Source organism: Cytobacillus sp. FSL W7-1323 (assembly GCF_038595015.1).
GTDB lineage: Bacteria > Bacillota > Bacilli > Bacillales > Cytobacillaceae > Cytobacillus > Cytobacillus kochii.
The window spans coordinates 2,303,881-2,361,551 of record NZ_CP151998.1; the positions used below are offsets into that span (position 1 = coordinate 2,303,881).

Annotated in this window: 54 protein-coding genes, 1 pseudogene and 2 riboswitches (2 of these 57 only partly in view); of the genes and pseudogenes, 20 read left to right on the forward strand and 35 right to left on the reverse strand. The window is 35.5% G+C overall.

What is annotated here, in order from left to right:
* From ilvD to MKX67_RS11870, 12 genes are all read right to left on the reverse strand, one after another.
* A protein-coding gene (ilvD, locus tag MKX67_RS11815) for a dihydroxy-acid dehydratase (protein ID WP_307313873.1) crosses the window boundary here: on the reverse strand, positions 1-80 show its beginning. Its footprint begins 1,594 nt before the window's first position; 80 of the gene's 1,674 nt are visible here — the first part of the coding sequence; it begins with the start codon at positions 78-80; the stop codon falls past the left edge of the window.
* Positions 81-212: 132 nt separating this feature from the next.
* The gene (locus tag MKX67_RS11820; RefSeq protein WP_342488220.1) at positions 213-887 is read right to left on the reverse strand and encodes a FadR/GntR family transcriptional regulator; all 675 of its coding nucleotides are present in this window, start codon (positions 885-887) and stop codon (positions 213-215) included.
* Between the two features lie 126 nt (positions 888-1,013).
* The gene (locus tag MKX67_RS11825; protein WP_342488221.1) at positions 1,014-1,913 is read right to left on the reverse strand and encodes a sulfurtransferase; all 900 of its coding nucleotides are present in this window, start codon (positions 1,911-1,913) and stop codon (positions 1,014-1,016) included.
* A 401-nt stretch (positions 1,914-2,314) separates the two neighbouring features.
* On the reverse strand, positions 2,315-3,439 hold the full coding sequence (locus MKX67_RS11830) for an NADH:flavin oxidoreductase (RefSeq protein ID WP_224936478.1): 1,125 nt from the start codon (positions 3,437-3,439) through the stop codon (positions 2,315-2,317).
* 139 nt (positions 3,440-3,578) lie between these two features.
* Complete coding sequence (locus MKX67_RS11835; RefSeq protein WP_224936479.1) at positions 3,579-3,953, reverse strand: hypothetical protein; 375 nt, start codon at positions 3,951-3,953, stop codon at positions 3,579-3,581.
* A 38-nt stretch (positions 3,954-3,991) separates the two neighbouring features.
* A complete protein-coding gene (locus MKX67_RS11840; RefSeq protein WP_340974967.1) occupies positions 3,992-4,339 on the reverse strand; it encodes a DUF2294 domain-containing protein in 348 nt (115 codons plus the stop codon).
* A gap of 926 nt (positions 4,340-5,265) precedes the next feature.
* Entirely contained in the window at positions 5,266-6,312 is a 1,047-nt protein-coding gene (locus tag MKX67_RS11845) for an enoyl-CoA hydratase/isomerase family protein (protein ID WP_342488222.1), read from the reverse strand.
* Between the two features lie 21 nt (positions 6,313-6,333).
* Positions 6,334-7,791 carry a CoA-acylating methylmalonate-semialdehyde dehydrogenase gene (locus MKX67_RS11850; protein WP_342488223.1) on the reverse strand — a complete coding sequence of 486 codons (1,458 nt, stop codon included), beginning with the start codon at positions 7,789-7,791 and terminating at the stop codon, positions 6,334-6,336.
* Complete coding sequence (locus MKX67_RS11855) at positions 7,788-8,699, reverse strand: NAD(P)-dependent oxidoreductase (protein WP_342488224.1); 912 nt, start codon at positions 8,697-8,699, stop codon at positions 7,788-7,790. Before MKX67_RS11855 ends, MKX67_RS11850 begins: the two co-directional genes overlap by 4 nt.
* Positions 8,700-8,713: 14 nt before the next feature.
* On the reverse strand, positions 8,714-10,381 hold the full coding sequence (locus MKX67_RS11860) for an acyl-CoA dehydrogenase family protein (protein WP_342488225.1): 1,668 nt from the start codon (positions 10,379-10,381) through the stop codon (positions 8,714-8,716).
* Positions 10,382-10,581: 200 nt separating this feature from the next.
* Positions 10,582-10,767: riboswitch (cobalamin riboswitch) on the reverse strand.
* 285 nt (positions 10,768-11,052) lie between these two features.
* Positions 11,053-12,864: a YhgE/Pip domain-containing protein gene (locus tag MKX67_RS11865; protein WP_342488226.1), complete on the reverse strand. Its 1,812-nt coding sequence runs from the start codon at positions 12,862-12,864 to the stop codon at positions 11,053-11,055.
* Positions 12,851-14,917: an MMPL family transporter gene (locus MKX67_RS11870; protein WP_342488227.1), complete on the reverse strand. Its 2,067-nt coding sequence runs from the start codon at positions 14,915-14,917 to the stop codon at positions 12,851-12,853. Before MKX67_RS11870 ends, MKX67_RS11865 begins: the two co-directional genes overlap by 14 nt.
* Before the next feature lie 158 nt (positions 14,918-15,075).
* Between MKX67_RS11870 and MKX67_RS11875 the strand changes: the two genes are divergently transcribed.
* The 5 genes from MKX67_RS11875 (at position 15,076) to MKX67_RS11895 (ending at position 19,581) form a co-directional block, all read left to right on the forward strand.
* A complete protein-coding gene (locus MKX67_RS11875; protein WP_342488228.1) occupies positions 15,076-15,645 on the forward strand; it encodes a TetR/AcrR family transcriptional regulator in 570 nt (189 codons plus the stop codon).
* Positions 15,646-15,851: 206 nt separating this feature from the next.
* Positions 15,852-15,955, forward strand: a riboswitch (TPP riboswitch).
* Positions 15,956-16,042: 87 nt separating this feature from the next.
* Positions 16,043-16,651 (forward strand): YkoF family thiamine/hydroxymethylpyrimidine-binding protein, encoded by a 609-nt coding sequence (locus tag MKX67_RS11880; RefSeq protein ID WP_095373260.1) that lies wholly within the window; start codon positions 16,043-16,045, stop codon positions 16,649-16,651.
* The gene (locus tag MKX67_RS11885) at positions 16,648-17,259 is read left to right on the forward strand and encodes an ECF transporter S component (RefSeq protein WP_095373259.1); all 612 of its coding nucleotides are present in this window, start codon (positions 16,648-16,650) and stop codon (positions 17,257-17,259) included. The genes MKX67_RS11880 and MKX67_RS11885 overlap by 4 nt, the downstream gene beginning before the upstream one ends.
* Positions 17,234-18,799 (forward strand): energy-coupling factor transporter ATPase, encoded by a 1,566-nt coding sequence (locus MKX67_RS11890; protein WP_095373258.1) that lies wholly within the window; start codon positions 17,234-17,236, stop codon positions 18,797-18,799. Before MKX67_RS11885 ends, MKX67_RS11890 begins: the two co-directional genes overlap by 26 nt.
* Complete coding sequence (locus MKX67_RS11895) at positions 18,796-19,581, forward strand: energy-coupling factor transporter transmembrane component T (protein ID WP_342488229.1); 786 nt, start codon at positions 18,796-18,798, stop codon at positions 19,579-19,581. Before MKX67_RS11890 ends, MKX67_RS11895 begins: the two co-directional genes overlap by 4 nt.
* A 136-nt stretch (positions 19,582-19,717) precedes the next feature.
* Here MKX67_RS11895 and MKX67_RS11900 read toward each other — a convergent pair whose 3' ends face one another.
* On the reverse strand, positions 19,718-21,133 hold the full coding sequence (locus MKX67_RS11900; RefSeq protein WP_095373256.1) for a PLP-dependent aminotransferase family protein: 1,416 nt from the start codon (positions 21,131-21,133) through the stop codon (positions 19,718-19,720).
* 114 nt (positions 21,134-21,247) lie between these two features.
* Here MKX67_RS11900 and pdxS point away from each other — a divergent pair, with 114 nt between their 5' ends.
* Both pdxS and pdxT read left to right on the forward strand, forming a co-directional pair.
* Positions 21,248-22,135 carry a pyridoxal 5'-phosphate synthase lyase subunit PdxS gene (gene pdxS / locus MKX67_RS11905; RefSeq protein WP_322909365.1) on the forward strand — a complete coding sequence of 296 codons (888 nt, stop codon included), beginning with the start codon at positions 21,248-21,250 and terminating at the stop codon, positions 22,133-22,135.
* Positions 22,136-22,137: 2 nt separating this feature from the next.
* Positions 22,138-22,728 carry a pyridoxal 5'-phosphate synthase glutaminase subunit PdxT gene (pdxT, locus tag MKX67_RS11910; RefSeq protein ID WP_322909677.1) on the forward strand — a complete coding sequence of 197 codons (591 nt, stop codon included), beginning with the start codon at positions 22,138-22,140 and terminating at the stop codon, positions 22,726-22,728.
* Between the two features lie 1,696 nt (positions 22,729-24,424).
* On the opposite strand, the gene MKX67_RS11915 is transcribed toward pdxT, so the two are convergent.
* From MKX67_RS11915 to MKX67_RS11940, 6 genes are all read right to left on the reverse strand, one after another.
* Positions 24,425-24,883, reverse strand: a complete 459-nt coding sequence (locus tag MKX67_RS11915; protein WP_341093618.1) for a DinB family protein — start codon at positions 24,881-24,883, stop codon at positions 24,425-24,427.
* Between the two features lie 54 nt (positions 24,884-24,937).
* Complete coding sequence (locus MKX67_RS11920; protein ID WP_342488230.1) at positions 24,938-25,099, reverse strand: lactoylglutathione lyase; 162 nt, start codon at positions 25,097-25,099, stop codon at positions 24,938-24,940.
* 199 nt (positions 25,100-25,298) lie between these two features.
* Complete coding sequence (locus MKX67_RS11925; RefSeq protein WP_342488231.1) at positions 25,299-25,937, reverse strand: NUDIX domain-containing protein; 639 nt, start codon at positions 25,935-25,937, stop codon at positions 25,299-25,301.
* A 15-nt stretch (positions 25,938-25,952) separates the two neighbouring features.
* A complete protein-coding gene (locus MKX67_RS11930) occupies positions 25,953-26,447 on the reverse strand; it encodes an NUDIX domain-containing protein (RefSeq protein ID WP_341093635.1) in 495 nt (164 codons plus the stop codon).
* Between the two features lie 12 nt (positions 26,448-26,459).
* Positions 26,460-27,230: a hypothetical protein gene (locus MKX67_RS11935; protein ID WP_322909368.1), complete on the reverse strand. Its 771-nt coding sequence runs from the start codon at positions 27,228-27,230 to the stop codon at positions 26,460-26,462.
* A gap of 28 nt (positions 27,231-27,258) precedes the next feature.
* Positions 27,259-28,146 carry a hypothetical protein gene (locus MKX67_RS11940; RefSeq protein WP_340975005.1) on the reverse strand — a complete coding sequence of 296 codons (888 nt, stop codon included), beginning with the start codon at positions 28,144-28,146 and terminating at the stop codon, positions 27,259-27,261.
* Positions 28,147-28,487: 341 nt separating this feature from the next.
* Here MKX67_RS11940 and MKX67_RS11945 point away from each other — a divergent pair, with 341 nt between their 5' ends.
* Both MKX67_RS11945 and MKX67_RS11950 read left to right on the forward strand, forming a co-directional pair.
* A complete protein-coding gene (locus MKX67_RS11945; RefSeq protein ID WP_342488232.1) occupies positions 28,488-28,667 on the forward strand; it encodes a hypothetical protein in 180 nt (59 codons plus the stop codon).
* 264 nt (positions 28,668-28,931) lie between these two features.
* Complete coding sequence (locus tag MKX67_RS11950; protein WP_224936505.1) at positions 28,932-29,693, forward strand: SurA N-terminal domain-containing protein; 762 nt, start codon at positions 28,932-28,934, stop codon at positions 29,691-29,693.
* Between the two features lie 450 nt (positions 29,694-30,143).
* On the opposite strand, the gene MKX67_RS11955 is transcribed toward MKX67_RS11950, so the two are convergent.
* The 5 genes from MKX67_RS11955 to MKX67_RS11975 all read right to left on the reverse strand — a co-directional run bounded on the left by MKX67_RS11955 (position 30,144) and on the right by MKX67_RS11975 (position 35,991).
* Positions 30,144-30,896: an alpha/beta hydrolase-fold protein gene (locus MKX67_RS11955; RefSeq protein ID WP_342488233.1), complete on the reverse strand. Its 753-nt coding sequence runs from the start codon at positions 30,894-30,896 to the stop codon at positions 30,144-30,146.
* Between the two features lie 298 nt (positions 30,897-31,194).
* The gene (locus tag MKX67_RS11960) at positions 31,195-33,648 is read right to left on the reverse strand and encodes an ABC transporter permease (RefSeq protein ID WP_342488234.1); all 2,454 of its coding nucleotides are present in this window, start codon (positions 33,646-33,648) and stop codon (positions 31,195-31,197) included.
* On the reverse strand, positions 33,635-34,321 hold the full coding sequence (locus MKX67_RS11965; protein WP_095373246.1) for an ABC transporter ATP-binding protein: 687 nt from the start codon (positions 34,319-34,321) through the stop codon (positions 33,635-33,637). The genes MKX67_RS11960 and MKX67_RS11965 overlap by 14 nt, the downstream gene beginning before the upstream one ends.
* A gap of 105 nt (positions 34,322-34,426) precedes the next feature.
* The gene (locus MKX67_RS11970) at positions 34,427-35,338 is read right to left on the reverse strand and encodes a HAMP domain-containing sensor histidine kinase (RefSeq protein ID WP_342488235.1); all 912 of its coding nucleotides are present in this window, start codon (positions 35,336-35,338) and stop codon (positions 34,427-34,429) included.
* Positions 35,326-35,991 (reverse strand): response regulator transcription factor, encoded by a 666-nt coding sequence (locus MKX67_RS11975; RefSeq protein ID WP_322909374.1) that lies wholly within the window; start codon positions 35,989-35,991, stop codon positions 35,326-35,328. The genes MKX67_RS11970 and MKX67_RS11975 overlap by 13 nt, the downstream gene beginning before the upstream one ends.
* 388 nt (positions 35,992-36,379) lie before the next feature.
* On the opposite strand from MKX67_RS11975, the gene MKX67_RS11980 reads away from it, so the two are divergent.
* Positions 36,380-37,333 carry a calcium/sodium antiporter gene (locus MKX67_RS11980; RefSeq protein WP_095373243.1) on the forward strand — a complete coding sequence of 318 codons (954 nt, stop codon included), beginning with the start codon at positions 36,380-36,382 and terminating at the stop codon, positions 37,331-37,333.
* 77 nt (positions 37,334-37,410) lie between these two features.
* On the opposite strand, the gene MKX67_RS11985 is transcribed toward MKX67_RS11980, so the two are convergent.
* From MKX67_RS11985 to MKX67_RS12005, 5 genes are all read right to left on the reverse strand, one after another.
* Positions 37,411-38,163 carry a class I SAM-dependent methyltransferase gene (locus MKX67_RS11985; protein WP_341093711.1) on the reverse strand — a complete coding sequence of 251 codons (753 nt, stop codon included), beginning with the start codon at positions 38,161-38,163 and terminating at the stop codon, positions 37,411-37,413.
* 259 nt (positions 38,164-38,422) lie between these two features.
* On the reverse strand, positions 38,423-39,475 hold the full coding sequence (locus MKX67_RS11990) for an alcohol dehydrogenase catalytic domain-containing protein (protein WP_095373241.1): 1,053 nt from the start codon (positions 39,473-39,475) through the stop codon (positions 38,423-38,425).
* Between the two features lie 12 nt (positions 39,476-39,487).
* Positions 39,488-40,984, reverse strand: a complete 1,497-nt coding sequence (locus tag MKX67_RS11995; RefSeq protein ID WP_342488236.1) for an aldehyde dehydrogenase family protein — start codon at positions 40,982-40,984, stop codon at positions 39,488-39,490.
* A gap of 15 nt (positions 40,985-40,999) precedes the next feature.
* Positions 41,000-42,613: an NAD(P)/FAD-dependent oxidoreductase gene (locus MKX67_RS12000; RefSeq protein ID WP_095373239.1), complete on the reverse strand. Its 1,614-nt coding sequence runs from the start codon at positions 42,611-42,613 to the stop codon at positions 41,000-41,002.
* A gap of 54 nt (positions 42,614-42,667) precedes the next feature.
* Positions 42,668-43,624, reverse strand: a complete 957-nt coding sequence (locus MKX67_RS12005) for an alpha/beta hydrolase (RefSeq protein ID WP_341051163.1) — start codon at positions 43,622-43,624, stop codon at positions 42,668-42,670.
* A gap of 174 nt (positions 43,625-43,798) precedes the next feature.
* Here MKX67_RS12005 and MKX67_RS12010 point away from each other — a divergent pair, with 174 nt between their 5' ends.
* Positions 43,799-44,503, forward strand: coding sequence for a helix-turn-helix transcriptional regulator (locus MKX67_RS12010; protein ID WP_307313787.1), 705 nt, complete (start codon positions 43,799-43,801; stop codon positions 44,501-44,503).
* 416 nt (positions 44,504-44,919) lie between these two features.
* The gene (locus MKX67_RS12015) at positions 44,920-45,444 is read left to right on the forward strand and encodes a hypothetical protein (protein WP_157733982.1); all 525 of its coding nucleotides are present in this window, start codon (positions 44,920-44,922) and stop codon (positions 45,442-45,444) included.
* A gap of 436 nt (positions 45,445-45,880) precedes the next feature.
* Here MKX67_RS12015 and MKX67_RS12020 read toward each other — a convergent pair whose 3' ends face one another.
* Positions 45,881-46,429 (reverse strand): TetR/AcrR family transcriptional regulator, encoded by a 549-nt coding sequence (locus tag MKX67_RS12020; protein WP_095373236.1) that lies wholly within the window; start codon positions 46,427-46,429, stop codon positions 45,881-45,883.
* Positions 46,430-46,600: 171 nt separating this feature from the next.
* On the opposite strand from MKX67_RS12020, the gene MKX67_RS12025 reads away from it, so the two are divergent.
* From MKX67_RS12025 to MKX67_RS12045, 5 genes are all read left to right on the forward strand, one after another.
* Positions 46,601-48,076 carry a DHA2 family efflux MFS transporter permease subunit gene (locus MKX67_RS12025; RefSeq protein WP_340975032.1) on the forward strand — a complete coding sequence of 492 codons (1,476 nt, stop codon included), beginning with the start codon at positions 46,601-46,603 and terminating at the stop codon, positions 48,074-48,076.
* Between the two features lie 540 nt (positions 48,077-48,616).
* A complete protein-coding gene (locus tag MKX67_RS12030; RefSeq protein WP_341051176.1) occupies positions 48,617-49,603 on the forward strand; it encodes a metal-binding protein ZinT in 987 nt (328 codons plus the stop codon).
* 79 nt (positions 49,604-49,682) lie between these two features.
* Entirely contained in the window at positions 49,683-51,212 is a 1,530-nt protein-coding gene (locus tag MKX67_RS12035) for a zinc ABC transporter substrate-binding protein (RefSeq protein ID WP_342488237.1), read from the forward strand.
* Between the two features lie 176 nt (positions 51,213-51,388).
* Positions 51,389-52,105, forward strand: a complete 717-nt coding sequence (locus tag MKX67_RS12040; protein WP_281203043.1) for a metal ABC transporter ATP-binding protein — start codon at positions 51,389-51,391, stop codon at positions 52,103-52,105.
* Positions 52,042-52,884: a metal ABC transporter permease gene (locus MKX67_RS12045; protein ID WP_281203044.1), complete on the forward strand. Its 843-nt coding sequence runs from the start codon at positions 52,042-52,044 to the stop codon at positions 52,882-52,884. Before MKX67_RS12040 ends, MKX67_RS12045 begins: the two co-directional genes overlap by 64 nt.
* Positions 52,885-53,158: 274 nt before the next feature.
* Here the strand turns inward: MKX67_RS12045 and MKX67_RS12050 are convergent, their stop codons facing one another.
* The 5 genes and pseudogenes from MKX67_RS12050 to MKX67_RS12070 all read right to left on the reverse strand — a co-directional run bounded on the left by MKX67_RS12050 (position 53,159) and on the right by MKX67_RS12070 (position 55,306).
* Entirely contained in the window at positions 53,159-53,689 is a 531-nt protein-coding gene (locus MKX67_RS12050; RefSeq protein WP_342488238.1) for an HAD-IIIA family hydrolase, read from the reverse strand.
* Positions 53,673-53,816: a hypothetical protein gene (locus tag MKX67_RS12055; protein WP_342489295.1), complete on the reverse strand. Its 144-nt coding sequence runs from the start codon at positions 53,814-53,816 to the stop codon at positions 53,673-53,675. The genes MKX67_RS12050 and MKX67_RS12055 overlap by 17 nt, the downstream gene beginning before the upstream one ends.
* 15 nt (positions 53,817-53,831) lie before the next feature.
* Positions 53,832-53,891: pseudogene (locus MKX67_RS12060) on the reverse strand (hypothetical protein); the annotation flags it as partial.
* Entirely contained in the window at positions 53,866-54,264 is a 399-nt protein-coding gene (locus tag MKX67_RS12065; RefSeq protein WP_342488239.1) for a phosphoglycerate mutase family protein, read from the reverse strand. The pseudogene MKX67_RS12060 and the gene MKX67_RS12065, both read right to left, overlap by 26 nt.
* A gap of 460 nt (positions 54,265-54,724) precedes the next feature.
* Positions 54,725-55,306 carry a GNAT family N-acetyltransferase gene (locus MKX67_RS12070; RefSeq protein ID WP_342488241.1) on the reverse strand — a complete coding sequence of 194 codons (582 nt, stop codon included), beginning with the start codon at positions 55,304-55,306 and terminating at the stop codon, positions 54,725-54,727.
* Between the two features lie 557 nt (positions 55,307-55,863).
* Between MKX67_RS12070 and MKX67_RS12075 the strand changes: the two genes are divergently transcribed.
* The 3 genes from MKX67_RS12075 to MKX67_RS12085 form a co-directional block, all read left to right on the forward strand.
* Complete coding sequence (locus MKX67_RS12075; RefSeq protein ID WP_342489273.1) at positions 55,864-56,316, forward strand: DinB family protein; 453 nt, start codon at positions 55,864-55,866, stop codon at positions 56,314-56,316.
* Positions 56,317-56,391: 75 nt separating this feature from the next.
* A complete protein-coding gene (locus MKX67_RS12080; RefSeq protein ID WP_342488242.1) occupies positions 56,392-57,246 on the forward strand; it encodes a DUF2268 domain-containing putative Zn-dependent protease in 855 nt (284 codons plus the stop codon).
* A gap of 15 nt (positions 57,247-57,261) precedes the next feature.
* Positions 57,262-57,671, forward strand: partial view of an AraC family transcriptional regulator gene (locus tag MKX67_RS12085; RefSeq protein WP_340975047.1) — the beginning only. Its footprint extends 421 nt past the window's final position; only the first 410 of its 831 coding nucleotides appear in the window; its start codon is at positions 57,262-57,264; its stop codon lies off the right edge, out of view.

Below are 57,671 nucleotides of genomic sequence, written 5' to 3' on the forward strand. Positions count from 1 at the left end.
TTAACTTTTCCTGTCGCATATAAAAGACTACGGTGAGGAGCTCTATCTACTCCAAGTTTAATCGTATCGCTTCTTCTCATTTACAACCACACCTTCAATTTTCATTATTTTGATTATTTGTATAATGTATTGTAAAACGTAAGTTGTCTGCTGTCAATAACGTTGTTAGACAAAAAGAGCATCTTATACAAAAAGATGCTCTTTTTTGCTTTTTATTCAATTCCTAATTCACTCATTGCATGTAATATATGAATTTTCATCGCACTTCTTGCTCCTTCAGGGTTACGATTCATCATAAAATCCATAATCATTTGATGATCAGTCAATGTATCTTTAATTGCAACCTCTTTTTCGACTGATAAAATCACACCTTTATCGATGGCTTGATAAATGACAGGCATGAGCTTTTCCATAAATTCATTATGCGTCGCTTTAACGATTGATTGATGAAATTTCTGCTCTTCAGCCGTTCGATCTTGCTTTTTTTTAATCTTCTCTTCAATTTGTAATCCATAATCGATAATTCTTTTCATTTCTTGGTCACTTGCACGAATGGTCGCATAGTATGCAGCTTCTGGTTCAAATATTAAGCGCATTTCATACAAATCTTTCGCATTAATTTTTGCATCTGTAAGCAATCCGAAATGTTGCATATGGTCAATATCCAAAGCTTCTTTTATAAAAGTCCCTCTACCTCTTTTGATTTCGACAATGCCATTTGTAACGAGGATTCTAATCGCTTCTCTTAAAGTTGTTCGACTAATATTCAATTCTTCCGATAATTCATTTTCGTTAGGTAGCTTATCTCCAGGTTGAAAACGTTTCTCAATGACAATCATAGAGATAATGTCATCAGCAATGGAATCGGATAATCTTTTTTGAGTCATATATTTGTCCACACCTTATTTAGTATTAATATAGAATATAGTGTAAACGATCATTTATGTAAATGCTTATTTTTCGCAAAAAGAAAAACCACGAATGCGAGAACATTCGTGGAAAGAATTTATTCATTATTGGTTGGTTGTTACTAGTGGCGCGTTTTCGTCTTGCACCCATTCTGTCATGGAACCATCGTATACAGCGACATCTTTACGGCCTAGTGTATATAGAATGAAAGCATTCCATGTAGCAGCAATCCCACCGCCACAATAAGTGATGACTTTTTTAGATTGATCAAATACACCGGTCGGCTCAAAAATTTCACGTAATTTTTCTTCATCTTTAATGAGAAGTGATTCATCATCTGATAAGTCGGCAAAGAAGACATTTTTACTATTAGGGATATGACCGGGACGGCCGTAAGTGTTTTTCTTACCACTAAAGACATCTGGTGATAAACAATTCATAATAATCATGTTGGGATCATCAATCGCTTTTTTGACATCTTCTTTTGTAGCTAATAATTCCCGTCTTCTTCTACCATTAAAAGTTGCTTTTGGATAATATTCAATTCCAGACTTAATTTCTCTACCTTCTTCTTTCCATTTTCTAAACCCGCCGTTTAAGATTGAGACATTATCAAACCCTTCGAAGCGAAGTTGCCACCAAACACGTGATGCCCAATCAGACGCGGCATTTGGGGAGCCGACTTCAGCGATTTTGTCATAAATAATTACATGCGTACCATCACCGACACCCAATTTTTCAATCCCTTCTACGAACCTTTCTCGGGATGGCAATGTAAATGCTTTTGGATCATCTGGGTTTGCTAATTCGTTTACTACATCTGCATGCACAGCACCTGGAATATGCTCTTCTTTATAAGCGTCTCGTCCGTTCGTTACAGAGTAAGGTCCATCACCATCTGGTAACTTTAAGAAAGTCGTCGCGTCTAGTATGCGGATATTTTCATCATTTAAATGTTCCTCTAACCATTGGGTTGAAACAATTGGTGGAATCGTTTTGGTCATACTTTTCTCTCCTCTTTCGATTTTTGATTAATATAACATTATACCCATCTGTTTACAAGGAATTAGGTTTGCGGTATTCATTTTTCTGCTACAAGCCATTATACTTTCAATATTCCCTATTTACAAAGGACAAAAACATTGATAAAAGCATAATTATAGAAATCATTATCTTATGAAAGCTTTCGAGTAAAAAAAACAATCTTACGAAACCTGTTCATTGTATAGAGAGAATGAAATTAAGTAAAGACATTCGACATTCATACCAATAATTATAAGAAAATATCTTTTCGATTCGTCTCTTCATTACATTCAATCTTGCTACATAAGGTCCTCCTCTATGGCGGGAAGAGACAACTGGAAAAAACCGATTCTTATCAATCGGTTTTTAAAATAGTTTACCATTAATAGAGGGTGCCTTCTGCTTCTTTTGTATAAATTTTCACCTGATCAAGTGCCCCATCTTTTAACTTAGTTACCCATTCTGGATCTGCAAGTAGGGCACGACCGATTGCCACGTAATCATATTCACCAGCATTCATTTTTTCATCGACAATTTTAAGATTTTTTTCAATGGTGATTTGTGCATTGTCTTCACTACTTAAATATGCGCGATTAATGCCAATGGATCCAACTGCAATTGTTGGTTTTTGTGTGATTTTCTTTGTCCAAGCAGCCAAGTTATATGTAGGGTGTTCATCTACAAATTCTGGTTCCCATATGCGTCTTGTTGAACAATGAAAAATATCTACACCCGCTTCAACTAAAGGTAATAATATGGTCGCAAGCTCCTTACTATTATTCGCTAACTTGGCTTTGTAATCTGTACCCTTCCATTGAGAATAGCGGAAAACAATTGGAAAATCGGGACCAACACTTTGTCTGCATGCCTTAACGACCTCTGCTGCAAATGTAGAGCGTTCCTGTAGGTCTCCACCATACTGATCTGTCCGTTTATTAGTCAGTTCCCAGAAAAATTGATCAATGAGATAACCGTGAGCTCCGTGTAATTCGATGCCATCAAATCCAATCTCTTTGGCAGATTTAGCAGCCTTTGCATACGCATCAACTAGGTCATGTATATCTTCTTCTGTAAGTACCTTGATTTGATCAATTTTCTTTCCTTTTAACGTGATGCCTGAAGGACTGACAGGCGGTGAATCGATGTTAGGTAGACTCCCGGCTTTTCTTGCTGCACCAACATGCCATAATTGTGGAATAATCTTCCCGCCGGCTTCATGTACTTGAGCTACTACATTTGCCCAACCTTTTAGTGCATCCTCGCCATAAAAAAGGGGAATTGTTTCACCAGCAACTGCTGATGGATGATCAATCGCTGTGCCTTCAGTAATAATAAGGCCTACACCATTTTCTGCTCTCCTGCGATAATATTGTGCTACCTTTTCATCTGGTACACCATTTGGTGAGAACCCTCTTGTCATTGGTGCCATTACTACCCTGCTTTTTAATTGCCCATTTCCAAATGACACCTTTTCCAATAAACTATGCCCTGCAATTTTTTCTACCATCTTTATCACTCCTTGCTTTCATTTTACAAAGAATGATAACAAATACAAGTAAAATGCTTTCAATTAACAGAATATTTTATTCATTTATCACTGCATAAAAAAACATTTCAACAAAAGGGATTGAAATGTTTTCTCTTTATTAGGAATCAGCTCTTTTAATTTCTTCAGGTTTAAAGCCATAAATAACAGAAACACCTAAATATAAAGAAAAGAAATCCAAGAACCAATTATTATTCCTTTCCTTTGTGTGAAGACAACGAAAGATCTCTTGGAACTGCATGCTTTCATTTGCCTTCACCACGGGGGTGATTCCGAAATATTTAATTACCGTATCTAAATTTAAATGTTTTGCAATCTTCAAAACATCCTCTAATAGTGAATAATAGATTGCGATTTCCTTTTCCTGAAATAGTTTAATCATTTGCGTATTTAAGTTAGTTAATAATAACCGTCCTTCTTCTTCATTCACAACAGGAACTTGATTTAACATTTCTTTTATATCGATTTTAATCACCTATTTTTCCAATTTTAATCATCTTAAAGAGTTGAGAGTTATACTTGCAAAGGTTTATCAAAAACATAAATCGTCATCGCAATATCTTTTTCCAAATCAATATCAGTAAAAATATTGATTAATTGAGCACCAACGAGTACTTCAAGTTTTTCAACCTTTTCTTTATCGCTATATAATTGTTTGATAAGGGTTGTTCGAGCTTCATGGACTACTTGGTAGCCTTTCGTTGATTCAATCATGAACTTCTCGACATTTGTTAAGTTCCCTTTCATTTCCGTAATCGCCCAACAGCCTGTAAATTTTGTAGTCATTTCTCTTGGTCCATTGCCTACATGTTTTTTTCGAATTTCTCTTATAATCATATTGAATTGATGTTCGATATTCATTAAAAGCGTCCTCCAATAATAAAGTCACAGTTTTTCCAAGGTAAGTGTATAGTGAAAATGTAATCTTATGGTCCTCATGTGACCATTTGTTAAACCTATTTCTCTATGCATAAAATAAGCCCGCCATAAAATAGTTTGTTTTCATAAACTATTTTATGGCGGGCTAATAGCAAAGCAGCAGAAGCTACTCGTTATCCATCTCACCATTCACCTATTATTATATAGTAATAGGCAATCTCTTTACCTATTAGCCATATATTACTTATATAAGTATAATTTCTTTCTCAAAAAATATCAATATTATAGAAAAAAATTGCTTTCTCTTCTATTTGATATGGTAATAAGCTCATGCCCTTGCTGTTTCATTTGCGTCCAAGGTTTTATCATTGATAACGAGCCATTAAGAATCAACTCCATATATTCCTTTATCATTTCGAGTGCTTTTAGGATTTGCACCTCTTCGGTAGTAAATCATCAAGGAGCTCAAACATTGTTATTATTTAATTTGAGCAGCTGCTTTTTATTTTCACCACATTCTACAAGTATTCAACTACTTTCATTTATATTTACAAAAAGGAAATTTATCCTTTGTTAACCAATAGTACCTAAGATCTATTTTACATCTAAAAAACAAATGAGAATACATCCTTTACTAAAGTATGTATTCCATCGATAAAGAGAGAGGTTTGTGGATTTTTCTTCAAAATTTCTTTAAAACATACTTACTTCTCCAGAAGAAAAATTGAATTCTATTATGAAAATTTTAAAATGCGTAAACAAAAAGAAACTACTTTGTGTAAAACATAACTAATACGTAAATAAAAAAACCTTGCTTGCGTGGAGCTTAAAGCTACAATCGGCTTACAAGGTTTTTTAATTCAATGAAGTTTACTTTTTTATTGTTTTTATGTGCGTTCAGAGTTAGCTTACTTTTTTTGAAAGAATCCCTCAACATGTTGAGATGTAAAATCGGATAATTGTGCAAAGTCATATTGGGGATCGCGGTCTTTGTCAATGACCACTGACCGTACACCTTCATAAAAGTCACTATGGTTTAAAAAATTTCTAGCAAGTATTAAGTCTGTTTCTAAGCAAGTTGTGAGAGATTGTTCTTCACCGTCAATCAGTTGCTTAAGTGTGACTTTAAGTGATGAAGGTGATTTAGATAATAAGATATCACTTGTCGTTGTAGCGAAATCACTAGGATGTTCACGAAGAGAGTGTAGAATCTCTTCTAATGTTTGAAAAGAAAAGTGCAAATCAATTTCTTCTTGTAATTGAGATAACTTACTTTCTCCGCTTTCGTTGTTGGCGTACTGGTTGAGTAAATCATTCAAGTTATAATCGAGATTTACATCTAACCAATTCATATTCTCTAGATTTTCTAAGAGGGAGTTAAATTGTTCACTCTTGATGAAATAATCAGCTCCTCCTATGTAGAGAACATCAGATGCATGTATCGTCTCTGCCGTCAACGCTAAATAACGGCCAATATAGCCTGGAGCTTTGTTAAGGAAAAAGGCTGCACCTACATCAGGGAAGAAGCCAATATTCATCTCAGGCATGGCCCACTTCGTCCGTTCAGTTACGATACGATAGTTTGCCCCATAAGTCAGTCCAACTCCCCCTCCCATTACAATACCATCAAGATAAGCGATAATGGGCTTTGGATAGTCATAAATTAATTGATCTAATTCATACTCCTCTTTGAAAAATTGCATTGCCAGACTTTTATTTTTTCCATTCAAGCGGGCATCGTATAATGCTTTTATATCTCCACCTGCACACAAGCCTTTTTCTCCTGCTCCTTTGATCAGAATCATCTGTATGTGATTATTGTTTTTCCATCGCAGTAACTTTTCTTTAAGTGGTTGAACCATTGCTAAAGAAAGTGAGTTTAGCGCTTTCGGACGGTTGAGTGTAATCACACCTAACCCTTTATCATTTACTGTGAAGAGTACTTCATCTGTCATACAATCTCTCCTTCCGTTTTTTTAAAACCAACGTTCAGTTACAACTTTCTTTCTTGTATAAAATTGAACACCATCTTTTCCGTTAGTTCCTAAATCTCCATAAAATGATGATTTATTACCAGCAAAAGAGAAAAAGGCCATAGGAGCAGGTACATTCACATTTACACCAATCATGCCTGCATCAATCTTCTCCCTGAAAATTTGTGCTTCTTTACCACTAGATGTATAAATAACAGCTCCGTTGGCAAATTTTGATTGGTTCGTTAAGGCGATGCCATCTTCAAATGTTTTTACTCTAACGACACTTAAGACCGGTGCAAAAATCTCATCTTGCCAAATTTTCATATCGGATGTTACATTGTCAAATATTGTTGCACCTACATAATAACCATCTTCTGTCGTCTCTGTATCCCTGCCATCTACGATTAAATGGGCCCCTTCAGATACCCCTGAGGCGATATATTGTAACACACGGGATTTATGAGTGTCACGAATGAGTGGTCCAACAAAATGCTCTTCAAAGCGACCATCCCCGACAGTAAGTTTTTTCGTTTCTGCTACAAGTAGGTTCATAAACTCATCTGCTATATCTTCTACAACGGCTACCACAGAACAAGCCATACATCGTTCCCCACTACTTCCAAACGCTGCGCCAATAACACCTTGAACCGTTTTTTCTAGATGACAACTAGATGTGACAACTGCGTGATTTTTCGCACCAGCTAATGCTTGTACTCTCTTTCCGTGAGCGGTGCCAGTTTGATAAACATGTTTGGCGACCGGCTCTGACCCAACAAATGAAATTGCACGAATTTCTGGATGATCTAATAAGCGATTAACCACGTCTTTTCCTCCATGTACAAGGTTTAGTACCCCTTTAGGAAAACCTGCCTCATAGAATAACTCTACGAGTCTACCAGCCAAGATCGGCGTTCTTTCAGAAGCTTTCAGTATAAATGTATTCCCACAGGCGATTGCCAGAGGAAACATCCATAAAGGAACCATCATTGGAAAGTTAAAAGGGGAAATCCCAGCAACAACACCAAGCGGATAGCGCCAAATTGAGCCATCTATCCCTTCGGCAATACTAGGAAGAGCATCTCCCATCATTAAATAAGGAGTGGAGGTTGCGAGTTCAACGACTTCAATTCCTCTTTGTACCTCACCACGCGCATCTTTTAATGTTTTTCCATTTTCCTCTGTAATAATTTGAGCGAGGTTTTCTTTTTCCTCTTTTAACAAATGAAGATATTGGTAAAGCAGACGCGTTCTATTTGGGACGGGTACTTCAGCCCACTTAGGATAGACCGCAGCAGCAGCTTTGACAGCTAAATCAACATCTCCTTTACCAGAAAGGGGGACGTAAGCAATAATTGTCCCATTCGCCGGATTCGGTACGGCTTCCACTTCCTTACTACTTGAATCAACCCATTCACCATTAATATGGTTTTTCATTGTTGGAATTTCTGTTTTAATCATTCCTTCATCCCCGTTTCTTTGGCATTTTTTGTTTGATCATTTTTCACTTTTTCATAAAGAACAGCCATATCTTGGCTTCCATAACCCTCGTTTTCAGCATTTTTGTATATATTTAATAGTAATTCACTAACTGGCAATTGCAATTCGTGTTCCTTGGCTAAATCAAGCGCGAAACCAAGATCTTTATTTAATAGCTGCAAGGTAAAACCGGGACGATAATCTTCGTTCGCGATAAAACTTTTATAGTTTCTTTCATATATCCGACTTTGGCCGTAGCTCACATTCAACATCTCAAATAATTGCGCTAAATTAATGTTGCTTTTTTCTGCCAGATTTAAGGCTTCGCTTACACCAGCAGTATAAAAACCGATAAGTAAGTTATTGATTAATTTGACTGCAGTTCCGCTTTCAATTCGTTCATTCACATGAAAAATATTCTCTCCAAGAATATTTAACAATGGTTGGGATTGCTCGAAAGCTTGTTTAGGACCACCGACCATAATGGTTAAAGTACGATTTTCAGCACCGATTACACCCCCACTGACAGGAGCAGCAAGAAAATGAATCCTCTTCTTTTTTGCTTCTTCTGCTAATTTTTGATTCAAGCTAGGAGCAACAGTACTTGTATCAATCAGGACAATGCCTTCCCGTCCTTTTGTAATCAATCCTTCCTCACCTAAATAGATTTCTTCCACCGCTTTCATTGAAGGTAAGCTTGTGAAAATAAAATTTACTTGCTTTATGATATTTTTGATTGATAATCCAATCACACCTCCCGACCTTAGCAATGCCGCTTCAGCATCTTTGTTGAGGTCGATGCCGTACACTTCATTGCCTTCTGATAATAAGCTTTGCGCCATCGGTAAACCCATATTCCCTAAACCAATAAAACCGATTTTCTCACCCATCATTTTAGCTCCCTTCATTTCAGTAATTTTGGTTGATCAATAAGTATTTGTGCTAATTGCCTTTTTTTCAATAACAGATTGCTGTAGAGTGGGATTTGGTAATTTTCAATATTTGCGAATGCAACGAATCGTTCTTTTTCATCAAGTATCGCTGCTGAAATCAGGCTAATCGTTTGTTGTTTCAAATATTGAAAGCATTGTTCGCATTTAATATCAGTCGCTAAATCTTTCCACTTTTGATTTTGTTTTCGATGTTGCAGTTTTGAAGTCCGCATATAAGTCGCTTCCATTGTGTATAGTTCTGTGATGATATTAGCTAAAAGACGTGCATACTGCTGTTCTCTATTAATATCAATCTTTGCATTTGAAACCGCTTTCAAAGACAGCGATAACAGTTCTTTTCCTAACTCAATAAATTGGCTGTTTCTATCTCGGTGTAATGGTGTCGGGGTATTGATTGTGATATCTTTAGATGAGTGTTTGTGAAGTAAGTTTTTTGCTATGGTTAAGCGATTGATTTCGTTTGTTCCTTCAAAGATACGACTGATTCGAGCATCCCTATATAGTCGCTCAACATCGTAATCTCTCATATAACCGTATCCACCGTGAATTTGAACGGCCTCATCTGTTACATGCCCAAGCATTTCAGAGCATCGTACTTTGTTTATGGCACATTCCATTGCGAATGCTTTTAAAGAGGTGATTCCTTCATCCGTTGGAGCTTGATCAATCATATCTGCTGTGCGATAAGCGGCACTTTCACTTGCATAAATAGATGTCGCCATTTCAGCTAATTTTTCTTGTATCAACGTAAATTCAACCAGCGCTCTATCAAATTGTTGTCTCTCTTTCGCATAGCTAAGAGAAAAGTTGAAGGCTTGTTTAGCTGTGCCAATATTCGAGAAAGCTAGCTTCAATCTAGCAAGATTTAATATATTCATGGCAACTTGATGACCTTTTCCTTTTTCTCCTAGTATATTAGCGGATGGCACAACGACATCTTCCAATATAAGAGTAGCTGTTGATGATCCATGAATACCCATCTTTTCTTCTTCTGCACCAATAGATACGCCTGCTGTGTTTTTTTCAACAATAAAAGCAGTCATCCCGTCATTTGTTTGGCAAAACACAACAAACACATTTGCTATGTGAGCATTGGTAATCCATTGTTTTTCCCCATTTATTATCCAACTATCACTCTTGCTGTTGTAAATAGCTCTTGTTTTAGGTGAAAGTGCGTCTGATCCAGCTCCTGCTTCCGTTAAGGCATAAGCACCAATCCAATCCCCAGAGATGAGTTGTGGTAAATACTTTTGTTTTTGTGCTTCTGAACCAAAATAAACATACGGTAATGTGCCAACACCTACATGAATATTATAGGAAACACTAAAAGCCCCACCGTATCCTATCTTTTCAGCAATAAGCCCGGATAATTTTTTACCAAGTGCAAACCCGCCATAATCTTCAGGTACATCAATAGCAAGTAGACCAAGTTCCCCTGATTTTTTAAACAGATTCTTAGCCACTTCATAGTTCTTTTTTTCTAATGAATCCATTTGGGGCAACACTTCATTCTTAATAAATAATTCTGCCGTTTGTGCAATGAGTTGTTCCTCTTCAAGAAAATCTTCAGGAGAAAAAATATCTCCCTTTTCTTCTAGCGTTTTTTTTAGCTTCGCCATCGTGCACTCCCTTTACATCTTTCTATCTCCTTTGATTGAGCGCTTGCTCAAATCAGTACTAAGAAGCAAACCTCCTTCAAACAAAAAACAACTCCTATTAAAAGAAGTTGTTAAGTAACGAGTGGACAAACAAATAAACATGTGTAGTGTTATATACATGTTCTTCTATCCGCACTTAACACCCCCTATCCGCGTAGGTAATGATGTTGGCTAAAACAGGCAGGTCTCCTGGCTTATGGTCGTGGCGGATTTGCTCCTTCCCCATTCAATAATGAATAAGTGGTTATGTACAATCCGCTCGCATATACAGTTGCGGGACAGCACCGGAGTCTAACCGGTTTCCCTTTTAAGCTTGATGAACAAGCACCTGTTTATTTAGCTTATTTAGTTTTCACACTAACAATATATCAATTTTTCGGAAAATTTACAATTTATTTTTTAGAATATGTATTCTCAGCTTAAAATGATGAAAAAGTTAGGCTCTTTATCATTTTTCTTCCAACCACAATATAAGCTAGAGTCATTGATTAAATCCACTCCTACAACCCGAGTAGAAGAAAGCCTAATTCTTCATTTTGACCGATCGTTTGATGTAACATGAAAGGTTTATATAAATTTACCACCGAAAAGAGAAACACGCCTCCTAGATTGCAGTGGCGTGTTTTTCAAGTTTACTTAAATAAGTTAAGAAGTTTCTCGAAGAATCCTACTTTATCTTTTGTTTCTTTTACATCTTCTTTGTTATCTTTTATTTTAATCTTATCTGTTTGGATGACAAATTGGACTAGTTCCAACTTTTCATTATTTTTATCTGATACAAAAGAAATTGGCTCATAATCAGATTTATCATATTGCGATATCATTTCATCCACTTCTTTTGTCACCTCATCAGGAATGTCTTTAGTTGCATCATGTAATTGTCCAGTTCCATTATGAAGCGAGCCAGCTCCTTTCGTTAGTTGCTCAGCTCCAGATAGAGAACCGCTAATTCCTTCATGGATGTCACTATATGATGTACTTAATTCAGAAACACCGCCTGTATAAGCAAGTAACCCTTGGTGGAATTGATTATAGTTAGATACCATTTCTTCAACACCAGATGTCAATTGTTTTAACCCTTCATCAATGTCAATTTGAAGAATAGATTCGTCTATATTAGATGATATTGCACGAAGGTTACCTGCTGCTTCTCTCATTGATTGACTAAAGGTTGATAGCGGTTCAACCATGTCTGTAAGGTTATCTTTGGCTAGTAGTAGAACTTCTTGAGCAGCTTTTGTCCCTCTATAGGTTTCTACCAATTGATCAATTACCTCTTTATCCGCATTACTTTCATATAATTTATTTATCTCTTTATCTGAAATTTGGTTATCTGGTATCTGCTCCAGAGCACGATTGATTTGTGTTTTTACCTCATTATAATTAACAACTACTTGGTCTACATCATTTGCTGCTTGTTCTAGATTATCCGCTACCTCAGGCAGATCGATTGTTACATTCTCGAGTTCCCCAATACCACTTACGCCACTGGCTTGTTTCATCTCATCTTTAATCAAAGATAAAGTATTATTTATTTGTGCTGATCCTTCTGTTAATTGGTTACCAGACTGACTTAATTCATTTAGTCCTTTTTTATATTGTGCAGACCCACCCTCTAAAGACCGTAAGCCTGATGATAGTTCATTCATTCCTATTGCTAAGTCTCCGACACCATGATGAATGTCACCAATTGCCTCAGTTAATGAGTGAAACTCACTCGTCAATTCTTCAGTATCTGGGCTATCAATGGCAAGTGAAGCAGGTAAAGCAGATATTTGCACACCTTCTGTTTCAAAATGATTTGTTTCTGCCTCAATCGTAAATACTTCTTCCTGCTCCGGCATAACGGTAAAAGTGAGCTGCTTATCTTTGCCGGATTGTGCAACAGTGGCATTCTCGGCTTTTATATCCTTGAATTTTTCAGTGTTCAGCGGTATGCTAATTTGCAGCATATAATTTTCAGAGAATGAAGAATGCTTACCTTCATTCGCTTCTACAGCAATTTCCATTTTTATATCGCCCGATTTACCAGCTAAATTTTCTGGTTCAACCTTTTTATTATTAAGGTAATAATTAATTGTAAAACGCCAAGGTAACTCAAAGTTATTTGGTAAGTTTCCTTGATAATAGTAATTTTCTTCTTTTGCTTGTAATGTGATCTGATCATTTTCTTTGCTAATTTTTGATGTGTCAGTTAGATTTTTAACCTTTTGGTAATTCCCAAAATCTTCTATCACACCAGGTTCTATCAGTTCAAACGAATTGACAACATATAATTCGGTTAGGTTACCGTCTGCTAGCAAGTTAGCATAAATCACTTCATTTTTGTTTGCTACTTTCCCTTTACTCATTCCGCCTTTAACTGTTTGTGATTCAGCATGTATATTCATCACAGGAAAGAAAAATAGGGAAGCAGTGATAAGCATCCATTTAATGATCTTCATGTTTTTCCTCCTTGTTACTAAAGTCCATTTGTAGAGATGTTTTTTGAATCAATTTATCACATAGTAATAATAATGCAGGTAGAAAAAGGATAACGAGTAAAAACGCGAGCAATGCTCCTCTACCTAATAATAATCCAATAGAACCGACGATTGGATTTGAAGAAGTTAGCCATAATATAAATCCGACACTAGATAAAATGGAGGCAGACACGATAATGGAAAATAATTTCTCATCAATTGTTTTTCTCATCGCTTGTTTTGGAGAAAGTTTTCCACGATTATGCTTATAAGTCTCTGTTAATAAAATGGCATAATCGACCGTTGCTGCAAGCTGTACAGTGCTAACGATGAGATAACCAATAAATACTAATGACGTATCGGTAAAATAGGGTATGGCGAGATTAATCCAAACAGAAGATTGTATTGTTAATAATAAGATAATCGGTAATGATAATGATTTGAATGTGACAAGTAACACGAATCCAACCGCGATAACGGTTAAAGTATTTACTAAAGAATTATCTTCTGTAACCGTTGATTTCATATCATAAAGTGCAACACTTTCGCCTAAAGTTAACGCTTGATTACCAAAATACTTAGTACCTATTTCCCTTATCTCTTCTACTAATTGAAAAGGAATATCTCCTTCTGTTCCTGCATCAGTATTAATGATGATTCGACTGTAATTATTGGATAAGAATTGTTCCTTTGCTTCCTCCTCTAAATATTCTTGCGGAATAGTCGAACCAACCATATTCGTGTAGCCAATTACATTTGAGACATGGTCAACCTCTTCAATAGATGCTATCATTTCTTTTTCTTTACCTATTTCATTATTAGGTACCAATAATACTACAGCGGTTGATTCGCCAAATATTTCTTCTACTTTTTGGATGTCTTGCCCTAACCTAGTACTGTCAGGTTGATCCCCCATTCCATAAGTAAATGAGGTTTCTTTTTGTGCTAAAAAGCTAGGTATAACGAGAAGTAAGACGAAAATCAAGACCGGAAACCTTAACTTTAATGTTTTTTTTCCAATACCTTTAAAATTTGGTATTAATGATTTGTGCTGTGTTTTTTCAATCCAATGATGGAATAATAATGTAAGTGCTGGAAGGAATACCATCACACTTATAAAACTTAAAATTATTCCTTTAACAAGGTTTAAACCTAGGTCTGATCCAATCTCAAAATCCATAAACAATAATGCAATAAATCCAAATAGAGTTGTAGATGCGCTCGAGGCAATGACACTAAACGATTCTTTCATAGCTAGTTTCATAGCTTGATTTGGCTCATGCCCTTGTTTACGATAATCTTGAAAACTATGTAATAAAAAGATAGCGTAATCCAAGGAAACAGCTAACTGCAAAATTGGTGCGACTGATTGTGTCACAAAGGACACTTCTCCTATAAAAACATTACTCCCTAAATTAATAATTACCGATACACCGATAGCCGTTAAGAAAAAGAGCGGTTCAACCCAAGAGTTTGTCGAGAGAACTAGTATAATGATAATAATGGGAATAAGTATCCCTGCAGCGAGTAACGTTTCTTGCCCTGTCATTTTCTGCTGCGTAGCTGTATTTGCAGCTTCGCCAATAAGTGATCCCTTCTCACCAATTATTTGATATATATCTTCTGTTGCTTCGACCTCTTTGCCACTCTCAATGGTGACAGAATAAAGAGCGTGATTATTTTTGTAGTAATTTTCTATTGTGCCTTGGTCTCCGGTTTCTATTGGTGTTCTTATGTCCATCGCATCATCTAACCACATCACATCAGTTACACCTTGAACCTTATTTAATTTCTCTTTGATAACGAGCGCTTCTTGGATTGTTACATTCTCAACCATTACGCTTGTATTTGGAATGCCACTAGTAAACTCCTCTTCCATCACTTCTAAAGCAACGGTAGATTCAGCTTCTGCTGGGATATAATCTTTCATATTATAATTAACATTCACAAACAGAAATCCAATAGCAGAAAGCACTGATAACAAAAAGAAAATGATTGTTACAGATTTTTTATAACGAATAATAAACTCAATCATTATTGGTTTCCCCACTTCTTGATGTTGAAATTCTTTTACAGTAACATTATACATACCACTGTGTTAGATAAACAACAAACAGTTGTGTAAAAAATGTTTAACATCCAACATTTAAGCGTACTTTGTTGGATTTCTCTAAAAAAGTGAGGGTTGGCATGATGAACAAAAAATTGGATCGTCGGAAACAATATACTCGTATGGTGTTAAAGGAAAGTTTAATGGTATTATTAAGAGAAAAAGTAATCTCCTCCATTACCATTAAAGAATTATGTCAAAAAGCAGATATCAATCGTTCTACTTTTTATAGTCATTATCGTGATCAATTTGATTTACTCCAGCATATTGAAGATGAGATTTTGTTAGAATTACAGGTCACTTTAAAACAGTACAACCATAATGAGACAAATGAAACTTTTGCAATGACAAAGTATTTATTAGATTATGTTTATAAACGTAGTGCTGATTTTCTTGTTTTATTTAGTGACCATGGTAACAAAGCTTTTCAAACGAGAGTGATTGATACTGCACAATCAATCATTATTAATAGTTTAAAGGAAGAACAGCAGGTCATAAATCTAGATAAATCAAAATATATGATTTACTTTGTAATTAGTGGATGTATTTATGTAATTGAAAAATGGTTAATGAATGGGATGAAAGAATCTCCGGAAGAAATGACAACCATTATTACTGAAATTAGTAATCGGGTTATTCTTCATTCTAAATAGTATGCGAATATATCAACATTCTTCACATCAATATTTTATTCACCTCTACTATATTGCGATTTAAACTGTATTCCTTACTCTTTTGCATCATTTACGTATCAATTAGTAAATTGTATTTATCTCTACTACATTATCAATTGACAAGTATTGGTTTACAGATAATGATTTTTTGCTTATGATAGGATAGACGAACAAATAAAATATATCGAATGCGCTAGGGGAGCTATATTTAATGGCTGAGAAGGCAATTGCCTGACCCTTATAACCCGATCTAGATAATACTAGCGTGGGGAAGTGCAGTTGGTCAGTGTATTCTCTTTTTTTTCTGCATAGCCAAACTGCATTCCATCGGGGTGCAGTTTTTTTTGTTCAAAAAATGTTAAAAGGAGATTTTTGTATGAATCAATTATGTGGAACAAGTAGTATCGTAGGTTGTCAGTTTACGCTTTCTCCAATGAGTGAGAGGTATGTGGACATCATCTTATTTGCCCTTAAAGAAGTGAACATGTCAAAGGTGTGGTCAGAAACTGATGATGTATCTACTTGTATCCGTGGTAAGCAAATTCATGTTTTTGATGTAGTGAGGGCAATCTTTTTACACGCAGCTAAAACAGGAGAACACATCGCTATGAGTGGTACCTTTTCGATTGGTTGTCCAGGAGATTCAGCAGCAGATGTATACATGGACGAATCTGACATTGCCTTGAACAAGGATGATACAAAAGAAATAGACCAGCTTGCAGGTTGTAAATTTGCCCTCTATCCCTTAGGGAGGGAAGATTATATGGAAAAAATTTATGAGCAAATTGATTGGTCCAAGGAGACTGAAGTAAACGTTAGCCATAGCCATTATGCCACAAGGCTTGATGGCAAGGTGAATGATATTTTTAACTTGTTACAGAACGTTTTCGATCAGACCAAGCAAGATGTATCTCATGTGACAATGACATTCACATTATCAGCTAACAGCCCTACTGGAAAAGCTAAAGAAGTGAAAGTCTCATGATAAAATCATGGCGTCTGAAAGATATTGTTCTCATGTCAGTCCTGGGTGTCGTATTTGGCTTTATTTATTTAGGGTTTTTTGGGGTCGGTAAAGTTCTTGTTGCCATCCTTACCCCGTTTGGGTTTGGACCCATTGGTTATGAATTGATTTATGGCATATGGTTTATTGTATCCATAATAGCTGCTTACATTATCAGAAAGCCAGGCGTTGCTTTTACAGCAGAAACCATTGCTGCTATTACCGAAGTACTTGTCGGCTCAACATCTGGACCCACTTTAATTCTTTCAGGGATGGTGCAAGGATTAGGGGCGGAAATCGCTTTTGCTCTGACAAAATGGAAAAATTATCAACCTCGTATTCTCGTTTTTTCAGGTGTCAGCGCTGCATTTATTAGTTTTCCTTACCATTTCTTTGTATCAGGTTTTCATGCCTATGAATCCTGGCTTATTATGACAATGTTTGTTATACGTCTCTTAAGTGGAGCTATCATTGCTGGTTATTTAGGAAAAATATTAGCAGATCAACTAGCGAAAACTGGTGTTTTAAATGGGTACCCTATTGGGAAGGAGGTACTAGCAAGGCATGGAAAATCATCAACCAATTTTTGAATTAGACTCTTTCTCATTTTCCTTTGATAAACACGATGAGCCTTCTGTAAATAATGTAAGCTGTAAGTTATATGCAGAGGAAGTGACTTTATTACTTGGAGCAAGTGGTTCTGGCAAAAGTACACTTACACTATGTTTAAATGGTCTATATCCTGAGGCGGTTGAAGGTTTTACTTCAGGGGACCTTTTATATAAAGGGAGAAATATCTCCTCCTACCCTAAAGGAGTAATAAACCAAGAAATAGGCATTGTCTTTCAAGATCCAGAAAGTCAGTTTTGCATGGTTCGTGTAGAAGATGAATTAGCATTTGTGTTAGAAAACTTGTCTATTCCCAGATGCCAAATGAAACAAAGAATAGAACATGTGCTAGATATTGTAGGATTATCACAATATATGAAACATAACATTCACCATCTTTCAGGAGGACAAAAACAAAAGGTTGCGCTAGCTTCTATCCTTTTAATGGACCCTCAATACTTAATTTTAGATGAACCTACAGCAAATTTAGATCCGATATCTAGCCTCGAGTTTATCGAGACAATTATTAAGATTCAAAAACAACAAAGATTTGGTTTGCTTGTAATTGAACACGAAATCGATGACTGGGAACCATACGCTCATCGGTTGGTTGCGCTTAATAAAAAAGGAGAAATACTTTTAGATAGTACGCCGAAGGAAGGTTTTCAAAATCATTTACATAAGTTGACGAAGAATCGTATAAGAGTTCCTAAAAGGTATGAAAATAGGAAAATGCCTAGTCGACCATCAAGTGAAAAAGAAAGTACAGAAGTAATCGTCAATCTTAAAGATATACAATTTAACTATAAAAATAAGCAAATCCTAAATGAACTTTCCTTTTCAATCAAAAAAGGGGACTTTTGCGCAATAGTTGGCGAAAATGGTGCTGGTAAATCTACTTTATTACAGTTAATAGCCAAATTAATTAAGCCCGTATCAGGCTCAATTGATTTTTTAAACACTCCATTAAGTAATTGGCATGAAAACGAATTGTATAAGAATATGGGCTATGTATTTCAAAATCCTGAGCATCAATTTATTAACCAAACTGTATACGATGAAGTGTGTTTTGGTATCAAGCTAAGTGGCTATTCTACAGAAGAAACAGAAAGAATGGTTCATCATTTATTAACCGATTTTGATCTCTTATCTGATAAGTGGAAAAATCCATTTTCCTTAAGTGGTGGCCAAAAAAGAAGGCTAAGTGTAGCAACGATGTTACATTCCAAACCTGATTTACTTCTATTCGATGAACCAACATTTGGACAAGATGCCTATACGACCTCTCAATTTATGCGTAAAGTCATGCACCTAAATGATAAAGGGGCCACCATCGTTTTCGTTACACATGACATGGATTTAGTTGATTCATACTGTAATAATGTCTTGGTTATGCAACAAGGAAAGATCGTTTATGATGGTACACCTAAAGCACTTTGGCGAAAAACTGACCTTTTAGAAAGAGCCAGATTAAGGATACCTTACCGCTTACGGTTGATAAATGAAGAGATGACGATATGATACACTCATTAAATCCAACCATAAAAGCTATTACGGTTATCTTACCTGCCATTTTGTTGAGCTTTTCCTTTGATATTATTACACCAGCGATTATGTTTATTTATATCCTGATACTTACCTTTTTCTTCAGTAAACTGAACATAAAGAAATGGTTGTTTTACTTTATACCGATGTCCTTTTTTGCGCTCGGGTTAGCTTGGATGACAATGCTGTATACGGATGATAAGTACGCAACTGGTCCTATTTTTTTTTCGTTCTTTTCTTTTGATATTAGGATGGGTAGCATTATAGTTAGTATGAGTTTAGCACTAAGGTCATTGTGTTTTATAGGGTTATCTTTACTCTTTGCTTTTACAACTGATCCAACAAAATTTATGTTAAGTTTAATGCAGCAAGTTCGCCTTTCACCTAAGTTAACTTATGGTATTTTGGCAGGGTATCGCTTTGTTCCAACCTGCAAGCACGAATTAGACTTGTTAAAGAAAGCTCATCGTGTTCGGGGCCTTGGTCGTGCAAAAGGATGGAGAAATCGCGTGGAACATACGAGACAATATTTTATCCCCCTATTAGCTGGCGCCATTCGGAAGGCTGAAAGAGTCGCAATTGCAATGGAATCAAAAGGTTTTACAGGGTCAAAAGATCGAACCTATTATACTGTAATGAAAATCAAAGCGACTGATTACCTATTTTTTATCATCATGCTTATCATATTAATAATCGCCTATTACGTCTCCTATCGATTGGGTACACTTAATATATTTGGCCATCGGATTATGCCCTAACTTTACTCGCTAAAACCTTTCTAAGTAAAATTAACAACGAACAAGTTCAGTTATATGATAAGAATTTGTTCGTTGTTGATTATCTTAAAGTACTTAATTCTAATTTTTTTATTGAATCAAGCAAAGATAGATTTATCTAATCAATCTCATCCATCCCCCACGCTTTGAACAATGCTTTCAAGCTGTGTTCCAATTGCTCTTCAATAATACCTGCAAAGCCTAATATAATTTGCGGTTCTTTATCATCTCTTCTAATTATGGAGTAATTAGATAATGGATAAATTTTCAAGCGCTCTCTTTTTGCGCGTGCTACGAGTTCGCTTTCATTCATTCCGTTCTTGACAATCAATACGACATGTAATCCAGAGCTTTCTCCCATAACTTCTAATTGCGGAAAGGACTTGAGTACGTTTAGAACTATTTCGACCTTTCTTCTATAAACTTTTTTCATCCGGTTTAAATGCTTTTCAAACTCCCCGTCTTTCATAAATCCACTTAAAGCATTTTGGTCTATTCTCGAAACCGTGCAATGATAAAAAGATAATTTTTCTTTATAAGATTTAACAAGGGGTTTTGGCAAAACCATATAACTAATTCGCAATGATGGAATAAAAGATTTAGAAAAAGAGCCTAAATAAATAACCTTTTCCCCTCTGTCCATACTTTGCAGAGACGGTATCGTTTTTCCGTTATAGCGAAACTCGCTGTCATAATCATCTTCAATAATGTAGCGATCATCCTTCTCTGCTGCCCAATTCAACAATTGTTGTCTTCGTTGAATCGGTAAAACGGTTCCATAAGGGAAATGGTGTGAAGGTGTCGTATACAGGATATCTATAGGTGATTTTTTTATGGCGTGAATGTCGACTCCTTGTCTATCCACTAACAGTGGATACACTTCATATCCGTAATTATGTAGTATCTTCATCATTAAATGGTAACCTGGGTCTTCCACCCCATAGACTGTATTTTTATCAAATAGAAAAATCAGCTGTTGTAAAAGAACTTCTACACCTGCGCCAATTACTATTTGTTCAGGCTTGCAAGTTACGCCACGGGAATGATATAAGTACTGCGCAATTTCCTGCCTTAAATCAAGTTCCCCTTGGTTTTCACCAAGCAGTAATGAGGACTGATGAACCGGTTCAATATGTTGTTTCACATACTTTCGCCATTTATCATATGGAAAGTGAACAGTATCAATTTGGCTCGGGTGAAAATCATAAATCGCGGTTTGTTCTTTAGGATAAACACCAACTGTTGAACCTTCATTCTTCATTTTACTTTCGATATATTCTAAGTCTGTTAATGGTAATATAAAGTAGCCTCTGCGCGCTTGTACTTCAATATAACCTTCCGCTTCAAGCTGTTCATACGCTGTTTGAATAGTATTTTGACTTATTTTTAACAAGGTGGCTAATTTTCGTTTAGATGGAAGCTTATCTCCTTCTAGTAATCTTCCCACTGTTATTTCGCCTTTAATATAGTCATATAATTGCTCATATAAAGGTACATCACTGTCTCTTAACAACTCACAAGCTAAGTAATCCATCTAACTGCCCCCTCTAACTGATACTATAAAATTATCAAAAACTGATACTTACAATCATATCAGTTCCTTTTTATACTAATAAACAAATCTGAAAAATGCAATGGAGGAATGAAAATGAGTCAATTAGTAGGTACAGAAACAGTAAAACGCGGGATGGCACAAATGCAAAAAGGCGGTGTCATTATGGATGTCGTCAATGCTGAACAAGCAAAGGTCGCTGAAGCAGCAGGCGCAGTTGCTGTTATGGCATTAGAGCGCGTGCCTTCGGATATTCGTGCAGCTGGAGGAGTCGCTCGCATGGCCGATCCAAGAATTGTAGAAGAAGTGATGCAGGCAGTGTCTATTCCTGTCATGGCCAAAGCTAGAATTGGACATATTGTTGAGGCACGAGTGTTAGAAGCAATGGGTGTTGATTACATAGATGAGAGTGAAGTATTAACCCCTGCAGATGAAGAGTACCATATTTTAAAAAGTGAGTTTACGGTTCCATTTGTGTGTGGATGTCGTGATTTAGGTGAAGCAGCAAGAAGAATTGGTGAAGGTGCATCCATGTTAAGAACGAAAGGTGAACCGGGCACAGGTAATATTGTTGAAGCAGTAAGACATATGAGAAAAGTTCAAGCACAAATTCGGAAAATCACTTTAATGAATGATGATGAACTCATGACAGAAGCTAAACTCTTAGGTGCACCATATGATATCCTTCGTGAAATTAAGAAAAATGGCAAATTACCAGTAGTAAACTTTGCTGCTGGAGGGATTGCAACACCAGCAGACGCTGCTCTTATGATGGAACTTGGTTCTGACGGTGTCTTTGTAGGATCGGGTATTTTCAAATCTGAAAATCCAGAAAAGTTTGCTCATAGCATTGTGCAAGCAACAACGCATTATAAAGACTACGATTTAATCGGGAAGCTTTCGCAAGAACTCGGTGCTGCTATGAAAGGATTAGATATTTCTAAATTATCCTTAGAAGAAAGAATGCAGGAGCGTGGTTGGTAATGTTGAAAATTGGCGTACTCGCCTTGCAAGGAGCCGTTTCTGAGCACATAAAACAAATCGAGTCAGCCGGGCAAGCCGCTGTAGCCGTAAAAAAAGCAAGTGAACTATCATCACTTGATGCTTTAATTATTCCTGGTGGAGAAAGTACGGCAATAAGAAAACTAATTGATTATTATGAATTCAAAGCACCAATTCAGCAGTTTTCAGCAGAAAAGAAACCAATTTTTGGCACTTGTGCGGGTTTAGTATTACTAGCTAATGAGTTAGCCGATGGTAGTGAAGCGCATTTACGGTTAATGGATATAAGTGTAAAGCGAAATGCCTTCGGTCGACAAAAAGACAGTTTTGAAACAATGTTACAAGTAAAGGGCTTCACAGACAATGTTCCAGCAGTATTCATTAGAGCGCCCATTATTACAGAAGTAACAGAGCATGTGGAAGTGTTAGCTACATATGATAACCAAATTGTAGCTGCCAAACAAGATCATCTACTTGTTACCTCCTTCCACCCTGAACTGACAGAGGATAATCGTTGGATGAAATTATTTATCGAGATGGTAAAACAAGCACATCAAAAGGCTACCATTCATTAATCAAAAAAAGAGCCTTGCTACAGATAATTTAAAAAGAAATGCCCGGAAAAGTGCTGTTTTCTAATAGGGATTTTTCCGGGTTCTCTATGTATTTATTTACTCTCCTTTTCCTAACCTGCAAATCTATTTCTAATCGTGAGAAATTATCAATGGCAAGATGCCGAAACACACTTGCTTACTTCGGTAAAAATACGCTCCTTTCTTCGAGCCCAATTGTTTAGAAGAATAAAAAGTTCTTTTTACATATTTTGCAATAAATGCCTTTGGCTTTAATATCTTAACTTTATTAGCAATTCGGGACAAATTTACTTTAGTAAGGGACTACTAAACGCTACACTATATATGAAGTTATATAATAAATAGGGATCTATCTACAGAATTAAACCAAACCATGCTGCATTGTTTGATTGTAAAATGGTTTACACATTTACTTGCTTTTAATCATTGCAGCAGAAAAAAAATTTAAATTATGATTGAGATAATATAAAGTTGTATAAATGTATGAAAAATCCTAATTACCATATTTCTACTTAGTCTAATCTTTCATTCCGTAAAAAAGAAGCGGAATGACCGCCACTTTATGGTAGTTTTTTTCTGTTAATACCCCTTTAATGAAACCTTTTCTACAATTGTTTCGTAATATTTATGAATGGTGTGTTACTGTTAAAACGTAGATTTCTCAACGGCTTTGCGGAAAATTAGTAAACAATCAGGGCGTTTTCCAAAAAGGAGGGTTACTGAATGGCTTATATTGGAGTGGCATTTGCTTTAGCCGTAGCTATTTGGATAGGTTGGAAAGAAGACAAAAAGAAAAAGGTTGAATAAAAATGATAAAAAAACGGGTGCTTAACAATTAATAGAAATTTTCATTTGTATATAGTGAAAATCACCCCAACCGACTGTTAGTTGATTAACCACCTTAAGGTGGCTTTTTTTTAAAAAAAAAGCAGTAAAAGGGGGAGGTGACGAAGGTTTTATTCATGTTTTCATTCATTCTTTAAAAAGAACGAATCGTGCCTTATCACTGTTTCTTAACATGAATAATATACTAGGCCAACAAAAACGCAAAGAAATAGCCAGATTCCACATGGGTTCTGGCTTTTGGTAACTAACTGCCAATATTGAGGCGTTAAGTCTACTAAAATGTATGAGCTTTGTATATATATTTATCAAGTTGGAATTCTAATTTAAGGTAGGTTATTTGCTTTAGAGTTGCTGTTCTGTTCGCTTTACTTCTCTTTTTTATCTTCTTCTAACGCTTTCCCCTTTTTTTGAATCAATAAAATGATAATAGTGAAGATAATTATAAAAAATACAATACCGATGTTCGAAAATGAGATACCCTCTAATCTATTATCCAACCATAAAATATAAGCTGAAAATAAAATATCGTTAATGAAGGTGCCTATTAAATGAAAGAACTCGGTGCTTTTGAATTTCTATACGAATATCATATAGAAATGAGATTCATTCATAAGGGAATAACCATAAAAAAATACATACGGAACTTTTGAACTTTTAAATGGGTTAGCGACTACCTATTAAAAGTCTCTTAAATCATTATTTCAATTAGAGTAAAAACCAGCTAATCCCTAGACAGTACATTAGCTGGTTTTTGTTATAAATGCATAGATGTAAAAAGAGCACACTCCTTCCTCCGAAAATGCGCCCTATTCTCGAATAAAAACTAAATTTATCAATCGTTATTTTTAATTAAAATTTGATTGTGAATATGGTGTTCCATATGCGAAAGATAATCTTGAATAAGCCACTCGAGTGTCTTATGTTGATTATTGCCTATGTCACAAAGTTTAGATAAGCTTTCGCTAGGAACATTTTTAACAATATTGAGAATTTGCTTATTTAATGTCTGAAAAAGGTTTATTATTTCACCAAGCGGTCTATCTTGATAATTCTGAAGCTTTACCCATTGATCTTGATTATATGATTGAATAACATACATTTGTTCTTCATACTGAATTTTTATAAACCTCTCAATATTATTTATTGCAGAGTCACATAAATGTCCTAAAATTTCTTTTTTTGACCATTTATTTGGTAATGGTCGATTAGAAATTTCTAATTCTGACATAGAATTGTACTCATCTGGTAATGTTTTTATCCAATGATTGATCCCCTCAACTACCTTTTGCATATTTCTCTTCCCCCTAAAATTTTTATAAGACGAATATTCAACTGTACTGGAGGTCTATCCTTTTGAAGTTAGCCGTATATAATATCCATCTGGGTCAATGACTCTAAAATCAGTTGCCCCCCAACTTTGGTGTTTAATAGGAGATTCTATGACTCCTAGTGCGACTTTTGTGATTTGCTCGTAATGATCATTGACGTCATCCACACCTAGAATCAACTAAACGCCCACTCCCTTATTTGCTAAATTCCTTTTTCTGAAGTAATGGTCCTCGTCTAGAATGGATTCTCCTGTGAGTAAGAGAAAAGTATCCTCATTCTTAAACAAGGCACTATTCTCCCCTTGTTTCATAATATTTCCTTATAAAACTGAATCGACTGCTGCAAGTCTATTACAAATAATTCAATTTTAAAAGCCATCAAATACCTCCTTTATTTACTAGCAATGGTTGAATCAATCTGATGACATCTTGATAAAATGAAGGAGAATGCGGAACAAAGTGTGCTTGAGTGATATTAGTGTTCAGCTCATCACTTTGCCTAGGATCTAAGATAGATCGGTCTATAATAGGAATCGTATCTTGTTCCCCCACCCATAATCGGCAAAAATCAGTCCATTTCACTTTAACCAAACCGGCTACTTCTTCCTCTTGAAGAGAAAATTGATCCCAGTTGAATAATCCACGATATAAAAAAACATGTGCATGCTCTCTATCTTTCATCTTTTCGGTTTCTATGGCATAGCGAAGCATACCAACAGAGGAAAGTTGTTTTATAGAGACATCGATGCCTAGCTCTTCCTCTACTTCCCTAACTCCATCCTCAATTGTTTCATCCGCTAATAAATGCCCTGCAGCAGTAATATCTAGCAAATTAGGATAATCTTTCTTTTGCGCACTTCTGACTTGTAAAATGAGGTAGTCTGTTTCTCCTTCCTGACTTAGTAGCCAACAATGAAAGACCTCATGCCAATAGCCATTGTCGTGCGCGTCGTCTCTTGTTGCTATACCAATTTCGTTATAATGTTCATCAAAGATTTTCAAGAATTCTTTAGTCATGTATGCCGTCCTTTCCTACAACCAATCTTCTAGTACACTCCAAGTAATAGTGGCTTTGCCGTTGTCTGATTTCATTGTGCCGGTATAGATTAATTCATTTTCCAGGTGTTCATTATAATGACTAGCAATGGCTCTCGACGTTTCAGAAACGTTTTCTTTTTGCAGATTTTTCATCCTGACCCAGCACAATTCTCCCTCCTCACCTGAAATAATCGGTACATTATCCTTTAAGTTTGCAAAGAAAACATATTGAACCCTTATCTCATTTTCATCTGCTTTTAATCTATGAACAATATACTTTAACTGTAGTTTATCTAACATAAGTCCAGTCTCTTCCTTCACTTCTCTTATAATCGTACGTTCTGGGTCATTTAGCTCATCTGGCTCCATATGACCACCGATTGGAACGAGTTTCTCTGGAAGAAATGCGTGCGTGGAAGGTTTTTGTAATAATAAAACTTCACCATTTCGATTGGTTAAAAACGCAACGGCCATCTGCCTTAACCTCACCCAGTAATCACCTCACTTCCAATTGACTTTTATTCTCCCCTTTAAATCTGAACCAGTTATGAAAACACGATACTCACCTGTTGTATTTGCTGTAAAATAGATTCGAAAATTGTTCACGTCTTGATCGATTGCCTCTATCATCTGATAAGACACATCTTGATTTTTTTCGTCTAAAATATAATAACCATAGCCACCCTCATTTTCAGGTGAAAATTGAATGGTTATGTAGACTATTTCACCACGAGCAAGTGAAATAGGAATAGGGTGCATACCATTAAAATGAGTAAATTGAGCAGAAAATGAGTTTTCTGACGTTTGTTCATGCCAGTCTTTCTTCTCTGTATAATCTATGGTGGATAAGGCAACTAACACGGGAAGAAGTAGGACAATTACCCATAACTTTTTATGATAGTGTTTCACGATTTTATAGCAAAAGAAAAAGATAACAGCTATAAATGCAGCGAAAACACCTGCGAAAAAGGTAAAAAAGCTGAATCCCGTAAGAGGAAAGAAAGCTATAAAGCCAGCGACTGTATAAAAGATGGCCTGAGCTGACAAGGATAAAGTTAATTTAACCGAAAACCCATCAATAACCACAGCAACGAGTAGAGCATAAATGATGCAATAAAGATAAACCCATGATTGATATGACTGCTTCCATGCGTATAAATCAAAACCAACACTACTTAGAAGGAAAACATTTAGTAGAATAAGTAAGAAAGTGAGTGTAGTTAATAGATTCATTATATATGATAGAATGGATTGGTTTTTATCCGTGTTCATATGTACAACCCCTATGAAGCAAAAGATTTTATTGAAAGATCTGTAATTTCTGCTGATTATTAATGGCAATAATGCCTATCCATTGTTGTTTAGCTACAGCAAAATTCAACTGATCGTCTCCCCAATCCCAAGAAGGGTTCCATACCCCCTCCGTTGTAATTGTTTTATGTAAGTAAACAATATTTTCTTCTACAAGATTGCGATATTGATGATATAGAAGGTCCTCTTTATTATGAATTAAATCTAGTGGCGTTGCGCCATAACTTTTCCCCCATGTATCTGGTAATTTGTTCATCGCTCGCTCTGCTAGTTGATGGATCTTAGCAAGCACTTTTTTGGAATCACCCATTTTGTCCTGTAATAAGTTAGCTGCCTTCTGATAATTATTAATCTCATGAAATCCCATGTCTTCCGCTTGCTGCAGATAGGTTAAGGCTTTTTCAATTACTTGCCATCCCAACTTATTTGCTTCACTCTCCTCGTTCGACCAATGTATCAAATAGGCAGCTAATTCAACTGATGGATTATACATCCACTTAGATTGAACATCTTTTGTATATTGCCAATGAGGGGCATGGGGATAAAGGTTATGTTCTGGTGTTACTGTGAGCCAAAGTTCCGCTTCTCTATTATAAGAAAGTAATAAATAGTTGACGAGATTCCTTACTATCTTTTCATCCTTAGTCGCATTCACTTCTATTAATTGTTGGCACGCTGACCATGTAGCAATAGCCGAAGAATCTGGCAGCCAGAAATCGGGTTCCAATCCATTGCCGAAACCTCCATCTTCGTTTTGGTAGGACGCTAAATACTGAATGACCCTTTCTCGTGACCCTCCATCAAATAGGTATTCCCATCGTGCCAATTCAAGTGGTCGAGCATTACGCTGCATCCAAATCTTCGTTTTTTTATTCATCCTGTCTCCTCCTTAATCTTAGCGTCTTGAATAGAGCTCGTTAGTCAAGATTAGAAAACTGACCACGGCTACTGGCATATCTTGATGAGAGCTGTTTAAACTTTGTTCACCGTTTTCTATTGCCTCTTTTCCTTCTGCCATTGTTTCATCTAAGGAACTAGATGAAGAATCATTATATTCACTAAACGCGTCAGCAATATATCGTGAATAATGAAAGCATCACTAATATTCGATATCATTTTGCGCCTTATCATTCATTCTTTTGCTTAAGCTTCATAGATAGTAGAAACCTTCCATATAATTATAGAAGAATACATTCTAACTTAGGAGGTCTATTAGCAATGAATTTGTTAGGTATGATTACTTTTCTCTTATTAATTTTTGCTGTTGATTATTTTAACTTTGATAGGGATAGAAAAAGATGGGGTTGGTTGAAAGGTGCAAGTCGCGCAAAGAAAGCAATTTGCATATCCTCTATCCTTCTACTTTCTATCATATCTTATCTAGGTTTAAGTATGTGATATTCCCTCTGAAAATTCTTATAATTTTTGTTACTTTTGTAATAAAAGAACAGGCATTTTTTCCTCTTTAATATGAAAAGAATGGCTAATCTCTTGTTTTGCTGGTATCATATGTAAATAGTTAAAATTTTTATTGATTTTTCAATTTGATTACATCTTATAATTGGAGGGTCTATTGGTTTCTTTTTAGCCAAACATACTATATAATGCGCACTAGATGATTTTAATCAAAAAATCATTCTGCTTGCAGGAAGGAGATTGATTATGAAGAAATGGACAGTTTTATTAATGACAAGTTTGATGGTGCTTTTCTTAGCCGCTTGTGGAGGAGACGAAGAAGCAAAAGATGCTGAGAAGAAGGACGAAGGGCAAAACACTGAATTATCTGCTGAAGATAAGAAAAAACAAGAAGAAATGCAGAAGAAATTAGACGAACAAATGGTTGAGGATGATTCAACTGTTGCTGTAGTGAATGATGAAAAAATCTTAGGTGTTGATTATAATTTGACACTTACTACACTACAAGGGCAAATGCAACAAATGGGTCAAGACCCAACTACTAAAGAAACATCTGAACAAATGAAGACTCAAGTAATTGATAGCCTTGTTGGACAAGCACTTATCCTTCAAGAAGCAGATAAAAAAGGGATTAAAGCTTCTGAAGAAGATATCAATGAACAATTTGAGCAGACAAAAGGTCAGTTTGAAGATGAAAAAGCCTTTGCAGCTGCTCTAGAACAATCTAAATTAGATGAAAAAGAATTAAAAGCACAAATCGCTGATAGCATTCAATTCAACCAATACGTTGAAAAAGAAGTACCTACTGGTGAAGTATCAGAAGATGAAATCAAAAAAGCGTATGAAGAAGTAAAAACACAAAGTGAAGGTGCCGATCAAGAAGTGCCAAAACTTGAAGATGTAAAAGAACAAATTAAAGCATCTATCCAACAGCAAAAACAACAAGAAGTACTTGCTCAACATGTTGATGACTTGAAAGAAAAAGGGAAAGTTGATATTAAGATTTAATACTTGATTCTATCCCATTTGAACTGCATCCCCATCTGTTAGACATGATCTAACAGAGGAGGTGCATTTTTATTTTAAATAAGTAAATTGATGAGTTAATGAAAATGTAGTTTTCGAATGGTAAAGCCATAAGCGTCTAATAAAATGTTTATATTGGACCAAAATAGCTATACATTAGAGTAAAGAGAAACGGAAATGAGAGGTAATTCCTAATACGGTTTGGTTATGAGTGCTTTGATCCTTTTTTTAAGTTCTATCGAAACATAGGTAAGTTTACAAACTATAAAACCCCTCATTTTGATATAACCTACACACAAAGATTTGTAAAAACTTAGTTCACCTATTTGTTGTTTTTATAACACACTAGTATTCACTTACAATATGTCCGAAAACAACTTTTGATTAAATGCTGTCTAATACTACACTTCGTAATTTCAATCAAATTACAATTTATCCTTTTTTAGAAAACCAATTTATTAATATCTTACTTACACGATGCCTAAAATGTGAATAATCATGTTTGGCACCATTGATAATGGTTAATTCTGTCTGAAATGCCTTCGCAACTTCATCGTTAGAGTGGATAAAAGCGTGATTGACCTTATTATCATCACTTTCTAAACTACCACAATCTATATAAATTTTATTCACATGTGAAATATCTGAATTTCTAATTAAATCTTCTATTTTTTCTTGATTTCGATAAAATGAGGAAGAGAAAACTGCCATACTCTTATAGATAGTCGGATAAGCACAAACTGCATAAGCTGATATAAGTCCACCTAAAGAGATACCTGCTATAGCTGTATTATCAGGGTTTGTACGATAATGTTTATCTATAAATGACTTCAGTTCATTTGTTACAAAATCAATATATCTTTGTCCATCTGGTTGGCAACTGTCATCAATATGAAATTGCTGACTATACTCACCCCTTTGCCACGGACTATAGTCTTCTATTCTTTGTGTTTGGATACTATCAATCCCGACAACAATCATTTGACAATCGTGGTCATCAAACGCCTTTTCGAAAGATAAAGAAACGCCCCCAATCGCATCCTCATCTCGAAAGATATTCTGTCCATCATGCATGTAAAGCACTGGTAACCGTTTATTTGTATTGAGGTAATTTTTGGGTGTATACATACGAATCGTTCTTGTTTGATTCAGAATTGTTGATTGAAATGAAAAAACTTTATACAATTCTGATTGCACCTCCCTTTATATTTTGAAAGAAGATACATAATAGCAGTATTCTAGAAGCAAAAAATCGAGCTTTACTTGGCTAAAAGCTCGATTTTTTACTTGTTATAATTTTATTCGATATTTCTTGCTCTTTTTCCTATTACTTTTATTAATAGTAGTTTCTTATCTTTCCTTAACATAATTTGATTGTTTCACCTGTAGATTCTATAATTACTACAGTTTTACTATCATCGAGATTCCTGTGCATCAATTTTTCTTGCATTAAGGAATTTGATTCTTATTATCATATCCTCGTTTAATACATATTCTCCTGCAATCGCTCAGTAATTGATTGTTTTGTCATTTTTTTGTAGGTTAGCAATGGAACTGTCACACAAATAATGACTACGACTAATGACACAAGTACCATTGGGGTGACTGGGAACTGATAGACTGCATATTTTGAGACTGAATTAAATAAAGTGAATAATCCATAAGCTATTCCATTTCCTAATGTCCATACTAATCCCAAGGAAATCATAGCATAATATGCGCCTTCAATCGCAACCATCTTATTCACTTGCTTCCTTGTCATGCCAATACTTTCTAATACAGATAACTCTTGTTTTCGGTTGATTATTCCGGTAAACATGATATTAATAAAGTTCACAATGCCTATTAAGGCAAGTAGAACAGAAAACCCACCACCAATAAGTGAGATTGCAATTTTTGATAGCTGCAGATTATCACGTAGGGCTTCTTTTGTTTCGATTTGGAAATCACCGTATTTCTCAGATATCTGTTGGATTTGTTGATGGACTTCCTTGTCTTTTCCTTTTTCGACGGACACATAGACCGACCCGATCACTGGTTGAACTTTACCATTGAAGGTATTCATAAATTTTTCCGGTACTATTAAGGTCGGTGCCCAGTGATTAATTCCGGATGATCTTAGAGAGATTGGTAGGTAGCCTCCAAAATTAACTTTATATTCTTTACCCGAGATTGGATGAGTGATATCAAAATGACTTGGAAGCTCGTAGGTTCCCTCCAGTGATTGACTTAAATAGACCGTATTTGACTTGGGTAAATCTATATTGCTATTTATTTCACTGGTCTGAATACTAAATAAACATTCGAAATCCTCACTTTCTAAGCTAATCATTTCACCCTCAAATCGCTTTGCCAGATCTGCTTTTGAAATACTATCCTTAGCCCAATTATAATAAGATGAAAATTCATCCGAAAATTCTGCTTTATATTTAGATTCGTACTGCGGCATAACAGCAGTAACTCCAGGAACTGCTTTAACTTCATTGATTAGTTTGCTCGATAAATTGTAAATTGGTTCAAATTCCCCATCATCACCAACCATATAGCTATTGCGCATTTCAATATCGCTTACCATAGTTCTGGACACATAATTCTCAATATCCAAGCTTTCAACAACTGTAAAAACCGATAAAAATGTTGTTAAACCAAAGAATAAGGACATAAAAACTACAGTGGTCCTTTTACCATGTCGGAAAATGTTTCTCCATGCCATTTTCCCTATTTTTCCACCATGGGTTGTTAACTTCGTTTTTTTATTTTGAATTTTTATATCTGTATAACGAGTTGCTTCTACTGGTGATATCTTCCCAACCTTTCGGGCTGGTTTCCATACACTAATAAGAACAGTCATAAATGCGAAGAAACTACTTAATATAATGAGTACTAACTGTACTTGCCAATATCTAAAGAAATTGGGTAGGCCGCCATATAAAGCAAAACCAAAAGCTAAAGCGATAGCTATGGCACTACCAATTGGAATACCAATGACAGAAAGGCTCAATGCTTGTCCTCTAATAATTTGTTGAAGCTGTTTAGCAGTAGTTCCAATTGTTTTCAAAAGTCCATATGACCGAATATCGTGTGAAATCGATAGATAAAAGATATTATAAATAAGTAAGTATCCACTAAACATAATAAGGAGGATAACTACTCCAATACCTACAAGCATCAACATTTGATCACTTGATCCAGATAAATTAAAGTATGTTGCAAATGCTTGAGAATCAAGTGTTTTTATTTGCTGTTCTAACCGTTCTATTTCATCTTCTGCGGTTATTCCTCTTTTAAACTGAACATCTGCATACCCGTTATTTTCTATGGTGTGATTTGTACTTTCTAAGTAGGCTTTTGAAACAAACCCAATACTGGTTAAAGGATTATTTGAAGCTAGTGGATCAGTAAACCACCCTGTAAGAATAAATTCCTGCATAACCTGATTCCCGTGCTCATCAGAAATCGGTAATTCAATTTTCAATCCCTTTTTCGGTGTTGAACCAGTTAAATGGTTAACTGCTTCAACCGAGAGCATGATTTCATTTTGCTTTTTCGGGTATTCTCCCTTTATTGGATATAATGCATCTTGCTTCATTTGAAATGCTTCTTTTGATAAGTAACTTAATTCAATACGATCATCATCCATTTCACTACTTGCAACTTGTGTAATTTGACCTATTCGTTCAACTGAAGATGATTTATCTAAAGTAGATAACTGTAATTCTGTCGGATTGGTTAAATATGCATCAGCTGCTGTTCCCGCAGATTGAATCCAATTTACTTCATTGAACCGATAAGCATTCATGCCAAAAAGGATCAAGGCACTCAGCATAAAACTTGTTAAAATAATCGCCAGTAATGCTACTTTATTTCTAGACTTATTTTCTTTCAGTAAACGTTTAGATAATGTATGAATGACCTTTCGATTATTAACCTTTAGCATAACCCATACCACCTACGATCTGACCATCCTCTATTCGTATGGTGCGATCCGCCATTTGTGCGATTTCTTCGTTATGTGTAATCATAATAATTGTCTGCTTAAAACGATCACTTGTTACTTTTAATAAGCCAATCACATCTAAGCTCGTTTTACTATCTAAGTTTCCTGTAGGCTCATCTGCAAGTATTATTGAGGGTTTTGTTGCCAGTGCTCTTGCTATAGCAACACGCTGCTGTTGTCCTCCTGAAAGTTGATGAGGAAGATTGTATACTTTATCCTTCAACCCTAATAATGTAATAATCTCCTGAACATATTCCTCATCGACCTGATTACCATCTAATTCTATTGGCAAAACAATATTTTCATATACATTTAGGACGGGGATTAAATTAAATTGTTGAAAAATAAAACCGATTTTACGTCTGCGAAAAATAGTTAATTCATCAGGACTTAAGGCAAATAAAGATTGACCATCAACGATTACCTCACCTGAATCTGGAAAATCCAAACCACCAAGCATATGGAGTAAAGTGGATTTCCCACTACCTGATGTCCCGATTATCGTTACAAATTCTCCATGCTCAATTTCTAAGGTAACATGATCTAATGCTTTTACAATATTCGTTCCACTACCATAGAGTTTTTTTAAAGCGTTTGCTGTAACTATGTTCAAATGTCTCTCCTCCAAAATACTTGTTTGTTAACAATGTGATTGTAAAAATTAAATCTTTCTATGTTCTTTCTGAAATCTGTCACAATTGAAAGAAATGAAAAGTATTTATGATTTTGGAAGAAAAACTGAAAACAATGATCCTTGATTTTGCTTAGAGGCAACTTTAATATAACCACCTTGGAGCATAATAATTTCTCTTGTCAAAAACAAGCCTATCCCTACACCTTCCATATGATACACCTCTTTAGAACGGTAAAACCGAATAAAAATCTTGTTTATTTCAGATTCTTTTATACCAATGCCTGAGTCCTGGATATCTATCCTACAGAAGCTTTCATATTCAAGTACTTTAATTGTTATTTCTCCTGCTTCTTTCGTATATTTATTAGCATTATCAACAATGTTTAATAATGCCTCTTTTGTCCATTTATAATCAAAACTAGCTTGTTCTAGCCCACATTGAAGATGAATACTTTGTTGCTTCTCGTTAAACATGGGCTGCAAATCTTTAATAATATCTTCTAGTAAAGGTCTCAATAACTGTCGTTTTGGCGTCACATGGATCATACCGGTTTCTAATCGCGAGGTATTTACTAAGGCTTGTACTAAAAAGCTTAATTTTGTCGTTTGATGGTTTAATTGATTAATATAAGTCTTTCCATTCACTGATAAGCCTTCTTCATCTAACAGTTGCCCATAAAGCATAATATTGGATATGGGTGTTTTAGTTTGATGGGCTATATCAGATATTAATGTCTTTATCTCGTCACGTTCTTTTGAAAGCTGTTCTTTAGATGTCCCACTTTCTAAGAGATACTGCCTCATCTTTGATTCTATCGCGGATAATTTTGACTCATCATACGTCGACTCTCTGAATGGTCCGTTCTTAGCTGATTCAATCATCTCAGATAAGCGATTTAACATTCGGCTCATTTTTCGCTCATAATACCATTTCCCAAATAGCCATGTGCTTATAATAGATACAATCATCACCAACAAAACAGCTATTTTTTCCATGAGTAGCCTATCCCGTATACTGTTTCAATTCTATTCTCTACCCCTAACTTATCTCTCAGCCTTTTAATAGCAACCGAAAGAGCATTCTTCTCAACAAATGCTGATTCATCCAACCATACCTTATCTATCAACAGTTCTCGTTGTAGAGTTTGCCCTCTATTGATGATTAATAAGCGCAACAATTTCTGTTCCGTCTTGCTTAATTCTATTGGCAGTGATTGATTCATAAATTGCATTTTTTCAAAGTTGAAATAAAAATTTCCGATTTGATAAATATCTGTATTCTGATGAGATTGTTGTCTACGGAACACCGCTGAAACTCTTGCCCGTAAGATCATTAAACTGAATGGTTTCGTTATATAGTCATCGGCACCAAGTTCTAACCCTCTCACAATATCGACTTCAAGATCATTTGCTGTCAGAAAGATGAAAGGACACAAGTCATTCTTCATCATAGCTTGAATCCATTCAACACCATTTCCATCTGGCAAATTAATATCTACAAGCATCAAATCATATATATCCTTATGTAAAGCAACAGTCGCTTCTTCTAATGTATATACTTGAGTAAATGAATAATTATCTTGTTTCAAACTCAGGGTAATGCCTTGATTCAGTGAAATATCATCCTCTATTACTAAAATTTTTTTCATCCTTACGCTTCCTTCCTAGAGACAATTGACATAAACCTGTCCCCCTTTTATTTATCCTTTCCATACTAGACGTATGTAAAAATGCATTCATCAGTTTTAAGTTAAAGCTACAAGTTAGCACCTCAATCAGGGAAAATCATCTTCTTTACATATTAAGTACTTCTCAGAGTTTGTGCAAACAACATCAGCTATTAACAATTGAACACGCTTCCCTTTATCTTGACCTTTTAGTGCTTGTTTCCCATTGCTTTGAAATTTCATTGATTAATGATAAACGCTTCATTTTTTCAAACATAATTAATATACATCCATAACAAATTCATGGTATAAACAGGTGTAGGAAGAAAATAATAGTAGGTATCCATATATGTAAAAGGGAGCGTGGATGATGACTTATATTTTATTACTTGTTGGATTCGCATTATTGATTAAAGGGGCTGATCTTTTTGTTGACGGTTCTTCCAATATTGCTAGGTTGTTAAGAGTCCCGCCCATTTTAATTGGGTTAACGATTGTGGCATTTGGTACAAGTTCACCTGAGGCTACTGTTAGTATTATTGCGGCACTTGAAGGAAGTGCAGATGTTTCACTAGGGAATGTACTTGGAAGCAATATCTTTAATATCACACTTGTGGTCGGTGTTACAGCCTTTTTATATCCATTGAAAGTACAAAGTGAAACCATAAAAAAAGAAATCCCTTTCACATTACTTGCAAGTGTTACTTTGCTCATTCTTATGAGTGATGTGGCATTACAGGGTTTTGATAGTAATTTACTTACTCGTAGTGATGGTCTTGTCTTTTTATTATTTTTATCTATATTTCTGTACTATGTCATTGAAATTGGTCTAAAAAGTAGGCAGAATAAAGAAAATATAACTACTCCTAAAGACATTACGTGGGGTAAAAATATATTCATTTCGATTTTAGGTCTGGCGGCCATTATTTTTGGTGGGAATTTGGTCGTTAACAATGGGACAGAAATTGCGTACTCCCTCGGTATGAGTGAAACATTAGTAGGGTTAACAATTGTTGCAATAGGGACCTCTCTACCGGAGCTAGTAACTTCAATTACTGCAGCGTTAAAAAAAGAGAGCGAAATCGCTTTGGGTAATATTGTAGGTAGTAATATTTTTAATATTTTATTTGTACTTGGTGCCTCGGCAACCATCTCACCATTAGCCGTAAATGATAAAGTCTTTATTGATGTCATTCTTATGATAATCTTAACGATTGTTCTATTTATATTCTCGCGGACCAGTTTTAAAATCGGCAAAAGAGAAGGGTTCATTCTCGCTGTCGCATACATTATTTATTTGGTTTATATTATTATTCGTAATTAAAAAATGCTATAAAATAATTGAATGTGCATGATAAAAAAAGACTTCCATTTCTAGTTTGAAAGCCTTTTTTGTTTACCCTATATGTTTGGCTTACGACATTTGATAATAAAGCTAGTCGGTAATAGACTAGCTTTATCAGGTGAATACCAGACATTACTATGTCTTTCTTTATCTTCTTCTGTTATACAGACCTCTTCGATTATTTGCTCAATATGAAAGCCAGAAGCAATAAGTAAATTTATATATGTACTTAATTTATATTGTTGCATTGTTGCTGGTTCCTGCCATGCATGATGATTATAAGCACCTTCCTCATGATAGCTTTTAGTCATAACGAGTTGTCCATTTTCGTGGCTCATTCTATTATATAGTGGGTGCTCCCAACTAAAGATAAATAAACCACCATCATTTAAATATTGAAAGACATTGGCCAATGTCTTTCTTAAATCCGTCGACCATCCGATCGCGTATATTGAAAAGACAATATCAAAATACGCACTTGGGATACCAGGATTCTCTTCCATTGGAGACTCAAATAATTGAATCGATGTATTACTTTCTGCTAATAAGTGCTTAGCTGTTTGAATTTGCACATGAGATAAATCAAGCCCCCATAACTCACTAGGAGATTTTCCATCTAAATATTTGATTGAATGACCACTCCCACATCCTAATTCCAATATCCTCTTTCCTTTCACCTCACCGAATAACTGTAAATCTTCTTCTGTAGGTGCGAACGGACCATATTCAGGTAGCGGGTTTCTAGCAAAAAAACGCTCTGCGGCTTTATCCCAACTTTTTTTGTTTTGTACTAACGTTTCATTATTCATACTTTCACCTCTTAAGAACATACATTCGACTATTGAGTAGTGAAACCCTGCAAATTATTTTCGTATTTTAAAAAAAAGCGATATATACATACCATTGTGTATTATTCTTTTAGTCCTTTCCTTTCAGTTCTTTCCACCTAGCAATAGCCACATTCACTCGATGTGCATTTATAATTAACTATTCTAGCATGTTGCAAGATTTAAAATTTTTCTAAAAAAATTGAAAAGAGCATCCTAAAAATTAGGACGCTCCATTACTTTATGCTGTTACAGTGCTTTTATCGAATTCTGTTACAATGTAAGTTCCTGATGTATTAAAATTGCTCATTTCTTCAAAGATTTTTGTTACTTCTGATAAACTGATTTCTGCTGTTACCATCTTACCTGGTGTTATTTTCCCTTGCAATACTAAAGGAAGTAATGAATCAAAACGGTGATTCGGCATCCCTAAAGTTCCGATAAATTGGATTTCTTGCATAACCATTTGATCAATAGGTAAGGCAATCTTTCCGCCTTCAACCTGTGTTGTCACTCCAACTTGCAAGTGACGACCACGTTTAGCTAAACTATTAATCCCATTTAAACATGTATCTGCAATACCAAGGGCATCAATTGATACATTCGCCCCACCACCAGTGATTTCCTTCACTGCATGAACCGGATCTACTTCTTTACTATTAATCACTACATGTGCTCCCATTTGCTTAGCCAACTCTAGATTCTTTGGATTAATATCGACACCAATGACGGTTGCACCAATGGAAGCAGCAATATTAATGGCATTTAAGCCCACTCCTCCACATCCATAGACCACTACCCACTCACCTGGTTCCACTTTTGCTCGATCGACTACTCCATGAAAAGCTGTCATTAAACGACAACCTAATGCAGCACCATCTAGAAAACTAATTTCATCTGCTAAAGGAATAATATTGCGGTCACCCAATGGAACTCCTACATACTCCGCATACCCCCCATTGTAAGTCGAACCCGGAATAAAGGAAGAGTGACAGAGGTTAGAGTGGCCTTGTAGGCAATAAGGACATGTACCATCACTACCAGAGAAAGGAACGATAACGCGGTCTCCTTTTTTATAGTTTTTCACATTTTTACCTACTTCTTCGACAACACCAGTAAATTCATGACCTAATATTTTTTGGGTAATCGGTATATCTCCTGCCCAGTAATGCCAATCACTACGGCAAACGCCATTTGCTTTTACCTTTACAATCACCCCATTCTCATCAATTGTAGGGTCAGCGACCTCTTGAACAATTGCATTTTTTATTCCTTCAATTACTAATGCCTTCATAACATCAGCTCCCTATCCATGGTTAATGGCAACACTTTTTACTTTTGTATAAGCTTCTATACCTGCTAATCCTAATTCCGACCCTATTCCACTTTGCTTAAATCCAGTTAATGGGATATTGTCATCAGTTAAATAATATTCGTTGACCCAAACAGAACCAGCATTTAATGAATCAACCATTTTATGGGTTGTCTCTATATTTGTCGTCCACACACCTGAAGCTAGTCCATATTCTGTAGCATTCGCTCTCTCAACGACTTCCTCGATTGAATCAAAAGGCATAATGCAAAGGACAGGACCAAAAATCTCCTCATAGACAGACTGACATTTTTCATCAAGTCCTTCGATAATTGTTGGTAAATAGAAGTTTCCTTGTTGAAGATCTGGACTATCAGGTCGTTTCCCCCCGGTGAGAATGGTAGCTCCATCTTTTTTGGCAAGTTCAACATATTTTTCTACAGTGGTTATTTGGTTTTTCGAAATGAGTGGCCCCATTTGAGCATTTGGATCAAGAGGATCACCTAAAACAAAGCTTTCTGCTATTTCAACAAGCTTCTCCTTGACCGTATCGTAAACAGAACGTTCAATATATAGTCGTGAGCCTGCCGCACACACTTGCCCTGTATTCATGAGGATCGCTTTTATAGCGCCAGGAATCGCTTTGTTTAAATCCGCATCTGCAAAGATTATGTTTGGCGATTTGCCCCCTAGTTCGAGCGTGATTTTCTTTAAAGATTTCGAGGCTTTTTCCATAATTCGTCTTCCCACACTAGTTGAGCCTGTGAAACCGATTTTATCGATATCAGGGTGTGATGTAATCGCTTCCCCGAGCTTACCTCCTGCACCTGTAACAATATTAACCACCCCAGGGGGAAAACCAGCATCTTCTATTAATTTACCAATATATAAAGTAGATAAAGATGTTTGTTGTGAAGGTTTTATCACAACAGTATTCCCGGCTGCTATTGGAGCAGCAATCTTCCAACATGCAACTAAAGCAGGGAAGTTCCATGAGGTGATCTGACCACAAACACCAAGGGGTTCACGTTTAGTAAATGCATGGATATTTCCACCACTAGTTAGTTCGAGAGTATTGCCATAAAGCTTTGTTGCCCAACCAGCATAGTAACGAACATGATGTACTGCATTCTCTGCAAAGCCACCTGCAACTGCAAGTGTACCACCATAATCAAGGGCATCCAGTTGCGTAATAACTTCTAAATTTTCTTCTAATAAATCCGCTAGCTTATTTAATAATCTAGCTCTCTCTCTTGGAGCTGTATTTTTCCAGCTACCTTCAAAAGCTCGTCTGGCAGCCTTTACTGCTACATCGAGATCTTCCTCATCCCCTTCATAGATTTTTGCCAGAATTTCATTCGTTGTTGGGTTAATAGATTCATACACTTTCCCCTTAATTGCCGGAACCCATTTGCCATTTAAGAACATTTCCTTTGTTCCACTTAAAAACGCTTGAACGATCGGATTAATTTCTAACGTAGTATTGGCCATGCTCATTCCTCCTAATCAGACTTGAATTTTATTAACTCCTAAAACATATCCTTTGTAACCCTGTTGAGAGACCTTGTTACATATTTGGCGATAATTGTCTAAACCACCTAAATAAATTAAGAAATCTGGTGACTTTCCATCAATATTAGATCCTGTATACCAGGACGCTGTTTTTGTAAATAGCGTATTATGGGCAAGCTCTGTACAATCCTTACTCCATTGCCTTTGTGCATCCTCAGTTGGCTCAATCGTTTTCAGATGATGTTGACGCATGTACTTTAGGCAATCTGATATCCATTCAACATGTTGTTCAATGGCTGACGGTACATTGGTTAAAACAGAAGGACTTTGTGGCCCAGTAATCGTAAAAAAATTTGGGAATCCTGCTAAGCCAAGTCCTAAATACGTCTCAACTTTTTTCCCATTTTGCCACTTGTCTCTAAGGGACAGCCCTTTACGTCCTTTTATATCTAGTTTCAATAGCGTCCCTGTCATGGCATCATAACCAGTTGCAAAAACAATCAGATCTAGTGGATATTCTTTTTCCGTTGTTTTAATTCCGTTTTTTGTTATACACTCAATTGGTTGCTGTTGTAAATTTACTAATGTGACATGTTCTTGGTTATACGTATCATGATAGTTTGTATCTAAGATTGGGCGTTTTGTTGCGTAGTAATAATATGGAAGGAGATCTTCAGCAACTTCAGGATTTTTAATTTTTGCACGAATTTTATTTCTAAGAAATTCTGATACTAACTCATTTGATTTCTCATTAATCGTTATATCATTAAATGCATTGTTTAAAATCATCCCCCCTTTGTCCCAAGCATTTTCTAAGATTGTATTACGTTCCTCTTCTGGCGTTTCTACTATGGATTTGGTTGCTTTAGGAATGGGTAATCCTGAAGGTGAGGTTAACATGATTCTTCGTGCTGAATGAAACTCATTTTTAAATTGTTCAACTTCCTCGTGCGTAAATGAACGATTTCTAGTTGGTACAGAATATTGCGGTGTTCGTTGAAATACATAGACTTCTTTCGCAGTTTCTGCAATAACAGGAATCGATTGTACACCACTAGAGCCTGTGCCAATCACTCCCACACGCTTGCCTTTAAAATTAACGTCAGTATGTGGCCATTCACCGGTATGGTAGCTTTGACCTTGAAAATCTGCAATCCCTTTAAAGTTGGGAATACTTGAGGTGGATAGGCAGCCGACGCCTGAAATTAAGTAAGTTGCAGCAAACTCATCACCTTTTCCCGTTGTAATGTGCCACATTGAATGTTCTTCATTCCAAACGGCCGATTTGACTTCCGTATTAAATTGCATATATTGCCTAACATCTAATTCATCAGCTACGAAATTCAAATAGCTTAAAATTTCATCTTGACCAGCAAACCTTTTAGACCAAGACCACTTTTTATATAAATCCTCTGAGAACATAAAATTATAATAAAAACTATCTGAATCACATCGGGCACCAGGATACCTAGCGACATTCCACACGCCACCAACTCCAGCTGCCTTTTCAAATGTCTTTACAGAAAAACCGTCTTCGTGTAATTTATACGTCATATAGATTCCAGAAAAGCCAGCACCAATCACTACAGCGTCAACATATTGAGTCATTCCTTATCCCCCTTTGTAGTGTAATAGATGATTTTTAGAACATATGATCTTTAGCTACTTATTTACTGCTTTCTCTCCCCCTTGGTGGACATTATTTAAAAATTTCACAATATGTTGAACAGACTCTTTTGTTTCTTCTTCAAAGAAATCCATATTACTGTAATAACCATGGACTGCCCCTGATATCACTTCATATTGAACAGGTACACCGTCTCGTCTTAACTTTTCTGCATAAGCAATTCCCTCATCTTTTAGAACATCATTTTCCGCTGCGATAATAATAGTTGGGGGTAGCCCTTGAACAGTATCGTATTTTAATGGTGATACATCGGGATGACTATACATTTTTTCATCACCTACATAATGGAAACCAAACCATTTCATAAGATCTCGATCGAGACCATATCCTTCAGCAAATTCATTATAAGAATTGGTATTGAATGCCAAGTTTGTGACTGGGTATATAAGAACTTGTGATTGAATGGATGGCCCATTGTTTAAAGCTCTCTTGGCAATAACCGTGGATAAGTTCCCACCAGCACTATCTCCACCAACAGAAACTTTAGTTAAATCTACATTAAGCTCTTCTGCATGATTAGCTACCCATTCTAGTGCTGTATAGCAATCATTCATTGGAATGGGAAATTGATTTTCCGGAGCAAGACGATAATCCACAGAGATAACTACCGTTTTAGCCTCTGTCGCTACTAATCGATTGGCCGCTTCAAACATTTCAACAGAACCAATGACCCAACCGCCTCCATGATAATAAACTAGTGCTGGAAAAGGCCCTTCTCCTTCCGGTGAATAAATACATAATCGTATTTCTGCTCCATCATTTACTTTAATTAAGCGCTCTTCTCTGCGATGAATATGAGGTAGAATATTTTGTTCAGGTATTGGGGCATTTTTCTGAATTTCCTTTAATTCAATTGGATCAAATGATTCGATTTTCGGACCAGAATAAAAGCTCTCCAAATACAATTTTGCTCTTTCAGATAAACTTGCCAAATGATCTCCTCCTTTTTACTCAGAAAATTGTAATCGCTTACAATGATATTGTATAATCTAAATATTCTAACAACTATTCCTACTTTTTGATAAAACAGTACATACTTTAAGTCAAATTACAAATAAACTATGCCATTAGGTAATGAATATATAAGACTAAATTAAAAAAGGAGAGTGTATTTATTGGTTAAATTAGATAAATGGGAAAGTAACGTAGATAAAATAAAGGCAGCTATCAATCAAGAGCATAAAATTAAAATAATATTGGAAAGCTTTCTTACTGATTTTTCATTAAATGAAGCGATGTTATTTCGATATTCTCCGATAGACCACTTAGCGGAGGGGATACTTTCTGCTACTAAGTCAGAGTTCAAACATATTTCCTCTATAAGGGATGATATCACTTCTATTCCGGCCATATTCAAAGCTATTAAAACGAGAACACCACAATATTATGAAGGAAATAACTTCCATTTAAATATATCAAAAAAATATATTATCGCAGATAACCAAGATGCTCTATTGGTTGTTCCTATCATATTTAACCAAGTTGTCATTGGCTATTTTCTGGGATCCCAATTTAAGAAGCCCTTTGACCTTAAACTATTAATAGAAGCAACTTTATTTAGCAAGGACATTGGAGAAATTTTATTCAATCAATTTAATTTTATCGAGGAGGCAGAAATAAAACTATCGAAACGTGAATACGAAGTAATGAAATGTACTGCAAGCGGTTATAGTACGAAACAAATTGCCCATATATTAGAGATTAGTGAAACGACGATTAAACAATATATCAAAAGTGTCATGGCAAAAACCAATACATTAAATCGAACACATGCTGTAGCGTTTTTAATTCAAAAAAATATTCTTAAATAAGATGGGATTTTGTTAGAATCTCTTTACGTTCTTGTGAAAAAATACAGCTCATAAAAGTATCCTTTTATATAATGTAGAATAAGGTTTTGGATAAAAGAAATACCCCTCTATAAAAGATGGAATTTTCATACTTTTATTCCATCTAAAAGGGAGCATATCATTATAATCTAATATTTGTTTTCTAGTATAATATTTCGTCTTAACGGAATCAAAATCGGACAGTTCTTTAAATCACTTGAATTAAACTCATAAAATCTTCCAAGATTGCATTGTAAAGCCTTAAACACTTAGCTAACTTAAAATGAATATTGCTTGCCTCCCTAATTTTAATTAATTACCAATTTTAGAAACTAAATATATTAATATAAATCACTCTTTCTAGCTCTATAATCACACCATTTTGGAACTCCTGGTTAATGACGTTAGAAGCATTATTTATCGGGATGTTCGCTCATACCCGTGGTTTAGTACCAGGCTTAACAGTTGAAACAAGTGATCGGATTATTCCGTTATTCTTCTCTACTTATGCACCGGTATTTGGGGCGATTGTAGTAGCAGCTGTAATTGCAGCGGGAATCTCGTCTATTAATAGGGCGTTATTATCATCTGCTAGGTTATTAGTTAATGATATTTATGCCCGATTTATCAAAAAGAACGCTTCTTCTGCTGAGATTTACCTTGAAGAAATATCATCAAGACCTGAATTTCAATCATTAGAAAATGAACTAACGAGTGGAGGTAGCTCCATCGTCAACCCACTTAGGCAATTTATAGCCGAGCCTGTATACGGAGAAGAAAAGATTATTTATGCCGATATTATTCTCGACCAAATAGCAGAAAGCAAATTTGACTTTGATGTATTTGGCCATTATGCAAGGCCTGATATCTTTCAACTGACTATCAATGAAAAAGAACAGGAAAACGTCGTTTGGAAAGGATAAAATGATAAAATGCTCGCTAAGATTTTGATTTTCTAAGCACGAACCAGGGAATTCTAGGGTTAGATCTAACCCTAGAATTCCCTATATAAACTTGGTAACCAATTTTAAAATCATACTAAATAAGTATAATAGCAGTAGTCAAAAATACCGGATGTAATAATTATACATTATTTTAAACTATTAGGATTTGTAAATGACTTTCGCTATTCACACCTCTATTTGTTATAGCTTTAAATAAAAGAATGAACTATAAAAACTGTTTGTACAACTAAGTTAGACTTATGTGATTTATGTCTCATATGTTTATCTAACCATTGCGACATTTTCAACATTTTTTGACATCTATTACCTTAAATTATAGATATGTATAGTTGAACTCATATCAACACCGTTTGGTAAACAGATACCATATACAAGTTAGAGTCATTTAGCAACACTACACTTTGTACATTAAATATATCTGATCTGAAATATACTCTGAACTATAGTGAATCCCCTTTCGTATCCACCACATAATGATGCCTACTAAAGAGGCAGTTTTAATTTCAATGGAAACATAATCGTCAGGTAAATCTTTCTCTGTATTCTCTCTTCGTACTTCTATTAATTTTCTTATCTGTAGAAATAATTGATCCTCAAACTGATTTAAATTGAATAAAGTTTGTAAATAGTTTCGATGGATATACAAGAAATCTAATAAATGTGTTAGTTGCTGTTTTTCTGTTAAATCTTTTACTTGAATTAATGAAAAGATTCTAGAAGAAAGATCATTTACTAGCTCTTCTGTCACTTGCGTTAATAAGTCTTCTATATCTAAATAATGCAAGTAAAATGTGGTTCGATTTAAGCCTGCTTTTCCAGCTACTTTCTGAACTGTCAAATTCGAAATGGTGTAGCCTTCCTCTCCTAAGAGAGAGAGTACAGATTTTTTAAACATTTCTTTTGTACGTATGGTACGTGGATCTTCTTTTTTAGAATTAGACATTTATAACTCCTTCGTATATTTTCATTTGACTTCAACGACAACTACTGATCAATATGTCGATTAGTATACACTCGCAAATAAAACTGTTCATGGTCATCAAATTATATATTTGTTACTATAAATTTTATCGACGTCATGTTGATAATGCAAATTGGAGTAAGGAGTATATATATGGAAAAGGAAATAACCAAAAGAAGTAAAAATATTTTAATGGTTGTATTAATTGCTGGCTGCTTTTTATCAACATTAAATCAGACTTTATTAAATGTGGCTATGAGTGGTTTTATGGACATTTTTGAAGTATCCGCTGCAACTGTACAATGGTTATCAACGGGATTTATGTTAGTAAACGGGGTTTTAGTACCGATAACAGCATTTTTAATGAAACGATTTACAACTAGACAGCTATTTATTAGCTCGATGTTCTTTTTATTGTTTGGTTCAGTCCTATGTGCTTGTTCAATCAATTTCGGCATGTTATTAACAGGAAGAATGATTCAAGCCATTGGTGCTGGCATTATCATACCTTTATTAATGACAGTTGTTTTGTATTTATATCCGATTGAAAAGCGTGGAAGTGTTATGGGTACTATTGGCTTTGCGATGATTTTTGCACCAGCTATTGCTCCTACATTATCCGGTTTTATTATGGAATTTTCATCATGGAGATGGCTATTTATTGGAATAACTCCTTTTATATTAATCGTTATTATACTTGCCTTTAAATATTTAATGAATGTGGCAGAAACATCAAAAGCAAAGTTAGATATTCTAAGTGTCATTTTATCAACATTTGGTTTTGGTTCTATTTTATTTGGATTTAGTAGTGCAGGAAGCAAAGGCTGGGATGACCCTGTTGTTATTACGACCATTATTACCGGATTAATTGTTACGACTTTATTTTGTTCACGTCAATTGACTTCCAAAGATCCATTGTTAAATCTATCTATATTTAAGTATAAAATATTTACACTCACATCACTAATCAATGTACTAATTACTATGATTATGTATGCTGATTTAATCCTACTACCCATCTACTTACAGGATGGTCGAAGTTTTACAGCTTTTGAAGCAGGTTTACTTTTATTACCTGGTGCGATAATTAATGCTTTCTTATCACCGGTCACAGGTAGGATGTATGATAAATACGGCGCCAAGCCACTTTTTATAACAGGTCTAGTGTTTATTATTATTGCGATGTGGGGCGTGATTGATTTATCAGCATCAACTACCTATTTTTATTTATTGTTACGAACATGTATTTTACGAATTGGCTTAAGCTTTATTACGATGCCTATAAATACAGCGGGTTTAAACGCGTTACCAAGAGAGTTAGGTTCCCATGGTTCAGCAGTAAACAATACTATTCGTCAATTAGCAGGTGCGATTGGTACTGCAGTAGTTATCACGATTTACACCATTCAATCTACATCTTATGCTCAAGAATTATCCCTTGAAAATGGGCATATTTCTGCCGTTCAACTTGCTAAATTGGCATCTATCTTTGGCTCAAGTAGTGCCTATATATTTATGTTAGTTTTATCTTTTGCGGCACTAATTTTAGCATGTTTTATGCCTACTCAAAAAGCAAAGAATCACAAAAATACATCTAGAAAAAATGTATTTAAACAAAGCACCAATTAATTTTATTGTTTCTACATTCAAAAATTGGCATACCTAACATTTTTATCAGGTATGCTAATTTTTGTACACTCTATAAATAGCAAACACATAAAATAGTACTCTCATTTTATTACTAAAATCTTACTCTCTTATTATCCTCACCTACCTAAAACGAACTGTAACTCTGCATCTTCAGATTTATCTTCTAGAGGAATAATTCTTAGTCATTTTTACTTATTCAGCACTACTCTTCTTGCTATTAAATCTGATCGCATTTTTCATAAACTAATTTTCCTCATTTATTAATAGCTTTCTTTTTTGAAAGTGAACCCAACAAATTATTTTGCTCTCTTTTCAGCTAATGAAATATCAATCTTCTTTTAAAAATTATATATTCATATTGACAAACCACTAAAAACATTATACTCTTTAAAACGTAATCGTTACGATTAAACAGAAAAGACATGCATCTGAGGAAATCATACTCTATACATATTGATCAGCCTTCTAAAAGTATATTCTTTAAAACGTAATCGTTACGATTAATTCCAACGCGAAAGGATGTTTATTTTGAAAAGACCGTATTTATATCTAAGTGTATTGGCTTTAAGTTTAGCATTAGTAGCTTGTCAAGATTCAGAAAAAACAGCAACTACTAACAGTACTTCTGCAGAAGAAGGGGAATCTACAAATGATAATGCAACTTCAGCTGAAACAGCAGATATTGCGATCGATGGCTTAGGTGATCATTATCACACTGGGGATACCATTGAATTGGCTGCTGTATTAAGTGAAGATGCTGATTATGATCACTGGCATTGGTATACAAGAGAAAGTGGCCAATCAGAATGGGAGGTTGCATCTGGTCAAGAAGGTGACACCTTCTCAGGCGAAGCAAGCGTCGATGGTTTAGAAATTAAAGCAGCTCTTTACAACGATAATCATGAGGTATTTGCTGAATCAGAACCGGTAACTATTGTTATTGATGATCATCATGGGCATGATGAAGAAAGCAAACAAATTTATCAAGGGTATTTTGATGATGATCAAGTAGCAGATCGTGAATTAACAGACTGGGAAGGCGATTGGCAGTCTGTCTACCCTTACCTTTTAAATGGTGATTTAGATGAAGTCTTTGCACATAAAGCTGAAGAAGGTGACATGACTGCGGAAGAATACAAAGACTATTATACAGAAGGTTATGTAACAGACGTCGAGCGTATTGTTATTGATCATGGTAATGTAACGTTTTACAAGGACGGAGAAGAGTTTTCTGGAGACTACGAATATGATGGCTATGAAATTCTGACTTATGAAAAAGGAAATCGCGGTGTTCGTTTTATCTATAAACTTGCAGAAAAATCTAATGAGATGCCACAATACATTCAATTTAGTGACCATATTATATCCCCTCAGAAATCTAGTCATTTTCATCTTTATTGGGGAGATGATCGCGAGAAATTATTGGAAGAAGTAACTCACTGGCCGACTTATTATCCATCTAACTTAGACGGCGATGATATTGTCCGTGATCAATTAGCCCATTAATACTTTGGAGAAGAGATGGATTGGTCCTCTCTTCTCTCTACTTTTGCAACACATTCTAACAAGGAGATTCATAGATAAAATGAAAAAACACCAAACTATATTCATATGTTTTACCGTGATAGCATTTCTTTTTGGTTGTCAGTCTCAAAATTCAAAAGAAGCTGGAAATAAGAATGAATCTGAAATAACTGTTGTCGCTTCCTTCTTACCGATGTATGAATTCACCAAACAAGTAGCTGGTGATCGAGCAAATGTTCAACTTATGGTTTCAGAAGGTCAAGATACCCATCACTACGAGCCTAGTGCCCAAGATGTAGCTGCTGTCAGTCAAGCAGATGTGTTTGTCTACAGTAGTGAAGAAATGGAGTATTGGGTAAAGAGCCTACTTAATACAGTAGAGAACAACAATCTCGTTATAGCACGTGCTGCAGACGGTCTCGATGAATCAAACCATGAAAATGTGCATGATGAACACGACTCAACTGGAACAGAACAAGTGAAGATCAATGGGGTAGCAGATCATTACCATACGGGTGATGAAATTCAACTTTCAGCTGAATTAATAGGAAATGCCGATTATGATCACTGGCATTGGTATCAGCAGTTAGATGAGAGTGAAGAATGGGAAGCTATTTCTGAGCAAAGTACTGAAAAGTTGACAATGGTTGCTCCAGATAAAAGTTTAAATATTCGTGCTGTTATTTATGATGATAATCATAATAAATATGCAGAATCAGAGCCAGTAGAAATTAATATTGATAACCATGATAACCAGGTAGACACTGAACATAACCATTCCAAGAAGGAAGCGGAAATAAACATTAAAGGGTTAGCAGATCATTATCATACAGGTGATGTTGTTACATTAGAAGCTGTGCCGACTGATTCATTCAATCATAATCATTGGCATTGGATGATGAGAGAAGATGCTAACCAAGAATGGAAAGCAGTACCAAAACAAGTAACCGATCATTTTGAGTACAAAACCACAGGAAAAAGCTTTGAATTGAAAGCTGTTCTTTATGATGATAAACATCATATTCAGGCAGAATCTAACCCTGTATCTGTGTTAATTGATGATCACGAAGAACAAGATCCTCACATATGGCTTGATCCAGTTTTAGCACAAAATCAAATCAAAGCGATTCGTGATGCCTTAATTGAGGCAGATCCAGGTGGAGAAGAAATATATGAGAAGAATGCTGAATCCTTTATGAATGAACTTAAGGATCTAGATGAGGAATATCAAACTACTTTAAAAGATGCGAAAAATCGTGTTTTTGTCGTGCAACACCAGGCATTTGGCCATCTAGCGAAACGTTACAACCTAGAACAAATTGCGATTGGGGGATTATCTACAGAAGTTGAGCCCAGTCCTTCACGTATTGCTGAAATCGGTCATTTAGTCGAAGAGAATAACGTACCTGTGATTTATTATCAACAAGGAGCGAGCTCCTCCATTGCTCAAACCGTTGCATCAGAGACAGGAACAGACACAGCTGTATTGTATGATTTAGAGGTACTTTCTGAAGAATTATTAGAAAATGACTTAGGTTATATTGAAGCTATGCGTCATAACCTTAAAGCATTGCAACTTAGTGTACATTAGAATCAATTGGTGAAGGCGGTTATTTAAAAAGGCTAACTAACCAAGGTTTGGGTTTGCATCATTCTAGTTAGCCCATCTGGTTAATTTAACTTCTATCTATTAGATAAAGAATCAGATAGACGATCCTGCAATCCTTCCACCTTATTTTTGGAAAATGAAGAAAGGTAGATGAAAAAGTGTTCTATATAAAAGTAGATGATCTCTCTTTCCACTACGAAAAAGAACCCGTCTTAACAAATATTTCATTTGAGCTAAACCCGGGTGATTTTGTCATGTTAACCGGTGAAAATGGCGCCGCAAAAACAACTTTGTTACGTAATATCTTAGGATTGCTTAAGCCTACTATGGGGGAAGTTACGCAGTCTCCTACGAATCGATATGGTGAGAAGTTAGTGGTTGGATATGTTCCCCAACAAGTATCTTCATTTAATATTGGTTTTCCTAGTACAGTCTTAGAATTAGTTCAATCAGGACTCTATCAAAGGGGCAAGTGGTTTAAAAAGTTGACTGAAGCGGATAAAGATCAAGTGAAACGATCCCTTGAATCTGTAGGATTATGGGAGATGCGTCATAAAAAAATTGGTGAATTATCAGGAGGCCAAAAACAACGAATATCGATCGCACGTGTATTTGCTACAGATCCGGACTTATTTGTTCTAGATGAACCTACTACAGGAATGGATAAAAAATCACGGGAGGAATTCTACCAATTATTGCGACATCAAAGTGAAATACACGAAAAAGCAATTCTGATGGTGTCGCACGACCACGACGAATTACGAAATTATTGTAATAAACATATTGAACTTGTTCGAAAGGAGGAATTGCCTTGGAGATGTTTCTCTATGAATTCATGCAGAGAGCTTTCCAAGCCTCGATTCTCATCTCTTTAATTGCCCCTATGCTAGGCTTGTTTCTCATACTACGGAGACAGTCTCTGATGGCAGATACTCTAGCTCATGTTTCTTTAGCTGGTGTAGCACTTGGATTATTAGTTAGTATCAATCCGACTTGGACGAACATTATCATGGTGGTGATCATTGCGATCTTACTGGAATACTTACGTATGTTATATCGCACCTATTCAGAAGTTTCAATTGCTATTTTAATGTCTGGCGGGATGGCCTTAGCATTGTTTTTAATGAGTTTGAACCAAGGTGGAACTACACTTAATATCAATCAGTTTTTATTCGGTTCTATCGTAACAATTAGCACACAACAAGTATGGATGCTCTATCTCTTAGCGGGAATCATCGTCATACTATATATCATTTTCCGTAAGGCGATGTACGTTTTAATATTTGATGAAGAAACAGCGTTTACTGCTGGATTACCAATCAAAACGATGTCGATTGCCTTTAATGTATTAACCGGAGTAACGATTGCTATTATTATGCCTATAGTTGGCTCCCTGCTCGTATCCGCCATTTTAATTCTTCCTGCAGCCATTTCTATGCGATTGAGCCGTAGCTTTGCAAGCACAATTCTATTAGGGATACCTATTGCGTTGACTGGTATGTTAAGTGGTTTATTTACATCTTATGAGTATGGTACGCCTCCGGGTGCCACTATCACTTTAATCTTATTGGCCCTATTTGTGATAGCAATCATAGTAAAAAAAGTGATGAAACAAAACCAAAAAGAAAAAATCACTTTGAAAGAACAGCAGTAAATGGTACAACATCATAAAACCAAGCTTCATAAGGTTCTGGTTCTATGTCTTGTTAGGGTGGGGATACTATCTCCACCCTTAATTTATCTTATAGATACTTTTATTTAGAGTATTTATATTCAGAGGTTAAGTAGTTTTTTAACTCTCCACTTAAACTTTGTTCTATTTACCTTTACCTCTAGATAAATTTCAACATTCATTTAAGATATTTTTCAAGTATCATAATATCTTATCTGTTTGAAATAGCGTTCCGTACATATCGAACATTTATATACTATCGATGAATAACGTTCATGGCCTCGTCTATCCCTTCAACAACCTTATCCAACTCAATGTCTTTGAGTCTCTCCTGGTGCTCTTTTAATGTTTGCTCTCCTGCCCCAGTTTTGACTAAGATTTTCATTGCACCTACTTTTGAAGCGGCAACCATATCACTCCAGCGGTCGCCAATTACGACGGTTCGAGCTAGGGAAAGCTTATAATCTTCTGCTGCTTGCTGGAGCATTTCAGTATTTGGTTTGCGACATTTACATTCCGCTTCAGGGGCATGAGGGCAAATATACACTTGATCGAATCCGAAAGAAAGTAATTCGTGAATAAATGCCGTTTTTGTCGTTAATCCTTTCGCAATTCCAGGTTGGTTCGTGAAAGCAAAAACCTTTATTACCTTTTCCTGTAACTTGCTTATATTTTCTTTTACTCCGGGGAAGAGTCTAAATTCTCCAGGATAATGGATGGTGTCATCGCCACCAATTGTGCCATCTCTATCTAAGAAAACGGCTTGTATTTTATTGTTTTTCTTCATGATGACTGTTCCCCCATAGGCGATTAACCGTTAACAGTTTTTCTTCAGCAAAAGCCATCTCATAAATATCAGGTTTTGTTGTTTGTTGAAAAAATTGAAAATCAAACTGTTTTTGAAAGTAATTCATTATAATCGTCATGATATTTCCATGTGTCCCAATAACAATAGATTCTCCCTTATAATTGTTTAAAATCTCTTTTATGAATGGAATAGAACGTTCTTGTGCGGCAACTGTGGATTCTCCTCCAACTAAACAGATTTTCGTCTTTAAATGACTGCTCAATGGCGGATAATAATTCCTTTTCTTCTGCATGGTAATCGAGCCCCTTAATTGGTCTTTCTCTTAGATTTTCATATGTTTTGATTTGTAGTTGCCTATTTTCTGCAACCTCTCGAACAGTCTCGATTGCGCGTGTATATGGACTAGAGATGACTCTATCAATCTTTTTATCCTTTAAAATCTCAGTGACCTTAATTGCTGCTTCTCTTCCCCTTGGCGATAAACCTCTCGTTTTCTCCTCACCAAATATAAACGGCGATTCTGCATGTCTAACCATATATATTGTCGTTACCATAGATTTCCCCCTATCATTCTCTATAAGACTCGAAAAAAAATTCCGATAATTTCGAGTTTTATAGTTAACGTAAATCCAAATATATAAAATTCTTTATACAATCTTTACTCTTCTTTTTACGCTAAGAATCGAGCACAATGACATTCTTTATTCTGCTCCACCCTCATGTTTATCTTGACCTAGGGAAAAGAAAAGCCTGCAAATAATCGAGCACCATATGGAAGCAACACCTCATAAGTAAGTGCGATTAACCCTGCTTTGCTATTTTACTTATCCAATTGAGGATAAGAAGGACCAAAAAAATGAAGTACGAGATATCTATATCTCTTTATTTACAGTAGTTGAGTTGAAAAGGTTAAAAATGGGGAACTATAAATTTGCGAAAGGCATGGTGTGAAACATCCAACATGCCTTTTCTTTATTCTATTTAATCTTTATCATACTTATAATAGATTTGGTTTTACAGAAACTTCTCATAACAAAAACATTCATATGCTCGCTTATACTGTGACTTCACTTCTTCTTTGTTATCACCGACATAATGCGCGAAGATTGTCATTGGTAGGATATTTTTTTCTTTGCTATAAATGACATCACTACCCTCTTCTTCATTGATATAAAGATGAAGATAGGAGTAATCACTAGTAAACCCGTTTTGTTGGTACCAACTGTTGACTCCATTATCGCCTCTCGTCCACGCTTCTAACCGATTGATGTTTTTTTTACGAGCTATTCGCTCAGCTTCTGTCAGTAATGCCCGGGCAATCCCTTGTCTTCGGTAATCGGGATGGACAGCGATATGCCATATCATCCCTCCGAGTCCACTCCCATGGTAATAAATACTTCTTTCTTCATTTTCATATTCTACATCGATCAAGCCGACAACTGTTTTGTCCATGATAGCTGTGAGTTCAATCGCTTGATTTTCGTAATGCTCTTTTGCAGTTAAAACATTGTCATAATAAGCTGTATCCAAAAAGGCAAGTACTCTACATCTCACCCAACCTATTTCATCCTCTGGTCTATAAGCTCTTATTTCCATTTACTCTCTCCTTAAGTAAAAGAATCCCCTAAACACCTACATGCAATTATTGTTAGATTCATTGTGAACATGGCAATCACTCCTTTCAATATGAAAGTCTTAATGATTAAAGATAAAAGGCATTAAATAAACAAACGAGAAGTCCAGTTTCTATGGATATAGAACCAACACACTTTGCTAAACGGCCTCACATCCCGCTCTATAGAACAAGATTGGCGAGAAACAATGCCTTTTTTGTAAAACGAAATAGCCGATTACTATTATTTTGATATTGCTTGGCATGAATGTCTTTCTCTCGAGATTTCAGTTATCCATTTGAAAATAAAAAGAGCACGTTCTTTTTCTCCATGCTTTACCTTACATTTCGATTACAATAAAAAACAGGTGGAAATTTGATACAGATGATTATCTGGTCAATTTATAAATTGTAGCCTATTTTATTTTCTGTATTTCCTATTTTTTCTTGCAATTATTCAACTTCCTATTACTTTTTTTGCTATAATTAATAGTATCATATTTTGGAAAAAATGTAATTTTGTAAGAGGAGTGAAATGATTTTGTTCCAGTTCTTTCAATACAATTGGCAAGTGAGAGATGAATGGTTGACACTGTTGAAAGACATCCCTCCTGATGAACTATTAAAGGAGAGGGTCGGTGGTGTCAAGAGTATTCTTTGTACCTTCTTCCATATCATTGATGTGGAGTATAGCTGGCTACGATGTATCAATGGAAAAGAAGATGTACTATTTGATTATAGTGACTATCAGACACTTGATCGTATTCATTATCTATCAAATCAACTAAGAACTGAAATAAGCGCTACCTTTCCTCATGATGTACCTATAGATAAACAAGTATTTATTCCTTGGGACTCTAGTCACCAAAATGTGACTGCGATTCTTCATCATATAATTGCCCATGAAATTCATCATATCGGCCAGTTGTCTATTTGGGCGAGAGAAATGAATTTACACCCTGTCTCTGCTAGCTACATTGGGCGGAAATTTTAATCGGAGGTATATATGCGTTTTACTTATTTTTGTCTTAGCTTAACAGTGTTGTTTTTATTATGCGGGTGTTCTGAAATGAGTAGGAATGAAAAATTAGAAACGAACTGGTCTTTCCAAACTGAAACCGGACAATCATTTAATATTGTAGAAATCCAACATTTAATGGAAAAGTACATAAAAGATCATGATGAAGAAGATGCTATATTCGCAGATTATAAAGAAGCGGTCATTGATCCTATTTATAATGATTGCTTTCTTGACGGCGAATTTCTTCATATCGCTGAAGATGTATTGTCACATAACCCGGAGAATTTCGACAAACTACAAAGAGCCATCGAACGGATGAATAGTAAGGAAGTAAAAGATAACTTGTCAGAAGCATTAGAGCTTTCTGCTGCTGCCTTACCGATAGAAAAGGAAATCAATGTATGCTTGCTTCCTGTTTCCTACCCTGGTTTTGGAATGGCAGTAGGATCAGATAAGATTCTCATTTTGTTTGACGAGTACCTTTCCATCGATCGTTTTAAGGTTACACTCGCTCATGAATATCATCATAGTGCCTGGCAAGCTGCATATAGAGGGCCATCTGAGAAATGGACTGTCCTAGATAATATGGTTTTTGAAGGAAAGGCAGTGATGTTTCAAGAGATCATTTACCCTAATCAACAAATGATCAATACAAATGAGATTTATGACCAAGAGGCATGGGATTATGCTTCACCTCATTTCGAAAAAGGAACACTCGAGCACTCTAATGAGATTCTTTATGGCGGATTTGATCCACTGCCACCATTGTATGGCTATTCTGAGGGCTACCGAATGGTGAAAAATTACATTGAGAAAAATCCGAAAATGAGTATTCCGGAATGGGCAAAACAAGACGCTGCCACTATTTTCAAAGAAGGTAATCATGAGGAAAACTATGATTAAGATAGGAGAGCTCTTATGCAACATGGAAATGTATTAATTCCTTCAAAAAAGGGACTGTTTCTCTATAAAAACACCTTTCAACAAGAAAGCTTATTACGTTCAGATGCTTCGTATAAATTGATATATGCTCTAAACGGACCCATTCATTACCATCTATCACAAAGAGTGGAAAAACTTAAGGTTAATCAATTTATTATGATTGATCCATTTACACCTCATCAGCAATTATTTGTTGAAAAGCAAAAATTTCTTATTGAAATCAACCCTTCTTTTTTAAAAGATGTGAATGAATCTTTTGGTGTTGAACCTATTGATATTGCATTTGCAGCGGTTATTCAGCTCAATCCAATGATCACGAAATGGATTGAGCTGGTAATTGAAATGATGACTCTAGAAGAAGACGATCAACAGCCGATGTTTCGCTT

Excerpts from the sequence above, each read along its gene's own strand:
- MKX67_RS11985 (WP_341093711.1), bottom strand. The coding sequence starts at position 38,163 with ATGAATAATGAAACGTTAGTACAAAACAAAAAAAGTTGGGATAAAGCC.
- MKX67_RS11850 (WP_342488223.1), bottom strand. The coding sequence starts at position 7,791 with ATGATTAAAACAGAAATTCCAACAATGAAAAACCATATTAATGGTGAA.
- MKX67_RS11900 (WP_095373256.1), bottom strand. The coding sequence starts at position 21,133 with ATGGATTACTTAGCTTGTGAGTTGTTAAGAGACAGTGATGTACCTTTA.
- MKX67_RS11980 (WP_095373243.1), top strand. The coding sequence starts at position 36,380 with ATGACTTATATTTTATTACTTGTTGGATTCGCATTATTGATTAAAGGG.
- MKX67_RS11840 (WP_340974967.1), bottom strand. The coding sequence starts at position 4,339 with ATGAATATCGAACATCAATTCAATATGATTATAAGAGAAATTCGAAAA.
- MKX67_RS12065 (WP_342488239.1), bottom strand. The coding sequence starts at position 54,264 with ATGGTAACGACAATATATATGGTTAGACATGCAGAATCGCCGTTTATA.
- MKX67_RS11970 (WP_342488235.1), bottom strand. The coding sequence starts at position 35,338 with ATGGAAAAAATAGCTGTTTTGTTGGTGATGATTGTATCTATTATAAGC.
- MKX67_RS11990 (WP_095373241.1), bottom strand. The coding sequence starts at position 39,475 with ATGAAGGCATTAGTAATTGAAGGAATAAAAAATGCAATTGTTCAAGAG.
- MKX67_RS11895 (WP_342488229.1), top strand. The coding sequence starts at position 18,796 with ATGATACACTCATTAAATCCAACCATAAAAGCTATTACGGTTATCTTA.
- MKX67_RS11845 (WP_342488222.1), bottom strand. The coding sequence starts at position 6,312 with ATGACAGATGAAGTACTCTTCACAGTAAATGATAAAGGGTTAGGTGTG.
- pdxS (WP_322909365.1), top strand. The coding sequence starts at position 21,248 with ATGAGTCAATTAGTAGGTACAGAAACAGTAAAACGCGGGATGGCACAA.
- MKX67_RS11915 (WP_341093618.1), bottom strand. The coding sequence starts at position 24,883 with ATGCAAAAGGTAGTTGAGGGGATCAATCATTGGATAAAAACATTACCA.
- MKX67_RS11975 (WP_322909374.1), bottom strand. The coding sequence starts at position 35,991 with ATGAAAAAAATTTTAGTAATAGAGGATGATATTTCACTGAATCAAGGC.
- MKX67_RS11880 (WP_095373260.1), top strand. The coding sequence starts at position 16,043 with ATGAATCAATTATGTGGAACAAGTAGTATCGTAGGTTGTCAGTTTACG.
- MKX67_RS12030 (WP_341051176.1), top strand. The coding sequence starts at position 48,617 with ATGTTTATTTTGAAAAGACCGTATTTATATCTAAGTGTATTGGCTTTA.
- MKX67_RS11885 (WP_095373259.1), top strand. The coding sequence starts at position 16,648 with ATGATAAAATCATGGCGTCTGAAAGATATTGTTCTCATGTCAGTCCTG.
- MKX67_RS12035 (WP_342488237.1), top strand. The coding sequence starts at position 49,683 with ATGAAAAAACACCAAACTATATTCATATGTTTTACCGTGATAGCATTT.
- MKX67_RS11860 (WP_342488225.1), bottom strand. The coding sequence starts at position 10,381 with ATGGCGAAGCTAAAAAAAACGCTAGAAGAAAAGGGAGATATTTTTTCT.
- MKX67_RS11950 (WP_224936505.1), top strand. The coding sequence starts at position 28,932 with ATGAAGAAATGGACAGTTTTATTAATGACAAGTTTGATGGTGCTTTTC.
- MKX67_RS11865 (WP_342488226.1), bottom strand. The coding sequence starts at position 12,864 with ATGAAGATCATTAAATGGATGCTTATCACTGCTTCCCTATTTTTCTTT.
- MKX67_RS11945 (WP_342488232.1), top strand. The coding sequence starts at position 28,488 with ATGAATTTGTTAGGTATGATTACTTTTCTCTTATTAATTTTTGCTGTT.
- MKX67_RS12080 (WP_342488242.1), top strand. The coding sequence starts at position 56,392 with ATGAGTAGGAATGAAAAATTAGAAACGAACTGGTCTTTCCAAACTGAA.
- MKX67_RS12000 (WP_095373239.1), bottom strand. The coding sequence starts at position 42,613 with ATGACTCAATATGTTGACGCTGTAGTGATTGGTGCTGGCTTTTCTGGA.
- MKX67_RS12055 (WP_342489295.1), bottom strand. The coding sequence starts at position 53,816 with ATGAATTACTTTCAAAAACAGTTTGATTTTCAATTTTTTCAACAAACA.
- MKX67_RS11825 (WP_342488221.1), bottom strand. The coding sequence starts at position 1,913 with ATGACCAAAACGATTCCACCAATTGTTTCAACCCAATGGTTAGAGGAA.
- MKX67_RS12020 (WP_095373236.1), bottom strand. The coding sequence starts at position 46,429 with ATGTCTAATTCTAAAAAAGAAGATCCACGTACCATACGTACAAAAGAA.
- MKX67_RS11935 (WP_322909368.1), bottom strand. The coding sequence starts at position 27,230 with ATGAACACGGATAAAAACCAATCCATTCTATCATATATAATGAATCTA.
- MKX67_RS11830 (WP_224936478.1), bottom strand. The coding sequence starts at position 3,439 with ATGGTAGAAAAAATTGCAGGGCATAGTTTATTGGAAAAGGTGTCATTT.
- MKX67_RS11940 (WP_340975005.1), bottom strand. The coding sequence starts at position 28,146 with ATGAATAAAAAAACGAAGATTTGGATGCAGCGTAATGCTCGACCACTT.
- MKX67_RS11960 (WP_342488234.1), bottom strand. The coding sequence starts at position 33,648 with ATGCTAAAGGTTAATAATCGAAAGGTCATTCATACATTATCTAAACGT.
- MKX67_RS12025 (WP_340975032.1), top strand. The coding sequence starts at position 46,601 with ATGGAAAAGGAAATAACCAAAAGAAGTAAAAATATTTTAATGGTTGTA.
- MKX67_RS11890 (WP_095373258.1), top strand. The coding sequence starts at position 17,234 with ATGGAAAATCATCAACCAATTTTTGAATTAGACTCTTTCTCATTTTCC.
- MKX67_RS11875 (WP_342488228.1), top strand. The coding sequence starts at position 15,076 with ATGAACAAAAAATTGGATCGTCGGAAACAATATACTCGTATGGTGTTA.
- MKX67_RS11925 (WP_342488231.1), bottom strand. The coding sequence starts at position 25,937 with ATGACTAAAGAATTCTTGAAAATCTTTGATGAACATTATAACGAAATT.
- MKX67_RS12070 (WP_342488241.1), bottom strand. The coding sequence starts at position 55,306 with ATGGAAATAAGAGCTTATAGACCAGAGGATGAAATAGGTTGGGTGAGA.
- MKX67_RS11855 (WP_342488224.1), bottom strand. The coding sequence starts at position 8,699 with ATGGGTGAGAAAATCGGTTTTATTGGTTTAGGGAATATGGGTTTACCG.
- MKX67_RS12015 (WP_157733982.1), top strand. The coding sequence starts at position 44,920 with ATGACGTTAGAAGCATTATTTATCGGGATGTTCGCTCATACCCGTGGT.
- MKX67_RS11995 (WP_342488236.1), bottom strand. The coding sequence starts at position 40,984 with ATGGCCAATACTACGTTAGAAATTAATCCGATCGTTCAAGCGTTTTTA.
- MKX67_RS11820 (WP_342488220.1), bottom strand. The coding sequence starts at position 887 with ATGACTCAAAAAAGATTATCCGATTCCATTGCTGATGACATTATCTCT.
- MKX67_RS12050 (WP_342488238.1), bottom strand. The coding sequence starts at position 53,689 with ATGAAGAAAAACAATAAAATACAAGCCGTTTTCTTAGATAGAGATGGC.
- MKX67_RS11870 (WP_342488227.1), bottom strand. The coding sequence starts at position 14,917 with ATGATTGAGTTTATTATTCGTTATAAAAAATCTGTAACAATCATTTTC.